At 65.6% G+C, this 57,671-nt stretch carries 49 protein-coding genes and 2 pseudogenes (2 of these 51 running past the window's edge); 16 read left to right on the plus strand and 35 right to left on the minus strand.

The window, feature by feature from the left end; translation table 11 throughout:
* The 20 genes and pseudogenes from BM244_RS13915 to BM244_RS14010 all read right to left on the minus strand — a co-directional run.
* Positions 1-61, minus strand: the beginning of a protein-coding gene (locus tag BM244_RS13915) for a deoxyguanosinetriphosphate triphosphohydrolase (RefSeq protein ID WP_093399484.1). Its footprint begins 1,106 nt before the window's first position; 61 of the gene's 1,167 nt are visible here — the first part of the coding sequence; it begins with the start codon at positions 59-61; its stop codon lies beyond the left edge, outside the window.
* Entirely contained in the window at positions 58-2,232 is a 2,175-nt protein-coding gene (locus tag BM244_RS13920) for a tetratricopeptide repeat protein (RefSeq protein ID WP_093399595.1), read from the minus strand. The genes BM244_RS13915 and BM244_RS13920 overlap by 4 nt, the downstream gene beginning before the upstream one ends.
* 236 nt (positions 2,233-2,468) lie before the next feature.
* Entirely contained in the window at positions 2,469-4,046 is a 1,578-nt protein-coding gene (gene ftsZ / locus BM244_RS13925; RefSeq protein WP_093399485.1) for a cell division protein FtsZ, read from the minus strand.
* Between the two features lie 113 nt (positions 4,047-4,159).
* Positions 4,160-5,422: a cell division protein FtsA gene (gene ftsA, locus BM244_RS13930; RefSeq protein WP_056051322.1), complete on the minus strand. Its 1,263-nt coding sequence runs from the start codon at positions 5,420-5,422 to the stop codon at positions 4,160-4,162.
* Position 5,423: 1 nt separating this feature from the next.
* Positions 5,424-6,386 carry a cell division protein FtsQ/DivIB gene (locus BM244_RS13935; protein WP_093399486.1) on the minus strand — a complete coding sequence of 321 codons (963 nt, stop codon included), beginning with the start codon at positions 6,384-6,386 and terminating at the stop codon, positions 5,424-5,426.
* A complete protein-coding gene (locus BM244_RS13940) occupies positions 6,383-7,321 on the minus strand; it encodes a D-alanine--D-alanine ligase (RefSeq protein WP_093399487.1) in 939 nt (312 codons plus the stop codon). Before BM244_RS13940 ends, BM244_RS13935 begins: the two co-directional genes overlap by 4 nt.
* A 137-nt stretch (positions 7,322-7,458) precedes the next feature.
* Positions 7,459-8,358, minus strand: a pseudogene (murB, locus tag BM244_RS13945) (UDP-N-acetylmuramate dehydrogenase); the annotation flags it as partial.
* 83 nt (positions 8,359-8,441) lie between these two features.
* Positions 8,442-9,860, minus strand: coding sequence for a UDP-N-acetylmuramate--L-alanine ligase (gene murC / locus BM244_RS13950; RefSeq protein ID WP_093399488.1), 1,419 nt, complete (start codon positions 9,858-9,860; stop codon positions 8,442-8,444).
* On the minus strand, positions 9,857-10,999 hold the full coding sequence (gene murG, locus BM244_RS13955) for an undecaprenyldiphospho-muramoylpentapeptide beta-N-acetylglucosaminyltransferase (RefSeq protein ID WP_093399489.1): 1,143 nt from the start codon (positions 10,997-10,999) through the stop codon (positions 9,857-9,859). Before murG ends, murC begins: the two co-directional genes overlap by 4 nt.
* Positions 10,996-12,177 (minus strand): FtsW/RodA/SpoVE family cell cycle protein, encoded by a 1,182-nt coding sequence (locus tag BM244_RS13960; RefSeq protein WP_093399597.1) that lies wholly within the window; start codon positions 12,175-12,177, stop codon positions 10,996-10,998. The genes murG and BM244_RS13960 overlap by 4 nt, the downstream gene beginning before the upstream one ends.
* Positions 12,178-12,236: 59 nt before the next feature.
* Entirely contained in the window at positions 12,237-13,637 is a 1,401-nt protein-coding gene (gene murD, locus BM244_RS13965) for a UDP-N-acetylmuramoyl-L-alanine--D-glutamate ligase (RefSeq protein WP_093399490.1), read from the minus strand.
* Positions 13,634-14,704 carry a phospho-N-acetylmuramoyl-pentapeptide-transferase gene (gene mraY / locus BM244_RS13970; RefSeq protein WP_056051331.1) on the minus strand — a complete coding sequence of 357 codons (1,071 nt, stop codon included), beginning with the start codon at positions 14,702-14,704 and terminating at the stop codon, positions 13,634-13,636. Before mraY ends, murD begins: the two co-directional genes overlap by 4 nt.
* Positions 14,705-16,096 (minus strand): UDP-N-acetylmuramoyl-tripeptide--D-alanyl-D-alanine ligase, encoded by a 1,392-nt coding sequence (gene murF, locus BM244_RS13975; protein WP_093399491.1) that lies wholly within the window; start codon positions 16,094-16,096, stop codon positions 14,705-14,707.
* Positions 16,097-16,223: 127 nt separating this feature from the next.
* Positions 16,224-17,639, minus strand: coding sequence for a UDP-N-acetylmuramoyl-L-alanyl-D-glutamate--2,6-diaminopimelate ligase (locus BM244_RS13980; protein ID WP_093399492.1), 1,416 nt, complete (start codon positions 17,637-17,639; stop codon positions 16,224-16,226).
* Positions 17,640-17,649: 10 nt separating this feature from the next.
* Positions 17,650-19,368: a peptidoglycan D,D-transpeptidase FtsI family protein gene (locus BM244_RS13985; RefSeq protein WP_093399493.1), complete on the minus strand. Its 1,719-nt coding sequence runs from the start codon at positions 19,366-19,368 to the stop codon at positions 17,650-17,652.
* Positions 19,365-20,054: a hypothetical protein gene (locus tag BM244_RS13990; protein WP_056060249.1), complete on the minus strand. Its 690-nt coding sequence runs from the start codon at positions 20,052-20,054 to the stop codon at positions 19,365-19,367. The genes BM244_RS13985 and BM244_RS13990 overlap by 4 nt, the downstream gene beginning before the upstream one ends.
* The gene (gene rsmH / locus BM244_RS13995) at positions 20,051-21,001 is read right to left on the minus strand and encodes a 16S rRNA (cytosine(1402)-N(4))-methyltransferase RsmH (protein WP_093399494.1); all 951 of its coding nucleotides are present in this window, start codon (positions 20,999-21,001) and stop codon (positions 20,051-20,053) included. The genes BM244_RS13990 and rsmH overlap by 4 nt, the downstream gene beginning before the upstream one ends.
* The gene (locus BM244_RS14000) at positions 20,998-21,525 is read right to left on the minus strand and encodes a division/cell wall cluster transcriptional repressor MraZ (RefSeq protein WP_254784442.1); all 528 of its coding nucleotides are present in this window, start codon (positions 21,523-21,525) and stop codon (positions 20,998-21,000) included. Before BM244_RS14000 ends, rsmH begins: the two co-directional genes overlap by 4 nt.
* A gap of 453 nt (positions 21,526-21,978) precedes the next feature.
* Positions 21,979-22,248 (minus strand): hypothetical protein, encoded by a 270-nt coding sequence (locus BM244_RS14005; RefSeq protein WP_243649706.1) that lies wholly within the window; start codon positions 22,246-22,248, stop codon positions 21,979-21,981.
* 59 nt (positions 22,249-22,307) lie between these two features.
* Positions 22,308-23,276, minus strand: coding sequence for a cysteine synthase A (locus BM244_RS14010; protein ID WP_093399495.1), 969 nt, complete (start codon positions 23,274-23,276; stop codon positions 22,308-22,310).
* 184 nt (positions 23,277-23,460) lie between these two features.
* Between BM244_RS14010 and BM244_RS23125 the strand changes: the two genes are divergently transcribed.
* The 4 genes from BM244_RS23125 to aat all read left to right on the plus strand — a co-directional run bounded on the left by BM244_RS23125 (position 23,461) and on the right by aat (position 25,711).
* Positions 23,461-23,631, plus strand: a complete 171-nt coding sequence (locus BM244_RS23125) for a hypothetical protein (RefSeq protein WP_175518205.1) — start codon at positions 23,461-23,463, stop codon at positions 23,629-23,631.
* 131 nt (positions 23,632-23,762) lie between these two features.
* Positions 23,763-24,146: a hypothetical protein gene (locus BM244_RS14015; RefSeq protein WP_093399496.1), complete on the plus strand. Its 384-nt coding sequence runs from the start codon at positions 23,763-23,765 to the stop codon at positions 24,144-24,146.
* A gap of 108 nt (positions 24,147-24,254) precedes the next feature.
* Positions 24,255-24,965, plus strand: coding sequence for a ParA family protein (locus BM244_RS14020; RefSeq protein WP_093399497.1), 711 nt, complete (start codon positions 24,255-24,257; stop codon positions 24,963-24,965).
* Positions 24,962-25,711, plus strand: a complete 750-nt coding sequence (aat, locus tag BM244_RS14025) for a leucyl/phenylalanyl-tRNA--protein transferase (protein WP_093399498.1) — start codon at positions 24,962-24,964, stop codon at positions 25,709-25,711. The genes BM244_RS14020 and aat overlap by 4 nt, the downstream gene beginning before the upstream one ends.
* Here aat and BM244_RS14030 read toward each other — a convergent pair.
* The 5 genes and pseudogenes from BM244_RS14030 to BM244_RS14050 all read right to left on the minus strand — a co-directional run.
* A pseudogene (locus tag BM244_RS14030) lies at positions 25,600-25,980 on the minus strand (DUF2155 domain-containing protein); the annotation flags it as partial. The gene aat and the pseudogene BM244_RS14030 sit on opposite strands and share 112 nt — an antisense overlap.
* Before the next feature lie 197 nt (positions 25,981-26,177).
* Entirely contained in the window at positions 26,178-26,570 is a 393-nt protein-coding gene (locus tag BM244_RS14035) for an NADH:ubiquinone oxidoreductase subunit NDUFA12 (RefSeq protein WP_093399499.1), read from the minus strand.
* A 181-nt stretch (positions 26,571-26,751) separates the two neighbouring features.
* The gene (locus tag BM244_RS14040; protein ID WP_254784457.1) at positions 26,752-27,180 is read right to left on the minus strand and encodes a DUF192 domain-containing protein; all 429 of its coding nucleotides are present in this window, start codon (positions 27,178-27,180) and stop codon (positions 26,752-26,754) included.
* 68 nt (positions 27,181-27,248) lie between these two features.
* Positions 27,249-27,803 (minus strand): cold-shock protein, encoded by a 555-nt coding sequence (locus tag BM244_RS14045; protein WP_254784458.1) that lies wholly within the window; start codon positions 27,801-27,803, stop codon positions 27,249-27,251.
* A 114-nt stretch (positions 27,804-27,917) separates the two neighbouring features.
* Positions 27,918-28,613 carry a regulatory protein RecX gene (locus tag BM244_RS14050; protein ID WP_368086074.1) on the minus strand — a complete coding sequence of 232 codons (696 nt, stop codon included), beginning with the start codon at positions 28,611-28,613 and terminating at the stop codon, positions 27,918-27,920.
* A 97-nt stretch (positions 28,614-28,710) separates the two neighbouring features.
* Here BM244_RS14050 and BM244_RS14055 point away from each other — a divergent pair, with 97 nt between their 5' ends.
* The gene (locus BM244_RS14055) at positions 28,711-30,474 is read left to right on the plus strand and encodes a fatty acyl-AMP ligase (protein WP_093399502.1); all 1,764 of its coding nucleotides are present in this window, start codon (positions 28,711-28,713) and stop codon (positions 30,472-30,474) included.
* Between the two features lie 190 nt (positions 30,475-30,664).
* Positions 30,665-32,968, plus strand: coding sequence for a putative bifunctional diguanylate cyclase/phosphodiesterase (locus BM244_RS14060; protein WP_254784443.1), 2,304 nt, complete (start codon positions 30,665-30,667; stop codon positions 32,966-32,968).
* Between the two features lie 31 nt (positions 32,969-32,999).
* On the opposite strand, the gene BM244_RS14065 is transcribed toward BM244_RS14060, so the two are convergent.
* Positions 33,000-34,337 carry a M28 family metallopeptidase gene (locus BM244_RS14065; RefSeq protein WP_093399504.1) on the minus strand — a complete coding sequence of 446 codons (1,338 nt, stop codon included), beginning with the start codon at positions 34,335-34,337 and terminating at the stop codon, positions 33,000-33,002.
* Positions 34,338-34,597: 260 nt separating this feature from the next.
* On the opposite strand from BM244_RS14065, the gene BM244_RS14070 reads away from it, so the two are divergent.
* A complete protein-coding gene (locus BM244_RS14070; RefSeq protein WP_175518206.1) occupies positions 34,598-35,209 on the plus strand; it encodes a PAS domain-containing protein in 612 nt (203 codons plus the stop codon).
* Positions 35,210-35,214: 5 nt separating this feature from the next.
* Here BM244_RS14070 and BM244_RS14075 read toward each other — a convergent pair whose 3' ends face one another.
* On the minus strand, positions 35,215-35,670 hold the full coding sequence (locus BM244_RS14075; protein ID WP_093399506.1) for a universal stress protein: 456 nt from the start codon (positions 35,668-35,670) through the stop codon (positions 35,215-35,217).
* A gap of 135 nt (positions 35,671-35,805) precedes the next feature.
* Here BM244_RS14075 and BM244_RS14080 point away from each other — a divergent pair, with 135 nt between their 5' ends.
* From BM244_RS14080 to BM244_RS14100, 5 genes are all read left to right on the plus strand, one after another.
* Entirely contained in the window at positions 35,806-37,158 is a 1,353-nt protein-coding gene (locus tag BM244_RS14080) for a pyruvate dehydrogenase complex dihydrolipoamide acetyltransferase (RefSeq protein ID WP_093399507.1), read from the plus strand.
* A 10-nt stretch (positions 37,159-37,168) separates the two neighbouring features.
* A complete protein-coding gene (locus tag BM244_RS14085) occupies positions 37,169-37,399 on the plus strand; it encodes a hypothetical protein (RefSeq protein ID WP_254784444.1) in 231 nt (76 codons plus the stop codon).
* A 44-nt stretch (positions 37,400-37,443) separates the two neighbouring features.
* Positions 37,444-37,785 carry an acyl-CoA thioesterase gene (locus BM244_RS14090; RefSeq protein WP_093399601.1) on the plus strand — a complete coding sequence of 114 codons (342 nt, stop codon included), beginning with the start codon at positions 37,444-37,446 and terminating at the stop codon, positions 37,783-37,785.
* A gap of 20 nt (positions 37,786-37,805) precedes the next feature.
* A complete protein-coding gene (gene lpdA / locus BM244_RS14095; protein ID WP_093399509.1) occupies positions 37,806-39,200 on the plus strand; it encodes a dihydrolipoyl dehydrogenase in 1,395 nt (464 codons plus the stop codon).
* Positions 39,201-39,523: 323 nt separating this feature from the next.
* Positions 39,524-40,948 (plus strand): hypothetical protein, encoded by a 1,425-nt coding sequence (locus tag BM244_RS14100; protein WP_093399510.1) that lies wholly within the window; start codon positions 39,524-39,526, stop codon positions 40,946-40,948.
* 1 nt (position 40,949) lies between these two features.
* Here the strand turns inward: BM244_RS14100 and BM244_RS23590 are convergent, their stop codons facing one another.
* The 4 genes from BM244_RS23590 to BM244_RS14120 all read right to left on the minus strand — a co-directional run bounded on the left by BM244_RS23590 (position 40,950) and on the right by BM244_RS14120 (position 43,979).
* Positions 40,950-42,041, minus strand: coding sequence for an RcnB family protein (locus BM244_RS23590; RefSeq protein WP_254784445.1), 1,092 nt, complete (start codon positions 42,039-42,041; stop codon positions 40,950-40,952).
* Between the two features lie 126 nt (positions 42,042-42,167).
* Positions 42,168-42,650, minus strand: a complete 483-nt coding sequence (locus BM244_RS14110; protein WP_093399603.1) for a GAF domain-containing protein — start codon at positions 42,648-42,650, stop codon at positions 42,168-42,170.
* A 165-nt stretch (positions 42,651-42,815) separates the two neighbouring features.
* Positions 42,816-43,241, minus strand: coding sequence for an alternative ribosome rescue aminoacyl-tRNA hydrolase ArfB (arfB, locus tag BM244_RS14115; RefSeq protein WP_093399511.1), 426 nt, complete (start codon positions 43,239-43,241; stop codon positions 42,816-42,818).
* 21 nt (positions 43,242-43,262) lie between these two features.
* The gene (locus BM244_RS14120) at positions 43,263-43,979 is read right to left on the minus strand and encodes an RluA family pseudouridine synthase (protein WP_093399512.1); all 717 of its coding nucleotides are present in this window, start codon (positions 43,977-43,979) and stop codon (positions 43,263-43,265) included.
* A gap of 48 nt (positions 43,980-44,027) precedes the next feature.
* Here BM244_RS14120 and BM244_RS14125 point away from each other — a divergent pair, with 48 nt between their 5' ends.
* Positions 44,028-44,774, plus strand: coding sequence for a M15 family metallopeptidase (locus BM244_RS14125; RefSeq protein WP_254784446.1), 747 nt, complete (start codon positions 44,028-44,030; stop codon positions 44,772-44,774).
* A 193-nt stretch (positions 44,775-44,967) separates the two neighbouring features.
* Here the strand turns inward: BM244_RS14125 and BM244_RS14130 are convergent, their stop codons facing one another.
* Complete coding sequence (locus BM244_RS14130) at positions 44,968-45,450, minus strand: hemerythrin domain-containing protein (RefSeq protein WP_093399514.1); 483 nt, start codon at positions 45,448-45,450, stop codon at positions 44,968-44,970.
* A gap of 379 nt (positions 45,451-45,829) precedes the next feature.
* Between BM244_RS14130 and rpoB the strand changes: the two genes are divergently transcribed.
* Together rpoB and rpoC are read left to right on the plus strand one after the other, a co-directional pair.
* Positions 45,830-49,984, plus strand: coding sequence for a DNA-directed RNA polymerase subunit beta (gene rpoB, locus BM244_RS14135; protein ID WP_060526672.1), 4,155 nt, complete (start codon positions 45,830-45,832; stop codon positions 49,982-49,984).
* Positions 49,985-50,114: 130 nt separating this feature from the next.
* Positions 50,115-54,401: a DNA-directed RNA polymerase subunit beta' gene (rpoC, locus tag BM244_RS14140; protein ID WP_056060318.1), complete on the plus strand. Its 4,287-nt coding sequence runs from the start codon at positions 50,115-50,117 to the stop codon at positions 54,399-54,401.
* Positions 54,402-54,818: 417 nt separating this feature from the next.
* Here rpoC and BM244_RS14145 read toward each other — a convergent pair whose 3' ends face one another.
* Entirely contained in the window at positions 54,819-55,763 is a 945-nt protein-coding gene (locus BM244_RS14145; protein ID WP_093399515.1) for a peptidase associated/transthyretin-like domain-containing protein, read from the minus strand.
* A 191-nt stretch (positions 55,764-55,954) separates the two neighbouring features.
* Between BM244_RS14145 and BM244_RS14150 the strand changes: the two genes are divergently transcribed.
* Entirely contained in the window at positions 55,955-56,740 is a 786-nt protein-coding gene (locus tag BM244_RS14150) for a hypothetical protein (protein WP_093399516.1), read from the plus strand.
* A 12-nt stretch (positions 56,741-56,752) separates the two neighbouring features.
* On the opposite strand, the gene BM244_RS14155 is transcribed toward BM244_RS14150, so the two are convergent.
* Both BM244_RS14155 and BM244_RS14160 read right to left on the minus strand, forming a co-directional pair.
* On the minus strand, positions 56,753-57,538 hold the full coding sequence (locus BM244_RS14155) for a metallophosphoesterase family protein (protein WP_093399517.1): 786 nt from the start codon (positions 57,536-57,538) through the stop codon (positions 56,753-56,755).
* Position 57,539: 1 nt separating this feature from the next.
* Positions 57,540-57,671: the final stretch of a catalase family protein gene (locus BM244_RS14160; RefSeq protein WP_175518207.1), read on the minus strand. It continues 963 nt past the right edge of the window; 132 of the gene's 1,095 nt are visible here — the last part of the coding sequence; the start codon falls outside the window, past its right edge — the gene reads right to left on this strand; its stop codon occupies positions 57,540-57,542.

Below are 57,671 nucleotides of genomic sequence, written 5' to 3' on the forward strand. Positions count from 1 at the left end.
CCTCGTGAAGCCGTCCTTTGCTGCGCGCCGGGTCCGATGCCCAGGGCGCGCGGTAGCTCACTTCGCGGGGAGCTTTGTAATGATCTCGCCGGGATCGCTGGTGAAGGTGAACGTCGGGACGCCTTCCTTCGCGAGCTGATTGACGAAGGTCCGCGCTTCCGCATCGGTCTTGAACGGGCCGGCGAGGACGCGGTTGGTCGCCTTCCATGGCGCGGTCCAGCCGCCGCGGGTGCCGAACACGGTCGGTGCCTTGGCCTTTGCCTTCTTCCACGCCTTTGGCAGGTCGCCCTCGGTCGCGCCGGTCGACACCTGGACCCAGGTCCGCGCGGGATTGGCGCGCGCGATCCGCTTTTCCTCGGCCGCGGCCTTGTCGGCGGCCAGCTTCTCGGCGGCGGCAGCCTTCTTCTCGGCGAGCGCCTTCTTGTCGGCGATGGCCTTTTTCGCCGCGGCCTTCTTGTCGAGCGCGGCCTTCTTGTCGGCGGCCAGCTTGTCCGCAGCCAGCGTCTTGGCGGCGATCGCCTTGGCCGCTGCGTCGCGCTCGGTCTTGGCCTTCGCCTCGGCCAGCACGCGTTCGGAATCGTCCGAGTCCGGACTTGCCGCGGGGGTCACGACGGGCGCCGGGTGCATCGGCGCGACGTCGAGCTCGGATGCGGGGATCGACAGGCCCGCGACGATCCGCGCGAGGATCGAGTCCTCGCTGGCCGCGACTGCATGGGTCAGGGGAGACACGGCGGCCACCGTCGTCGATGCCGCGGGGGCTGACGTCGGCGAATTGGAGAAGCCGGGCGTTGGCGTGCCGGCGGTCTGGACGGGCGAAGACGGCTGCGCGGCCGCCTGCTGGATTGGCGTTGGCAGGGTCGAAACCGATGGCGCCGCCGCTGCCGACGCTGCGAGCGCATTCGCCGCACTGGTCGGATCGGTTCGCGCTGGTCCCACCGGGATCGCTGCCATCTGCGTCGCGACGCTCTGCGGAAGGGTCCCCGTCATCGATGGTGCCGGGACGGTACGGGCGACCGACGGCCGGCTCGGCTGGATGGCGGCCGAGACTACCGAGTTCGTTTCCGTGGCCGGGTTTGTACGAGCGCCCTGAACCGCAACGTTCGGTGCCGAATAGCTTGGTTGCGAAGGTTGCGCAGTACGCACCGGAAGCGGCTGCACCGTCTGCATCGGCGCTGCTGCAAGCTGGACGGGGGCGGCGTAGGGGGTCGGAGCCGGGACCGTCGTCAGCGTACGTGCCGGGGTGGCGGCCGGCGGGATCGGTGCCGACGTCGTCGCGGGTACTGGTGTGGACGACGGTCGCGTTGCCGCTGCCACCTGGAGACGGTCGCGGCTCGATCGGCGATCGCGCTTGTCCTTCTTGCCGGTGGTCGCAGCGGCTGCGGGTTGCGGCGTTACGGCTGCCAGCATTACCGGTGCGGTGGGGTCTGCGGCTAGAATCCCCAAGGGTGGTGCCATCCGTGCATCCGCGAGGCGGGCGGGCGTCGCGTGGACCTCGCCGAAGTGCACGGCGAACGCGCGGTCGCTTGCGGGCAGGTTGGGCAGGCGCTGGAAGAAGGGTTGCAGGCCCTGCGCGGTGCCCGAGGGCATCATTGTGGTTGCGATCTTCTCGGCACCGGCGACGTCGCCGTTCATCGCGAGGATGAACGCGCGAGAGCGCCAAGCGCCGCGGTCGCTCTTGACCAGGAGCGGATTGAGCTGCTGGATCGCGAGCTCTGGCTTGCCGGAGATGCCGAGCGACAACGCGTAGCGCCTGATGGTCTCGTCGTCGGGTGCGTCGCGGAGTGCAACGCGGTAGTCGCGTTGTGCCCGATCCTGCTGGCCGATCAGGTCGTAAGCGAGACCGCGGTCGGCGGCGAAGTTGCGCGGATCGAGGCCGAGACCTTCCGCCTGCGCGTAATAGCGGAGCGCTTCGCCCGGACGCTCGGAGCGTACGAGGATCGATGCCATTCCCGCCTTGGCGCGGCCGTCCCGCGGGTTCACTTTCTCGGCGCGTGCGAACAGCGCGGCGGCACCGCTGAGGTCGCCGAGGCCCATCGACAAATCGCCAGCTTTTATCAGCGCGTCGATGTTGCGGGGGTTGCTCGCGAGCTGGCGCATCACGTCGCCGAGCTTGTCCGCATCGGTGGTGCCGGGGATCGCCTGGACGACGGCTTGCGCGGACGCGGCGGCTGGCACGGCCGCGAGCACGAGGGCCAGCGCGGCGGTTAGGAGATGATGGGAGGACCGGGTCATGAGGATCATCTGTCTAGACGCCAGCCCGACCGAACCGGCAATGTCTCGCACGCACGCGCGCGGCGAACTGGGCTGGGGCGGCGACGAATGCAGGGTTTGGGATGCAATGAGCATGGTAACCTTGCTCGGCGTGCCCTCACCCTTCGCCGCCTTTGGCGTCTCTCCCTCTCCCGGTGGGAGAGGGGAGGACCGGGCTGGATCGTGCAAGATATTGAGAAGCTTCGGCTATTCCCGGATTACTGGTTGTTCTGACGATGCAGGAAGCGCGGGATGTCGAGCGGGTCCTGGGGAGCCGCTTCACCGTCTTCCTTCGCAGCACCGCGTGCCGCATTCGACATGCGCTCGAACAGCGTACCGCCGAGCTTCACGCGCGGCGCGGCCGGAACCGCCTCGGGGGCAGCTTCGGCACCCGGAGCGAGCCAGCGACGACGTGCACCACCTTCGTCAGCAGCCGGCGTCGGCACCGGAACAGTCGGCGCGATCGGCGCGCGAGCGGGCGGCACCGACGATGCCGAAGCCGGACGCGCGATCGGACCACGACCGTAAGGCTCGTCGCCATACGTGCGCGGTGCGGGCGCAGGCTGAGGAGCAGGAGCAACCGGCGCAGGCGCGGCCTGCGGCACCATCGTCTCGGCACCGAGCACCAGCTCGTCATCCGACTTCGACGCCGATGGCTCGACTTCCGACGACGCGTTCAGGTCGAGCGGCTCTTCGTCGGCGGACGACGCAACAGGCGCGGCCGACGAAGCGGCAGGCTCGCTCGGACGGAACGAGGTGTTCTCATCCGTCTTGCGCGATCCGAAGCTGAACGAGCGGGTCGGCTCAGGCGCGACTTCCGGCGGACGGGCGTCGGCGTCTATCCCGGTCGCGACGACCGAGACGCGGATCTTGCCCTCGAGCTCCTGGTTGAATGCTGAGCCCCAGATGATGTTCGCATCGGGATCGACCAGGTCGCGGATGTGATTCGCGGCTTCGTCGACTTCGAGCAGGCGCATGTCGTCGCCGCCGGTGATCGAGATGATGACGCCCTTCGCGCCGCGCATGCTGACGCCCTCGAGCAGCGGGTTCGAGATCGCCTTCTGAGCAGCCTCGAGCGCGCGGTTGTCGCCGCTTGCCTCGCCGGTGCCCATCATCGCCTTGCCCATCTCCTGCATCACCGAGCGGACGTCGGCGAAATCGAGGTTGATGAGGCCCGGCATCACCATCAGGTCGGTGATGCTACGGACGCCCTGCTGGAGCACCTCGTCCGCCATCGTGAACGCTTCCTTGAAGGTCGTGTTCGCGTTGGCGATGAGGAACAGGTTCTGGTTCGGGATGACGATCAGCGTGTCGACATACTTCTGGAGTTCGTCGATGCCGCCCTCAGCCGACTTGGCGCGACGGTTGCCCTCGAACGCGAACGGCTTGGTCACGACGCCGACGGTCAGGATGCCCATGTCGCGCGCCGCCTTGGCGATGACCGGCGCCGCGCCCGTGCCCGTGCCACCACCCATGCCGGCGGTGATGAAGCACATGTGCGCGCCTTCGAGCATCTTGGCGAGCTGGTCGATCGTCTCTTCAGCAGCGGCACGGCCGATCTCGGGACGGCTACCGGCGCCAAGACCCTGCGTGATCTTGGTGCCGAGCTGGATCCGCTGCGGTGCGGTCGACTGCTTCAACGCCTGCGCGTCGGTGTTCGCGACGAGGAAGTCGACGCCCTGGACGTCGGCCCGCATCATGTTGGCGATCGCGTTGCCGCCCGCGCCGCCGACGCCGATCACCGCGATGCGGGGGGCCAGATCGTCCACTTCGGGACTAAGGAATTCGATGCTCATCGCCGTTCTCCGCACAACCCGGTAGATACGCTACGGCCGGGCCCCTGATTAATCTGTGTGCACCAACGTCACGGCCTGTTCCAGCCGAAATAACGCCAGCGCGCTCGAAACCCTTAATAATTCGCGCGTGCCGCCTGAATCAATTTGCGCATCATGCCCATGCCCTTCGGCCGATGCACCGTCGTCCGCTGCGGCGCGAGCCCGCGAAGGTCGATCGGATTGGTCGCCGCGTAGAAGGCCAACCCCGCTAGCGTCGCGAACGCCGGTCCGCCATGCGCTTCCGGCAGCGCGGTCAGCCCGCGCGGTCGACCGATCCGCACCGACCGCCCGAGCGCCTGTTGCGCATAGTCGGCGATGCCCTTCAGCTCGGCGCCACCACCGGTCAGCACGACCTGACGCCCGACCGGCCCCTCGAACTTCAGCTTGGTGAGGGCGTTGCGCACTTCGCCCATCTGATGCTCGAGCCGCTGGCGGATCACGCCGATCAGCTGCGCCTTGGTGATCTGCGCCCCCTCGCCCGCGCCGTCCTCAGCGGAGATCGGCATGACCGGGATCATGTCGTGATTATCGCGCGGCGATGCGTTGGCCGATCCGTGGAAGCACTTCATCCGCTCGGCATTCTGCCGCCGCGTCCCGAACGCGCTGGCGATGTCGTCCGTAATGTCCTGCGCGCCGATCGGGATCGAGGTCAGCCCGACCAGCATGCCCCCTGCGAACAGCGACACGTTGGTGATCCCCGCCCCCATCTCGACCAGCGCGACGCCAAGCTCGCGCTCCTCGTCGCTGAGGCAGGCCAAGCCCGTCGCGACCGGCGAGGCGATGATCGACTTCACTTCGAGATGCGCCGACCGCACGCAGAGATCGAGGTTGCGCACCGGCGAACCGTCCGCCGCGACGACATGGATGTGCACCCCGAGCCGATCGGCATGCAACCCAAGCGGCGTCTTCACGCCCGTCAGCCCGTCGAGCGTATAGAGCGCCGGCTGCGCGTGCAGCACCATGCGCCCCTGCGGATCGATCGAGTTGCGCCCGGCGGCGAGCAAAGCATCGATATCCTGCTGCTCGACGCGGTGACCGCCCAGTTCGAACTCGACCTCGGCGACGTCGGACACGAGCCCGCCGGCCGAGAACCCGACCCAAACATTCTCGATGTTGATCCCGGCGATCCGCTCGGCTTGCTCGACCGCCTCGCGTACTGCCGCCTCGGTCGTCGCCATGTCGGCGATATAGCCGCGCTTGACGCCCCGGCTCTCGCGCTGGCCGGTGCCGAGCACGATCAGCTCGCCCCCGTCCCCCTTCTGCGCGATCATCGCCGAAACCTTCGACGACCCGATATCGAGCGCCGTGATCAGCCCTTCCGGTGCCACCTTCGCCATGTCATCCCTCCCCGCCCGTTACGTTCGCGCCCGCCGTTTGCGACGGATTAGTATTAGTCTCGCCCGTTGCCGGCACATTCGCAGGTGCCGGCACGTCGACGCTATGCGCCAGGCTCGCACCCGGTTTGCGCGCGACCAGTTTGGTCGGATCGCGCATGTCGAACCGGATCCAGCCGCGCCCCAGCAACGGCCGCGCCCCATCCAGCTCCGCGAACTTCACCAGCGCGCGCGGCGCGCCGTCTTCGGGCAGCGCCAACGTCTCGCCGCTCTCGAAGGTAAGGTCCCAGCGCCGATTGCCGACCCAGGTCGCCGCCTTCACGCGCGGCTTGAGCGCAGGCGCGGCGGCGAGCAGCGTCTGGTACGACGCCTCCTGCCGATCCGCGCCCGGCCCGATGACCAGCGGCAGATTCGGGATCGCATCCGGCTGCACCGGCTCCAGCAGCACGCCCGACGAATCGATCAGCGTCAGCTGCCCATTGTCCTGCCACACCGCAGCCGGCGTCCGCTCGACGATATCGACGAGCATCGTGTTGGGCAGCCGCCGCGAGACGTGCGCGTCCGCGATCCAGCCATAGCGCAGCAGTTTCTGCCGCACCGCCTCCAGATCGACCGACAGCATCGACGTCTGGTTCTGCTTGTCCTCCAGCGCGACCGCATAGACCGACATCCGGTCCATCCGCTTGAGGCCGGTCACCTCGATCTGCTCGACCTTGAAGCCCGCGCGCCCCGCCCCCTCGGCCACCGCCGCGCCGATCATGCCGGGGATGCCGACCCACGTCGCCGCCGCGATCGCTACAGCCCCGCCCGCGCCGAGGATCGACCACGTCGCTATTTTCCGAAGCGTGTCCTCGCTGACCGGGAGCATCCCGACCAGCCGGTCCATCACCGACACCTTCTTGACCGCGACCTTCCGGCGCGGGGCGGGCCGCTTGGGCGGCGGACCGCGCTTGATCGTGCGGCTCATGGAGAAGGATGGTCCTGAAGCGCTTCGTCGACGATCGCCTGCACCAGCTCGGCATAGCTCATGCCGATGTGCCGCGCCTGCTCGGGGACGAGGCTCAGCGGAGTCATCCCCGGCTGCGTGTTCACCTCGAGCAGGAACAGCCCGTCGACGCCGCGCTCGTCATCCCAACGAAAATCGGACCGCGACGCGCCCTTGCAGCCGAGCAACCGGTGCGCTTCGAGCGCGAGGCTCTTGCACGCATCGGTGATCTCGTCGGGGATCTCCGCCGGGCAGACGTGCACCGTCATCCCGTCGGTGTATTTCGCGTCGTAATCGTACCAGCCGCTCTTGGGCTTCAACTCGGTCACCCCGAGTGCCTTGCCGCCAAGCACCGCCGTCGTCAGTTCGCGTCCGCGGATGTAGGGTTCGGCGAGCAGTTCCTCGAACTCGCCCCACGGCCCGACGCTGTCGCGCGCGATCGGATTGCCGTAATTGCCGCTGTCGGTAACGATCGCCACGCCGACCGAGGAGCCCTCGTTGACCGGCTTCAATACGTACGGCCGCGCCATCGGATCGCTCTCGAACAGATCCGCCGACTTGACGATCCGCCCGCCCGGCATCGGCACGCCCGCCGGGACGAGCAGCAGTTTGGTCAGCACCTTGTCGATCGCGATGACGGACGTGGCGAGGCCGGAGTGGGTATAGCGCAGGCCCATCAGGTCGAGCAGCCCCTGCACCGATCCATCCTCGCCAGGCGTGCCATGGAGCGCGTTGAACACGAGATCAGGCTTCGCCTCGGCGAGCTTGGCCGCGACGTCTCGTCCCATGTCGATCCGCGTGACCCGGTGCCCGAGCGACTCAAGCGCGTCCGCACAGCCATTACCCGACATCAGCGAGACCTCGCGCTCCGCCGACCAGCCGCCCATGAGCACCGCGATGTGAAGTGGACCCGTCATGCCTCCCCTCCCGCATGCGGGAGGGGACCGAGGGGTGGGCGCCCGCCATCACCAGCCGCATCGCTGGTGGAAAGCGCGGGTGGTGCACTGCTTGGCTGCTCATCACCCCGACCATCTCCCCGCAGGGGAGAGGGAGCAGCGATGCCAACCCGCTGGATTTCCCATTCCAACGTCACCCCCGAATGCGCCTTCACCTTGTCGCGTACCTCTTCACCCAGCGCCTCGATCTCCGCGCTCGACGCGGACCCGAGGTTCAGCAGGAAATTGCAATGCTTCTCACTGACCTGCGCATCACCGCGAGTCAGTCCCCGACACCCGGCCGCGTCGATCAACGCCCACGCTTTGTGTCCCTCGGGGTTCTTGAACGTCGACCCCCCGGTGCGCGAGCGAAGAGGCTGCGAAGCCTCGCGCTCGGCCGCAATCCGGTCCATCTCCGCACCGATCACGGCAGGCTCGCCGGGCGTGCCGGAGAATACCGCTTCGACCACGACGGCTCCCGCGGGCAGGTCCGAATGACGATAGGTAAAACCAAGCTTTTCGGCAGGCCAGACTTCGACCGAACCTTCCCGAGTAACCACGGTAGCCTCAACCAGAATATCGCTGACATCGCGACCATAAGCACCCGCGTTCATCCGAACCGCTCCGCCGACAGTACCCGGAATCCCACGCAAAAACTCAAGCCCGCCAATCCCAGCATCCCGCGCGGCACTGGCAACGGTAATCCCCATCGCCCCCGCGCCCGCTCGAACACGCCCGTCCTCAACCGAAACCTTCGCCATAGCCTTGGGAAGCCGCACGACGACTCCCGGCACGCCACCGTCCCGCACGATCAGGTTTGAGCCGACCCCGACTGGCAGTACCGGCGTCGCAGGTTCGAGATCACGCAAATAGGCGGCCAGATCGTTCGCCGTATCGGGCCGCACCAGTGTCTCCGCCGGCCCACCAGTCCGAAACCATATGAAAGCCGCCAGCGAAGCCCCTGCCTCGACCTTGATTCCCCTCCCGATTGCGGGAGGGGTCAGGGGAGGGACCGACATAGCCGCGCCCGTGCCGTCGGGGGAGGCCGCAGCCCCTCCCCCGACCCCTCCCGCAAGCGGAAGGGGAGCAGAAGCGCGGGCGCTCACGCCAACACCTTCGCGCGCTCGACCGCGATCGCATCCGCCAGCCCGGCCGCCCACTTCGTAATGTCGCCAGCGCCGAGACACACGACCATGTCGTCAGCCTCGATCGTCGCCGCCAGTTCCACCGCCAGCGCATCCGCATCCGCGACCACACCCGCGAACCGGTGCCCACGCCGCTTCAACCCCTCGACCAAAGCCGCCGCATCGACGCCCTCCACAGGCGCCTCGCCCGCCGCGTAAACCGGCGTCACCAACACCCGGTCGGCGTCGTTGAACGCCGTCTGGAAATCTTCCATCAAATTCCCAAGTCGCGAATAGCGATGCGGCTGCACCACCGCGATCACGCGGCCCTTCACGCCTTCGCGCGCTGCCGCCAAGACAGCCCGGATCTCGACCGGGTGGTGCCCGTAGTCATCGATGATCGTGACACCGGCCACTTCGCCGACCTTGGTGAACCGCCGCTTCACGCCACCGAACTTGGCAAACCCCTGCTGGATCGTCGCATCCGCAATCCCAAGTTCCAGCGCCACGCCGATCGCCGCCAGCGCATTCTGGACGTTGTGCCGCCCCGGCATCGGCATCTCGATCCCCGAAATCGTCCGCGTCGCGCCATCACGCTCGCGCACCACGCAATCGAACCGGTTGCCGCCCGGGATCGGCGTAACCTCGACCCCGCGCACATCCGCCTGCGCCGAGAAACCGTACGTGACGACCCGACGATCACGCACCCTCGGCAGGATCCCCTGCACCTCCGGATGATCGAGGCACAGCAACGCCGCGCCATAGAACGGCACGTTCTCGACGAACTCGACGAACGCATCCTTCACCGCGTCAAACGAGCCGTAATGATCGAGATGCTCGGGATCGATGTTCGTGACGACCGCGATCGTGCCGTCGAGCCGCAGGAAGCTGCCGTCGCTCTCGTCCGCTTCCACCACCATCCAGTCACTAGCGCCCAGCCGCGCGTTCGAGCCGTACGAGTTGATGATCCCGCCATTGATGACCGTCGGATCGACCCCGCCCGCATCGAGCAACGCCGCCACCATCGACGTCGTCGTCGTCTTCCCATGCGTCCCTGCGACCGCGACGGTCGACTTCAACCGCATCAGCTCGGCGAGCATTTCCGCACGCCGCACCACCGGCACGCGGGCATTCAACGCCGCCTCGACCTCCGGGTTCGAGCGCACGATCGCGGTCGACACGACCACCACCGCAGCATCTCCGATGTTCGACGCGGCATGACCGATCGCGACCGGAATGCCCTTGTCGCGCAACCCCTGCACGACATAGCCCTCGGCCACGTCCGACCCTTGCACGCGGTAGCCGAGGTTCTTCATCACCTCGGCGATGCCCGACATGCCGATCCCGCCGATCCCGACGAAGTGGATCGTGCCGATGTCCGTTGCGACGCCCTTCATGCGAACTGCGCCTTTGGCTTGGAGGGCGCGCCGACCGGAATCCGCGACAACGGTGCATCCAGGCTCTCGACCAGGTCGGCCAGATCGCTTGCCGCATTCGGCCGCCCGCAACTGCGCGCACGCCCCGCCGCATTCTGCAACGCCGCCGGATCGAGCCCGAGTTTCTGCATCTGCTTGGCCAGTTCCACTGCGGTAAAGTCTCCCTGCGCGATCGTCCGCGCGCCGCCCGCCTTCGTCATCTCACGCGCGTTCACGGTCTGGTGATCGTCTGTAGCACCCGGCAGCGGCACGAGGATCGCCGGCCGCCCCGCCGCGGTCAGTTCCGAAATCGTCGAAGCCCCCGCGCGTGCGATCACCAGATGCGCCCAGGCCAGCTGCTCGGGCATATCCGGCAGATACGTCGCCAATTCGGCCGGAATATGATGCTCGGCGTATTTCGCGCGAACCGCGTCGATATCCTCGATCCGCGCCTGGTGCGTCACCTGCAACCGCCGCCGGAACGTCACCGGCAGCATCGCCAGACCATCGGGCACGACCTGCGACAGGATGCTCGCCCCCTGGCTACCGCCGGTCACGAGCACGCGGAAGATCCCGTCCTCCTCCAGCAGCGGATACGGCCGCGAGCGCAACGCCAGCACCGCCTCGCGCACCGGATTGCCGACCAGATGCGCCTTGCCCAGCAGCTTCGGCGCGAGGCGCTCGGTCGGCTCAGACGAGGTCGCGATCGCGTCCACGCGCCCCGCGACGAAGCGGTTCACGCGTCCCAGCACCGCGTTCTGCTCATGCACCGCAGTCGGGATCTTGTCCGCGAACGCCGCCAGCAATGCCGGCAACGCAGGATAGCCGCCGAAGCCGATCACCGCCGCGGGCTTGAAGGTCCGGTACAGTTCGCGCGCCATCGCCCGTCCGCGCCACATCTCCCGCGTGGCCCGAGCCCAACCGAGCGGCCCGCCGGTAAAGCGTCCGGCTGGCAGGACATGCGTCTGGATATCCTCGAACAGCCCTGGAAACCGCACGCCGCGCGCATCGCTGACCAGCGCGACGCGGTGGCCGCGCTTCGTCAGTTCGGCCGCGAGCGCCGCTGCCGGGACCATGTGCCCCCCGGTCCCACCGGCTGCGAGGACGTAATGCTTACTCATTCACCACTCCAGCGGACGACATAGGGGCTCCGCGTGAGAAACGGATTGCGCCGGGTAAACGCCAGCAGCAACCCCATGCCGACCGACAACGCGATCATCGACGACCCGCCATAGCTGATGAACGGCAGCGTCATACCCTTCGATGGCGCGAGGCCGGTGTTCACCGCCATGCTGACCAGCGCCTGCGCACCGAACTGCGTCGCGAGCCCGGCGGAGGCCAGCAGCTTGAATTCATCCTGCTCGTCCAGCAGCTTGACGAACACGCGCACCACGATCGCGAGGAAAATCACCGCGATCACCGAACATGCGATCAGCCCGAACTCCTCGCCGATCACCGAGAAAATATAGTCGGTATGCGCCTCGGGCAGTCCAAACTTCGCCGCACCGGCGCCGGGGCCGGTGCCTGTCCAGCCGCCCGCGGTGAGCGTATCATGCGCCGCATTCGTCTGGAAATGGTCGCCCGCGCCCTCGCCCTCGACACCCGGAAACAGGAACGCATCGATCCGCGACCGCGCCACGCCATAGAACACATACGCGGCGATCAGCCCCGCCGGCGCCATCGCGACGAGGCCTAGCATCACCTTGGCCGGCGTTCCCGCGATCATCAGCAACGCCATCCACACCGAACAGAAGATGATCGTCTGGCCGAAATCGGGCTGGAGCATCAGCAGCACCGCGACGCCCGCGGTCATCGCACCGGTGATCAGCACGGTCGGCAGTTCGGCATCCTTCGCACGTAGCGACAACAGCCACGCGACGGTGACGATGAACAGCGGTTTCAGGAACTCGGAAGGCTGGAACTGTGCGAAGCCGACGCCGAGCCAGCGCCGTGCGCCGTTCGCTTCGACCCCGATGAACGGCGTCACCATCAGCATCAGCACGAACAGCGCGCAGCCGCCGATCGCCATCCGCCGCGCCATCGACACGGGCATCATCGACACGCCGAACAGCACCGGGAGCGACACGCCGACCCACATCAACTGCCGCCAGAAATAGTATAGCGGCGCGATCTTGTGATGCTCGCCCGAATAGCGGACCGCGCTCGCTGGCGACGCCGCCGCCACCGCGATCAGCCCGATTGCGATCAGGAACAGCGTCAGCAACAGCAGCATCCGGTCGATATCCCAGAACCACGTGCCGAGCGGCGACTGATCGCCGCGCCCGCCGCGCCGCTTCATCTTCGCGACGATGCTGGTCTTCGGTGTGCCCATGTCAATGGTTCCAGCGCGGATATCGGTCATGCCAGCGACTCCACCGCCGCGCGGAACGCGGCCCCGCGCGCTTCGTAATCGCGAAACTGGTCGAAGCTAGCACAGGCGGGGGATAACAAAACAGTGTCGCCGGGCCTGGCGTTTGCGGTGGCATTGCGGACCGCTGCGTCGAGCGTGCCGACGTTATCGACGGGCATGGAGTCTTTCAAAATCTCGGCAAATTTCGGGCCAGCCTCGCCGATCGTGTAGGCGTGGACGACATGGCCGAAGGCGGGCCTGCATGCGTCGAGGTCGTCGCCCTTCGCGCGGCCGCCGACGATCCAGTGGACCCGGCCGAACGCGGCGAGCGCCGGCGCAGTGCTCTCGGGATTGGTCGCCTTGCTGTCGTCGACATAGGCGACGCCGGCGTACGAGGCGATCTGTTCCATGCGGTGCGGCAGGCCCGTGAAGCTGGTGAGGCCGCGGTCGATGTCGACCTCGCTTATGCCCAGCGCCTTGACCACGGCGATCGCGGCGAGTGCGTTCTGGGCGTTGTGCGGGCCCTGGAGCGTCGGCCAACTGCTCTGATCCATGCACACACCGGGCGCGATCTTGGTGAGGTGCTCGCCCTTCGCCGACAGCCCGCGCGCGATCTGCGCGGACGGCGCGTCGCCGATGCCGATGACCGCGTCATGCTCGGCCGACTGCATCGCGAACAACCGCGCCTTGGAGGCCGCATAGCCTTCGAAGCCATCGTAGCGATCAAGGTGATCCGGCGTGATGTTGAGCAGCACCGCGACGTCGCAATCGAGCGTCTGCGTCAGGTCGATCTGGTAGCTTGACAGTTCAAGCACATAGACGCCTCCCTCGGGGAGCGGTTGCTGTTCGAGGATCGGGAGGCCGATGTTGCCGCCCATCAGCGTCGGGACGCCAGCGGTCTTGAGGATGTGGTGGACGAGTGCGGTAGTGGTGGACTTGCCGTTGGTGCCGGTGATGCCGACGACCTTATGCAGGGGAAGGTCGGCGCGGGCCTGCGCGAAGAGCTCGATGTCGCCGATGACGGGGACGCCTACCGCACGGGCCGCCGCGGCGAGCGGGTGCGTGTTGAGAGGAACGCCTGGAGACACGACCACAGCGTCGAACCCCGAGAGATCATCGAGAGGTGCGACCCTCAAATCGTCCCCGGCACGGGGAGGGGGACCGCCAGCCGCAGGCTGGTGATGGAGGGGGGCATCCGCAAGCGAAACGCCTGGAACAGCCCCCCCTCCACCAGCAAAACTGGGCCCCCTCCCCGTACCGGGGAGGATTGCGTCACGCTTCGCCTCGTCGGAATCCCACGCGACAACGCTCGCCCCACCAGCCACCAACGCCCGCACGGTCGCAGCTCCCGACCGCGCCAGCCCCAGCACCGCATAGCGTTTCCCGCGCCAGGCCTTCGCGATAATCACCGCAGCTTCAACGTCGAAAGCCCGACCAGCGCCAGCACCAGCGCGATGATCCAGAAGCGGATCACGACGGTCGCCTCGGCCCAGCCGAGCTGTTCGAAATGATGGTGGATCGGCGCCATCCGGAACACGCGCTTGCCGGTGCGCTTGTAGAAGAACACCTGGATGATCACCGACAGCGCCTCGATCACGAACAACCCGCCGATGATCCCCAGCACGATCTCGTGATGCGCGACGACCGCGATCGTCCCGAGCGCGCCACCCAGAGCCAGCGACCCGGTATCGCCCATGAACACCGCGGCCGGCGGCGCATTGAACCACAGGAACGCTAAGCCAGCGCCGACGATCGCCCCGCAGAATATCGCCAACTCACCCGCGCGAGGGACGTGCGGGATACCGAGATAATCCGCGAATTTCACGTTCCCGACCAGATACACGATCACCATGAACGCGACGCTGGCGATGATCACCGGCATCGTCGCCAGCCCGTCGAGCCCATCCGTGAGGTTTACCGCATTGCCGAACGACACGATCGTGAACGCCGCGAACACCGGGAAGAACCAGCCGAGATCGAGGTACATGCGCGACGTGAACGGCAAATACAGGTGCGGGCCGTTCTGCGACATAATGATCGTCGCGGCGACGCCGGCGATGATGAACTCGAGCAGCAGCCGCGTGCGCCCGCTGATCCCCGCGGTGCTGGCTTTGCGCACCTTGTCATAGTCGTCGAGGAACCCGATCGTCCCGAAGCCGAGCGTCACGAACAGGCACGCCCAGACATACGGATTGCTCAGGTCCATCCACAGGAAGATGGCGAGGCACATCGAGGTCAGGATCATCAGCCCGCCCATCGTCGGCGTGCCGCGCTTCGACAGATGCGACTGCGGGCCGTCGGCGCGGATCGGCTGCCCCTTGCCCTGCCGCACGCGCAACCAGCCGATGAACTTCGGCCCGATGATAAGGCCGATGATCAGCGCGGTCGCGACGGCACCGCCGGTCCGCACCGTCTGGTAACGGATGAGGTTCAGCAGGCCGGGAAACCCCAGATGCTCGGCGAGCCAGTACAACATTCAGTTAATCCCGCCTTTGAGGCCAGCCTGGAGACCCGCTACGACGCGCGCGAGGCCTACCCCGTTCGATCCCTTGACGAGCACGACATCGCCCGGCGCCAGGATCGTCCGTAACGACGCGAGCGCGGCCGCAGCGTCGCCCACATGGACGGTTTCGATCTGTCCCTCAAGCACCTGTGCTAACGGCGCCATCGCTTCACCGACGAGTAGCGCCATTTCGACGCGCGCGGCGAGGATGGGTTCGGCCAGGGCTGCGTGATAGTCGTCGGAGCCCTCGCCCAATTCGCGCATCTCGCCGAGCACCGCGACGTGGCGGCCCGGCTCGTGGCTGAGGACGCTTAACGTCGCGCGCATCGAGGCTGGGTTGGCGTTGTAGCTCTCGTCGATCACCAGCGCCTGGCCTTCGCCGACGGTCACCAGCGACCGTGCGCCGCGTCCCTGCAATCCGCCGAGTTCGGCCAACGCAAGGCCGGCAAGTCCGAGATCACTGCCGGCCGCCTGCACGCAGGCCAGCACGCCGAGCGCGTTCGACACCCAGTGCGCGCCGGGCTGCGCGATCGTGAAGCTCAGCTCGTGCTCCGCCCCCTGCCCCATCCGCGCGGTGACGAACGTCCCGCCCGTCGGCAGCCGCATCGCCTCGATCGCGCGGACATCGGCGCCCTTCTCGCTGCCAAACGTAACGATATGCGCGGCATGCGGCGCGGCGTGGCCAAGCAGCCGATCGCGGTGCGGGCTGTCGTAGGGCACGATCGCAGTCCCGTCCGGTTCGAGCCCGGCAAAGATCTCCCCCTTGGCATCGGCGATCGCGCTCTCGTCGGGAAAGAACGCGGTATGCGCAGGCGCGATCGCAGTGATCATCGCGATGTGCGGCCGCACGAGCTGGGTCAGTTCGGCAAGCTCACCGGCGTGGTTCATCCCCATCTCGAACACGCCGAACTTCGCGTCGCGCGGCATCCGGGCAAGGCTCAGCGGGACGCCGGTGTGGTTGTTGTAGCTCTTGACCGAACGGTGCACCTCGCCGGGCGCGGCGCGGTCGAGGCAGGCGAACAGCGCTTCCTTCGCGCTGGTCTTCCCCACGGAACCGGTAACGCCGATGATCGTGGCGGTGGAGCGCGCGCGGCTGGCGCGGCCGAGGGCGTTTAATGCGGCAAAGCTATCCGCAACAAGGACGTGCGGATGGTCGCAAGGCTCGGACACGATCGCCCCCGCCGCGCCCTGTGCGAAGGCCTGGTCAAGGAAGCGGTGGCCATCGCTCGCCTCGCCCTTCATCGCCACGAACAAGTTGCCGGGGCCAACCTCCCGCGAGTCGAACGCGACGCCACTGACGGAAAAATCACCCGAAGCGACGCCGCCGGTAGCGGCAGCGATCTCGGCTGAAGTCCAGATACTCACTGCTCCCCTCCCGCTTGCGGGAGGGGGCGGGGGAGGGGCTGACCAAACGGGCCGGACGCCAGTACGTACGTCGCGCCCTCCCCTAGCCCCTCCCGCAAACGGGAGGGGAATGACGATGTCGCCGCGCTCACGCCGCGCACTCCCGCGCGACGGTCACGTCGTCAAAGGGAAGGACCATGTCGCCAACGATCTGGCCTTGTTCATGCCCCTTGCCCGCGATCAGCACGATATCCTCGGACCCAGCCTCGCGCACCGCCGCGCCGATCGCCGCGCGACGATCACCGATTTCCTCAGCGCCCCGCGCGCCTTTCAGTACGTCGCAGCGGATCGCCCGCGCGTCCTCGGTCCGGGGATTGTCGTCCGTCACGATCACACGGTCGGCGTGTTGCACCGCGACCTGACCCATCGTCTCGCGCTTGCCGGTATCGCGATCACCGCCGGCGCCGAACACCACGATCAGTTTGCCGCCAGCGTGCGGTTTCAGCGCAGCGATTGCCGCTTCGAGAGCGTCGGGGGTGTGGGCATAGTCGACGTAAACCGGCGCACCCGACTTCGCAATCACGGCGCGCTCCAGCCGCCCGCGGACCGGTTGCAGGCGCGCGAGGTTGGCGATCGTCGCGCCGATATCGCCACCCGTCGCGATCACCAGCCCGGCTGATACCAGCGCGTTCGCTGCCTGATAGGCTCCGATCAGCGGCAGGGTCACCTTGTACGTCTGGCCCTCGGCCTCGATCGTCAGCCCCTGCCCGAGCAGCGTCGGATCGCGGCCGACCAGCCGCAAAGTCTCGCCCTGCGTGCCAACCGTGATCAGCCGGTTGCCACGTTCGCGCGCCAGATCGATTACGCGCGCTGATTGCGGATCATCCGCCCACACCACCGCCGCGCCATCCGTCGAGAGCACTTCGGAGAACAACCGGATCTTGGCAGTGAAATACGCCGCCATGTCGCCGTGATAATCGAGATGGTCGCGGCTAAGATTGGTGAACGCGGCTGCAGCCACCTTCAGCCCCTCGGTCCGATACTGCGTCAGCCCGTGGCTCGACGCTTCGAACGCCAGATGCGTCACGCCTTCACGCGCGAGCCCCGCCACATTCGACAGGAACGTCACCACATCCGGCGTGGTCAGCCCGGTCGTAACCCGCTCGTCGGCCGTCGTCACGCCAAGCGTGCCGATCGAAGCCGCATGAAACCCCGCCATCCGCCACAGCTGCCGAGTCATCTCGACGCACGACGTCTTCCCGTTGGTCCCGGTAATCGCCACCGACGTCTCGGGAAACGGCGCGAAGAACTTCGCGGCCAATTGCGCGAACCGCTCGCGGGGGTTGTCGTCGGCGATGTAGGTAGCGCCCTCGACCGTCAGCCCAGGCCGCGCCACGACTGCGATCGCGCCCGAGCGGATCGCATCGGCCACGAAATCCTCGCCGTTGACGCGCGCGCCTTCGAACGCGCCGAACACGGTGCCCGGCGCGACCTTGCGGTGATCGATCGCGAACCCCGTCACCTGCGCCTCTTCCGTCCCGTCGGTCAGCGCTGCGAGTTTCATGCAATAGTCCTCATTGCCCGGTCGGCTGTGTACGCGACGGGTCCTGCCACAAAGTCGGCAGGATGTCAGACTCGTCGATGTCGCGGTGCGCGTCGGGCACCACGCCCAGGATCGCACCGACGCGCGAGATCGTCCGGCCGACCACCGGCGCGGTATTCCACGCCGCCGTCTTCCACCCGGCGGTTTCCTTCGTCCCGAGTGGCGAATCGAGCATCGCCAGCACGACATAGCGCGGGGCATCCATCGGGAATGCCGCGGCAAACGTCGCCACGTTCCGCGAGTGATCGTAGCCACCCGACACAGCGGCCTCGGCCGTCCCGGTCTTGCCACCGACGCGGTAGCCCGGTGCATCGCCCTTGCGCCCCGTACCGCGCTGCACGATCAGCCGCAGCATCTGCCGCATCCGCGCGCTGGTCTGCTCGCTGATCACCCGGCGACCGGCAACCGCATGCCCCGGCGCGACCTTCAACAACGTCGCCGGCCGCCAGATCCCGCCATTGACCAGCGCCGCATACGCGCTCGCCAGATGCAGCGGAGTCACCGCAATACCGTGCCCGTAGGCGGTGGTCATCGTCGTCGTCCGCGCCCAATATTTCGGCCACAACGGACGGCCCTTCTCGCGCAGTTCGATATCGGGCTTGGTATCGAAGCCGAGCTTCTTGAACATCGCCTGCATCTTCGCGGGCCCGACCTCGTCGGCCACACGTGCGGTGGCGATGTTCGACGAATAGATCAGCGTCTCGGCCATGTTCAGCCAGCGCTTCGGATCGCCGCGCTCGTCATGGATCGTGAAGCGGCCGACCTGGAGCGGATGAGTCGCATCGAAGCGTCGCGCGAACGATGTGACGACACCCGTGTCCATCGCGGTCGCCATCGTGATCGGCTTGAACGTCGAGCCGAGCTCGAACACGCTCTGAGTCGTGATGTTGCGGAGTTGCTCGCTGCCCGACATGCCGACGCGGTTGGGGTTGAACGTCGGCAGCGAGACCATCGCGATCACCTCGCCGGTCGCCACGTCGAGGACGATGCCGCCAGCCCCGCGTGCCGAAAACGTCGTCATCGCGCGACCGAGTTCACTCTCCATCGCCGCCTGGACGCGGTTGTCGAGCGACAGCGCAACCGGCGTGCCGTTCAGCGCCGGATTGGTCAGCCGCTCGTCGAGCACGCGCTCCATCCCGCTCATGCCGTGGCCCGCGGTCGACAGGAAGCCGAGCGCATGCGCCGCCATCGTCGATTGCGGGTACAGCCGCTGCGTATCACGGTCGAACACGATCGCGGGCTCGCCGATCGCATTGACCTGCTCGACCAAAGCCGGCGACGCGCGCCGCTGAAGATAGATGAAGCTCTTGCCCGACGTCAGCAGCGCATAATAATGCGCTTGGTCGCCCGCTTCCGGCATCAACGCGGCGAGCTTGCTGGCGATCTCGGTCGGGTCGCCGATCAGCTTCTTCGGGTGCACCGCGATCGTCCACGCATCGATCGTCCGCGCGAGCGGCGCGCCGTTACGATCGACGATGTCGCCCCGCGCCGCGATCGCCGCCGAGCGCGCCTGCGGATCGGCGAGCGACGCTTGCACCGCCAGCATCCCGAGCCGCCCGACCACCACCAGCACCGCTGCTCCGAACAGGAACATCAGCGTCATCAGGCGCGTGTGCGCCGTCGCCACCAGTGCATGACGCTGGTTGGCGCTACGTTGCTGCGAGACGGGCCGGGCGACCAAGGCGGTCACCGCCGCTTACGGCTCTCGGAGCGGGCGCCGCTCATGATGTCACCCAACGTCGTGTCGGACAGGAGCTTGCGGTCGAGCATCGCGACTGCCTGCGGACGGACCTTCGCGACGGCAGCGAGGCGCTCGGTCTTGGCAGCGCGAACGAGTGCGGCCTCGGCGGAGCGCGGCGTCGACACCGACGCGCGGATCACGACCGGCTTGAGCGCGGTCTTCGAAGCAGCCTGGATCGCGACGTTCATCGCGCGCGGTGCGCTAACCTGCGCCATCTGCACCGGAGCAAGCTTCACCACGGCAGGAGCAGCGGTAACCGGCACGATCGACGTGGAGACGACGGACCCCGCCCCCGACGGCACCAGCAGCGCGGCGGTCTGGACCCCATCCGCGCGCAGGCTGTTGACGTCGAGCGCCGCGAGCGCGGCCTCGCTCACGACGAACTGGCCCGCGGTGGGTGCCGACAGCGCCAGCGTATCGCCGTTCCAGCGCTCGAGCTGCGCCAGATTGCCCCGCGTGTCGAACTCCGTTTCGAGCGCACGGATGTCGCGCTGCGCGGAGCGGATCTGACCATTGACCGCCTCCAGCTTCTTGCGCTCGGCGGCGACCTGCAGCGACACGAGGTAGAAACCGAGCACGACGGCCACGCAGCCCCCGAACCAGCCCACACCCTTCATCCGATACGCCGCCGTCATGTCGTCACCTCTTCCGTCCAGGGTTGCGCGGAGGTCCGCCGCGCCGTCCGTAATGTCGCCGAGCGCGCACGCGGGTTGCGTGCGATCTCGGCCTCGCCGGCGCGAACACCGCGGCCGACATGAGAAAAACTAGGTTCCGCAACGGCTTTCACCTGCGGAAGATGACGCGAACCTGAAGGCGACCCACCGGACCGCGTGCGCAGGAAGCGCTTCACCATCCGGTCCTCGAGACTGTGGAACGTCACGATCGCGAGACGGCCGCCCGGCTTCAGCACGCGTTCGGCCGCGAGCAATCCGTCGGCGAGTTCGCCAAGCTCACGGTTCACGTGGATCCGGATCGCCTGGAACGCCCGCGTCGCGGGGTCCTTCTTGTCATGCGCCTTGTAGCCGAGCGCGCGGCGGACGATGTGCGCCAGCTCGCCGGTCCGCGTCAGCGGGCGCGCCGCGACGATTGCGCGTGCCACACGCCGCGACTTGGGTTCGTCGCCATATTGATAGAGCACGTCGGCGATCTCGTTCTCGTCCGCCTCGTTGACGAAGTCCGCCGCCGACATGCCGGCCTGCGCCATCCGCATGTCGAGCGGGCCATCCGACTGGAACGAGAAGCCGCGCTCGGCCTGGTCGAGCTGCATCGACGACACGCCGATATCGAGCGTCACGCCGTCGACTGGCGCGAGGCCACGCGATTCGAGTTCGGACGCCATCGCCGAGAAGTCCGCGGCGATCAGCGTGAGACCTTCTTCGGCGTCTTCCATCGCGCGACCATTGGCGATCGCGTCTGGATCACGGTCGAACGCGACGATCCGCGCGCCCGACTTGAGCAACGCCAGCGTGTAGCCGCCCGCGCCGAACGTGCCGTCGACCATCGTCTCGCCGGGCTCAGGGGAAAGCGCGGCAAGGACTTCGTCGAGCAGGACAGGGATATGCGGAGCATCAGGGCCGCTCACAGCTGCACCCCCTTCTCGGCCATGTAGAAGCGCGCCATCTCCTTGACGACGGGGGGCATGCCGTCGGTGGCGATCAGCGTCGCGGGGTCCCAGATCTCGATATAATCGAGCACGCCGTAGAAGAACGCATGGCCCTTGATACCGGCATAGAAGCGCGGGAACGCGGGCATGATGAAGCGACCGGAGCCGTCGAACGGCACCGCTTCGCCGGACGCGGCGGCGCGCTTGATGTTGTAGTCGTACTCGCCGCTCTCGGACGTGTTCTCGGATTCGCGGCGATCGAGGCGCTCAGCGAGGATGTCGACGTAACCGGGATCATACGCGACCAGGCAGCGATTCTTCTGATGCGCGCCGATGATGATGGTCCCGCCGTCCTTGCCGTTCGCCTTGGGCGCATTTGCCGAGAGCATCGTGCGGAGTGCCGAGGGGATGGCTACCCGGCCCTTGTCGTCGACAAGGCCGATACCGTCTCCTTGATAGCGACCCCGTACCGACACGCCAAAACCCTTCGAACTGGCGCGCACGCTTCACCGCTTCGAAAAGCAGCCATCGCTACGTTTCGACCGCGTTTTCAGCGAACGATGAAAATGCCCCTGTATTAACCTCCATCTACCATAGCGCTTCGGGGACGCAACGGGATTTTTGGGGATTGGACGGATTTGACGCCGGTTTCGACGCTCAGTCCGGGGGGATTTGCGCGCGAATTGGGTGCGATCCGCGCGGGGCTGCCCCTTAGGGCTGGGGAAATCCGGGGATGGCCTCATATCCCATCAGGGTTTGTAGACCCCACGCGCGTTTTAAGGCCAAGCGAACAGCCTTCGCCCATCTACCACCCCGGCGAAGGCCGGGGCCCAGATGGAAAGGTGGGCGTAAGGAGACGCCGAGCTCAGTCAGCAACGTTTCCCAATCTTCCCCAGCCTCTGCAGGGGACGTGGCAAGCCAGGTTCACGGCAGCGGAAAGCGATACCGATAGCGCCCTATTGCGCGGGAGCCTGTGCATTCGCGCTTGGCGCCACGCCCATCTCGGCGAGCGGCTCACCCGCCCCGGCGGCTTCGGTGACGTTCGATACGCCCATGTTCGCCACCACATCGGCCTGTGCGGTTCCTGCGGTCGCGACCGGCCGTTCGCGGTTCGTCGAACCGATGATCGCGCTCGCGAGACCGATCAGCAGCACGACCGCGGCCAGGCCGATCATGCCGACCTTGATGCGCTGCATGGTCTGCGAGGGTTCATGAGAGGACTTCATTTTGCCTCGCGTCGATACCCGACTGGCGCGCTCGTGTCGATTCTCGGGAACCGGAGCGCTCAAGTCAGCCCCTTCGCCTGACGCCATTCGGGATCGTACAGCGTCGAGAGATAGCGAAAGCCGGTGTCGCACAGGATCGTCGCGATCCGCTTGCCCGGCCCAAGATGCTTCGCCAGCGCCACCGCGCCCGCGACGTTGATCCCGGACGACAGCCCGAGGCAAAGCCCCTCCTCGTCGAGCAACCGGCGAACCCAGGCATAGCCTTCCTGGTCGGAAATGCGGAACTGCGTATCGATCGGCGCGCCTTCGAGATTGGCGGTGATACGCCCCTGGCCTATCCCTTCGGCGACGGAAGATCCTTCTGCCTTCAACTCGCCATGCGCATAGTAATTATAGAGCGCGGCGCCGTGCGGATCGCTGAGCGCGATGCAGACTGTCTCGTCCTTCGCCTTGAGCCCAAGCCCGACTCCGGCGATCGTCCCGCCCGTTCCCGCGGCGCAGGTAAAGCCATCGATACGCCCATCCATCTGCGCCCAGATCTCCTCAGCGGTCCCGACGATATGCGCGCGGCGATTGGCGGTATTGTCGAATTGGTTCGCCCAGATCGCGCCCGGCGTCTCCTCGGCGATCCGCCGCGACGTATGGACGAAATGGCAGGGCGACGAGAATGCTGCGGCCGGCACCAGCACCAGTTCGGCGCCCAGCGCACGCAGCGTGTCCATCTTCTCGCGGCTCTGCGTCTCGGGCATGACAATGATCGTCTTGTAGCCCTTGGCGTTCGCCACCAGAGCAAGCCCGATCCCGGTATTGCCCGCCGTGCCCTCGACGATCGTACCACCCGGCTGGAGCAATCCCCGCTGCTCTGCATCCTCGACGATGAACAGCGCCGCGCGATCCTTCACCGACGCGCCTGGGTTCGCATATTCGCACTTACCGAATATATCGCAGCCGGTCGCCTCGCTGGGACCTTTCAGGCGAACGAGTGGCGTGTTGCCGATCAGGGCGAGCGTATCGGGTGTCGTATGCATGTCCGCTATGTGGCGTGACGCTCCGCCGGGAGCAAGCGAGCGAAACTTTGCGCCCTTAAATTGATCCGTTTGTAGGTACCGATCCATCGCAACCGGCGGTATTTGATGACAGCGAAGTCATTCGCTATTCACGCTGCCGATCATATGATCCAGGTTAAGTTTGCAGGTGAAAGGAGCGTCGATGATGAACGAGTATCAGCGCGCGCTGACGTTGTTGACCGAGGCCGCCGATTTGATGGACTCGATCGGAGACACGTTGATCGCAGCGCATATCTCGACGCCGATGGCATTGGTCGAAGACCGGCTTCATCCTCTGAACGGCACGACGGACCTCGATCGATCGCCAGGCGGATAATCGCTGCGTGGGCGTGCGTCGTTCACGGTCATCCCGGCCGAAAGCTGCGCCGATCCGTTCGTCGCGACGCGATGGTACCGCAAGCCATAAGCCTTGACGCTCCATGCTGCATCCGCGAAGCAGGCTCCACTATGAAAATCCTCCCCATGACCGCCGTCGCCGCGCTGCTCGTGCTGGCCGCCTGCAACTCCAAGCCCGCTACGCCCGAGGTGTTGGACAGCAATCCCGATCCGATGGCGAACACGCTCGCCAACGCCGCGCCGGTCGAATTGCCGCCCGCGATCAAGTCCGAGAAGACGCTGCGCTGCAAGGACAACAGCCTGCTCTATGTGACCTTCTTCGAAGGCGACAAGCAAGCCGTGGTCCGCAGCAAGCAGGACGGCCCCGCGACGACGCTGAAGTCGACCGTCGCAGGTGCGCCGAAGACCGCCGAAGGCGGCTGGTCAATGACCGGCAACGAGTCGAGCGTAACGCTGACCGCGCCCGGCAAGTCCGCGCAGACCTGCCACGCATAAACGATCCACGTCGATGGTTCCTGAAACGGCCGGCGGATCATTCGCCGGCCGTTTTTCTTTGTGCCGAGCACCCTTGCCCTCGTCGGCGCAGACCGGCACGCTAGGCTGATGGCAACAGTTGCGATCTACAGCCTCAAGGGCGGCGTCGGGAAGACGACGCTTTCGGTGAACCTGGCCTGGTGCGCCGCGACCTTGTCGGCGCGCCGCACCTTGCTCTGGGATCTCGACCCGCAAGCCGCTTCGACCTGGGTGCTCGGCGGGCCCGGCAACGCCGACCAAGCGCAGGCGATGTTCACGAAGGACGTCGCGGTGGCCAAGCAGGCACGACCGACAGCCTATCCGCATCTCGACCTGATCGCCGCCGACGCATCGTTGCGCGGCCTCGACCAGTTGTTCCACGAAATGGACAAGAAGAAGCGGCTCGCCAAGCTACTGTCCGAACTCGCCGCCTACGACCGCGTCATCCTCGATTGCCCGCCAGGCCTGACCGAGACCGCGGACCAGGTGATGCGCGCGGCCGATCTGATCGTCATCCCGGTGATCCCCTCCCCGCTGTCGACCCGCGCGTACGACGCGGTCGTGCAGCATCTCGGCGGTCGCACGCCATTGCTTCCGGTCCACGTCATGGTCGACAAGCGGCGCGCGCTACATGCCGAGGCGCTGGCACGGCATCCCGACTGGCCGGTGATCCCGATGGCAAGCGGGATCGAGTCGATGGCGGTCAGGCGCGCGCCGGTCGGCGTGTTCGCGCCAAGATCTTCCGCTGCACAAGCGTTCGCCGATCTCTGGCGTCGGGTCGAACACCGGCTAGCGGCGTGAGCGACGTTCTCGATTCGAAGAATGGGCTCGACCCGCAACTCGTGCTCGGCGCCTATTCGGTCGGCGTCTTCCCGATGGCCGACAGCCGCGATGCCGCTAGCGTATATTGGGTTGAGCCCCGCCGCCGCGCGGTCCTCCCGCTCGACGGATTCCAGCTCTCACGATCGCTCAGGAAGACGATCGCCGCCGACCGCTTCCAGGTTACCGTCGACACGGCGTTCGAACGGGTCGTGCAGCTCTGCGCCGAGAGCGTCGAAGGCAGGCCCGAGACATGGATCAACGAAGGCATAGAACGCGTCTTCCGGACGCTCCACGCGATGGGGTTCGCACATTCGGTCGAATGCTGGGACGGCGGCAAGCTCGTCGGCGGCCTCTACGGCCTCGCACTCGGCCGAGCCTTTTTCGGCGAGAGCATGGTCAGCCGCGCCACCGACGCCTCGAAGGTCGCGCTAGCGCATCTCGTCGCGCGCCTGAGAACCGGCGGGTTCACGTTGCTGGATTGCCAGTTCCAGACCTCGCACCTCGCCTCGCTCGGTGCGATCGAGATCGACCGTGCGGATTACGTCGCGTTGCTGGGGGCGTCGCTCGACGGGGCGCTCAAGCCAGTGTCCGCCGCCGGGGTATCGGCAGCGGCCGGCGATTTCCGCGCACTCGACCGCTTGGCAGGCAAGGCCTCCGCGTCGGGCGCGGTATCGGGGCCGGTCGCCGGGAAAGTCATCGCACAACTCTTGGTCCAGACGTCGTAGACCGGATGCTGTACCGCGTTCAGCGCGGGGCGTTCCTTGTACAGCCAACCCGAAAACGTTCGCCGCCAATGCGAGTCGACACCGCGTACCAGCACCTGCACGAAAGCACCCGTAAGGTGCTCCTGCTCCCACGGCGCGGTCTGTTCGCACGCGCGCAACCGCAGCACCACGTCGCCGATCCGGGTCGCTTGCCCAGGCCTCAGCGTCACTTCGCGCGTTTCGCCGTTACGCTTGTTGAGCAGACCGAGCACGGCGACGCGCTGCGCCATCGGGGTGCCGCCATTGGCAATCGCCGCGGCACCGGTATCGATCGTCTCGATCGAGGAATTGCCGGATTCGTCCGGGCCGGGCAGGTCCTGCTGGACCGCAGCGACAGGCGTCGCGGGCGTGGTAAGCGTACGGTATCCGAACCAGCCACCGACAGCCAACGCCACGACCAACACGGCCGCGGCGAGCCAGCGCATGATCACCCTTCGGGCGTCCAGGCTTCGTAATCGCCCGTCGCGGCAGCCCGGTGGCCACCCTTTTCAAGGGCTCCCGCGGGACGATAGGCGAGCGCGGTACCGGTCATGTTCGGCACGGCAGGCTTCTGCCACGCGCGGATCGGCGGCAGCGCACGATCGGGTACGTCGTCGACCTGATGATGCAGCCAGCTGAACCACGCCGGCGGCACCCGGCTCGCGTCGGTCGCCCCCTGGTAGATCACCCAGCGGCGCGGGTTACCCGCGGTATCCTTGCCACCTTGGTAATAAACGTTGCCAAGCGCGTCCTCACCCATCTTCGCCATGCTGCGCAAGCCGAATTTGGTGCCGAGGGTGGCGCCGTTCCACCACGTGAAAGTCGATGCGAGAAAGCCCATGGCTGGCGCTTAACCCGACTGGCGACGGGCTTCAACCATGATGATGGAAGAGATCTTCATCCTCCCCCATAAGGGGGGGGGGCTGGCGCTAGTCGACGGAACAATACAACGCCGGCGCGATTGCAAACAGGCCGGCCTGTTCGACTATCGACGAGGAGCACGCTTTCGACGCGCCGAGCGCTTATTTGGCGCCCTTGTCCCACGTTACCAGATCACCTTCGGCGATCCCCAGTTCGGCTGCTCGTCCGCCCATCAGTTCCAGCACGGCCCCGACCGGCTCGCCCGACGGGATCGGCTGTTCGGAGAACGGCACTGTGTTCTCGGCGATCCGCGCGATCGTCCCGTCGGCGCGGATATACAGGATATCCAGCGGACTTGGCGTATTCTTCATCCAGAAATTCGCCGCGACCGGTGCGCCGCCGGTCGGAGGATACGGCCAGAACAGCATTCCCCCGTCGGGCTTCAGGTCGGTGCGAAACATCAGTCCGCGCGCCTGCTCGGCCTCCGTCTTGGCGCTTTCGACCGTGAAGGCATGCGCGCCGTTCGCGCTCTTGATCATAAGCGGCATCGTGGCAACCGATGCCACGTCCGATCCAGCGTCGCTATTCATGTACGCGACACTCCCGGCGCCGACGCCCAGCGCCAGCACCCCGGCCAGCACGGCCTTCGCAACGAAGTTCATCCAAGATCCTCTTCGACCGCGACGGCAAGCGGCCCCTTGCGCCCTTCGACCACGCGTGCCCGGAGCGGTTGATCGGGTTCGACCGTCTCGATCCCGGCGCGGCGCAGCGTTTCCATGTGGACGAAGATGTCGCTGCCATCGGCTCCCCGTACCAGAAAGCCATACCCTTTCAAACGGTTGAACCACTTGACCGAGGCGGCCTCGAACGGTCCTGCGGCGTCGATCATCGCGATCGGGTCCACCCTGTCGGGTGACGAAGGAGCGCGCACCGCCTCCTCTACCGCGTTGGTCAGGTCGATTGAAACGATCTCGCGCGCCTGAAATCCACGGCCGCGCTGCACCGACACTGTCTCGACCCGCGCGCCTTCGGGGAGGCTGCGCCGGCCATGCGGTTGCAGGACGGAGAAATGCACGAGGATGTCGCCTATGGTCTCGTCGTCCGCCACCGCGAATCCGAACCCCCGCGTGACGTCGAACCATTTGATGACGCCACTGATGACACGCGTTTCCGTCGCCCCATCGTTCACGAGCGTCGTCGTTCCCGCCTCCATTGGCCCCGTTTCTACCGGCATGTCAGCACCTGCTGCGTGTCGTTACGCATCGTTACACCCCTGACCGCCTTGCTAGCACGGTTCGTCGCAGTCGCAATGAATCCGTTGCTTCCCTCAGTCGAAATCCATCGATTCCGGAGTATCGGACGGCGGTGCAGCAACAATTTTGCGTGCAAGATCGAACCGGTGACCGGCCCGCAGCATCCCGGCGAGCTGTTTTTCGTGCAGCTTCCGGTCCCCGGCGCCATCGCCGTACGGTCCGATTCGCTTGCGACGCGCATACGCAAGCGCCGATTCGACCGCACGATCGGCGATTGCGGGCGCGACCGACTCTGCATCGCCCTCGTCGATGCCAGCCTCACGAAACGCACCCGCGACGCGACGCGCGCCCAGGCCGCGTCGCTGCATCGCAGCAGCCCGCTGTTCCGCAAAGGCGCGGTCGTCGACATAACCGAGATCGGCCATCCGCTGCGCCAGTTCGCCGGGTTCCGCCAACGCCGCGCCGGTGCCCCCGTCCCAGCCCCGCTCGCGGATTTTCCGCATCAGGTAATCGGTAAGGCGGCCTCGCGTGGTCGCGAACCGCTCTACATAGCGTAGCGCCATCTGTTCGAGCGCCGCGGCATCGAGCGGTTTCGGCGCGGGACGCTCGCGCGAACGCTCCTTGACGCCGCCCTTACCGCCGCCTTTGCCCCAGCTCTTGCTGCCGCGCCGCTTCGTGCCGCCGCCATCCCCGAACGCGTCGTTTTCCTGGTCGACGGCATCCAGCGACGGGGGAAACGCGTTGCTCTCGTTGTGGCTATCATCGGTCACGCCATCATTGTGCCACACTGGCACCCGAAGTTGAACGGCTAGACTGAAGATAGACGCGTGCGTTCGAGCGCCGCGACGAAGCAAGGCAGGAACTGCGATGACAACCGACACGGCCAACAAGGACGCCATGACCGTAGCGGCAATCGTTGCTACGCCGACCGAAGACGTCCTGCCGCGCCGTTTCGCCGATTTCGGCACGCTTAGCGAAGCGCTGGATTACGCAGCCAGCGGTAACCGCGGGCTTAACTTCCACGACGCTCGCGGCACGCTGTCGCAGCCCTACCCGTATTCGCAACTCCGCACCGACGCACGCGCGATGGCCGATCGCCTGATCGCTGCGGGTGTCGCGCCTGCCGACCGGATTGCGCTGGTCGCAGAGACGGGCCCCGAGTTCGCCGCATTGTTCTTCGGCGTGGTCTATGCCGGCGCATGGCCGGTGCCGCTGCCACTGCCGACCTCGTTCGGCGGTCGCGATTCGTACATCGAACAGCTCCGTGTCCAGCTTGCGAGCTGCGATCCGAAAATGCTGATCTTCCCGCCCGAACTGGCGCAGATGGCTGGAGAGGCCGCACGCCTGTCGGGTACGCTGGGGATCGACTGGTCCGAGTTCGCGACCCGCGAGGCCCCCGTGGCAACGCTGCCCGAGGCAAAGCCGGACGACATCGCGTATCTTCAATATTCGAGCGGCTCGACGCGCTTCCCGCACGGCGTCGTCATCACCCACGCCGCGCTGCTCAACAACCTTGCCGCGCACAGCCACGGCATGGAGGTATGCGATACCGATCGCTGCGTGTCGTGGCTGCCATGGTATCACGACATGGGGCTGGTCGGCTGTTTCCTCTCGCCGATCGCCAACCAGGTCTCGACCGATTATCTGAAGACCGAGGATTTCGCGCGCCGCCCCCTCGCCTGGCTCGATCTTATCAGCCGCAACACCGGCACGACGCTCAGCTATTCGCCGACCTTCGGCTACGATATTTGCGCACGCCGCATGTCGTCGCAGACCAAGGCGAGCGACCGCTTCGACCTGTCGCGCTGGCGCGTGGCGGGCAACGGCGCCGACATGATCCGTCCCGACGTGATGCAGTCGTTCGTCGACGCGTTCGCCGATGCAGGCTTCAAGGCAAGCGCGTTCCTGCCGAGCTACGGCCTTGCCGAAGCGACGCTCGCGGTCTCGCTGATGCCGCCGGGCGAGGGCATCCGTGTCGAACTCGTCGAGGAAACCCAACTTTCGGGTGGCAGCCGTGGCGGCGACCGCCCGCAGCGTTACCGAGCGATCGTCAACTGCGGCAAGCCGGTTCGCGACATGAGAATCGAGATCCGCGAAGAGGATGGCACGCCCCTCCCCGATCGCGCGATCGGCAAGGTCTGGTGCAGCGGCAAGTCGGTGATGGTCGGCTATTTCCGTGACGATGCCGCGACCGACGCGTGCATGGCGGACGGTTGGCTCGATACAGGCGACATGGGCTATATGTCCGACGGCTACATCTACATTGTCGGCCGCGCCAAGGACATGATCATCGTCAACGGCAAGAATCATTGGCCGCAGGATATCGAGTGGGCGGTGGAACAGCTGCCCGGTTTCAAGGCCGGTGACATAGCCGCGTTCGCGATCACCACGCCCGGTGGTGAGGAAACCCCCGCCGTCCTGGTCCAGTGCCGCAGTTCGGATGAGGCCGAACGCCTCCGCCTGCGCGACGAGATCCGCGAGCGCGTCCGCTCGGTGACGGGCATGAACTGCCTGATCGAACTGATCCCGCCGCGTACCCTGCCGCGCACGTCGTCGGGTAAGCTCAGCCGCGCGAAAGCACGCAACCTGTACCTAAGCGGCGACATCAAGCCCTATGACATCGCCGCTTGAAAGCAGGTCGATTCGAAATAATTTCGTACTGAATATCGTTTTTTGATCGAGACTTAATACCCGTCGCATCGCATCCATGCCCGCTCCGGTACTATTGCAAACCTTCTGCTAACCATCGTTACTTAAAACCGTTCTTGTGAGTAATTCGCGACCTCGGACATCAAACCGGATTTTTGCCGGAATCCCCGCATTGCTCGGCCTGCGAGATGGTGCGGACCCTGCCGAGTGGAGCAGGATTCGCGCGGCGCAATTGTTCGCTGGCCGCCGACTGGCGATGTTCCTCCTGGCCACCAACGTCGCTGCAACTCTCGCTATCGTGTATCTTGTCGGGAACATCGTCCCGACATGGCAGGCTGCGGCATGGTCTGTGGCACTTGTCGCGGTTGCGGTCGGCGTCGCGTTTCGGCGTCTCGCGACGCATCACCGCGGCGACAGCTACGCAAGCGTCCGCGATTTGCGGAGGACCGCCTGGGACGGGTTCGCACTTGCGCTCGCCTGGTCGACCGTACCGGTCCTGTTCTGCACGCATGCGCCGACGGGAACGACTGCCGGGCTGGGCATCACGCTTGGTGTCTTGATGACGGCGGCGGCGTTCGCCATGGCGCCGTTGACGCTCGCAACGTTGATATTCCTGGGATATCTCGGCGCGGCAATGGTCATCCAGCTTGCAATGGCGGGCACGATCGCGGCGGCAATCGGGATCGTTGGTTTCACGCTGATGCTCATGGTCGTCTGCGTCAGTCGCGCCCGCACCCTGGTGCTCATCCGGGCCGGCGAGATCGCCCTCGCAGAGCGCGACCAGACAGTCAGCCTGTTGTTGCGCGAGTTCGAGGAAACCGGTGCGGACTGGCTGTGGGAAACCGATACCGCACGGCGCATCGTCAAGGCTTCGCCGCGCTTCGCCTATGCGTGCGGGCTCGACCTGCGCGAATTGGAAGGCATGCCGTTTCTTCAGGTCCTTGCCGGTCCGACCTGGGAAACCGGAAGTTTCTCCTCCGGCCTGCGCAAACTTGCCGAAAAACTGAAAGCACGCGAGAGTTTCCGTGACCTGCGCCTGCCCGTGCAGATCGACGGCGTGGAACGATGGTGGGAGATCGCCGCGTCACCCCGATACGGCGATCTTGGCGAATTTTGCGGATTCCGCGGCGTCGGCTCCGACGTGACCGAACAACGCGCTTCGGCCGACAAGATCAATCGCATGGCGCGTTTCGATACGCTCACGGGATTGCCCAACCGCCTGATGATCAACGAAACTCTCGTCAAGACCATCGCCAAGGCGGAGAAGACCGGCAACCGCTACGCGTTCATGATGCTCGATCTCGACCGGTTCAAGGCCGTGAACGACACGCTCGGCCATCCGATCGGTGATCGCCTGCTGAGCCGCGTGTCCGAACGACTCGACCGCCTGATGGACGATGCCTGCCTGTGTGGACGATTGGGTGGCGACGAATTTGCTGTGGTCATAAGCGATGCAGGTAACATCAAGGCCATCGAGCAGCTCGCGCAACGAATCATCGAGTCGCTGAGCCACCCGTATGAAATCGACGCGCACACGCTGTTCATTGGTGCCAGCATCGGCCTGGCGATTGGTCCGCGCGATGGCCGCACGGCAGAGATGCTCGTACGCTCGGCCGATCTCGCCCTGTACCGCGCCAAGGACGCGGGCCGCGGCGTGTTTCGCGCCTACGAACCCGAGTTGCATGTCCAGGCCGAGGAACGACGTGTGCTGGAACTGGCGTTGCGCACGGCGGTCGAGCGTGGTGAGATGCACCTCGACTACCAGCCGGTCGTCGATGCCGAAACCGGAATGTTACGCGGGTTCGAGGCGCTGCTGCGCTGGACCAGCCCGACATACGGCAGCATTCCGCCGAGCAAGTTCATTCCGCTTGCCGAGGACGTCAGGCTGATTGCGCCGATCGGTGCCTGGGTATTGCGCTCCGCATGCGCCGAGGCCGCAAAATGGCCTGCCGACATTCGGATCGCCGTGAACGTGTCGGCAAGTCAGCTGCAGAACCCCAGTTTCCTGACGACCATAGCGTCCGCGCTGTCCAACGCCGGGCTGTCGGCGGAACGTCTCGAACTCGAGGTTACGGAGGGGGTATTCCTTCACGAGGACCTCGGCACCGCGCGTGTGCTCGAGAGCCTGCTGGACCTTGGCGTGCGGCTCAGCCTCGACGATTTCGGCACTGGCTATTCGTCGCTGGGCTATCTCAGTCGGACCCGGTTCTCGTCGATCAAAATCGATCGCAGCTTCGTCCGCGATGCCGCTCAAGGTGCGCGCGAAGCCGTCGCGATCGTCCGCGCCGTGATCGCGCTCGCCATTAGCCTTGGCATGGACACGACGGCGGAGGGCGTCGAAACCGAGCGCGAGCACGACATGGTCCGCGAACTGGGCTGTACCAAGGTTCAAGGCTATTATTTCGGCCGACCCATGCCCGCAGAGGAAGCCCGCGCGCTCGCGATACGCGACTGGAAGGCGTCTGCGGCCGCCTGACGGGCCGAAAACCGAAATCACACCATCGTCCTCATCGACGACGTTCGCGCCCCCCAAAGGTCACGAGGCTTTCGGCACCTCCCGCCGATAACGCCGAGACGCCAACAAACGTGTCGTCGACCGGAACCTGAACGAGTACCGTCTCCGTCTCCGTACCCGTCACGTCGCGCGTGTCGGTCCAGGTCGCCATATCGTTACGACGCCAGCGGACGCGGTAGCCGGCCGCCCCGGGCACGGCGGTCCATTTCACGCTGGTATCGCGCGACAAGGCGCCTGCGATCGAGACGTCGTCGGGGGCGGCCGGCGCCGAGGCGATCCGCACCAGCGTCGCCACGTTGATCGCCGTCACCTTCGCCAGATACGGGAAGTCCATGCCTTCGATCGTGTCGCCAAAGACCACTCCCTTTTCGGTGCGGAGGTCTTGATGCTGCCGGTCCCAATTCTCCGCCGCGACCGAGAACCGGACTGCGGGATAGCCGAGCTTGAGGAAAGGCTCATGATCGCCACCCCGACCGAATCGGTCCGGCCGCCGATCGATCATGACGTCGAGACCACCCGGAATGCCGCGGGCAATATCGTCGATCGACTTGGCGAGCGCGCGGCTCGGACCGTCATCCTCGCCGCCTTCGGCCCGCCGCGCCTGCTGCGCGACCAGATCCTCCGACGCGCGGATCCCTTCCGAAAATACACGCACCTTGTCCGCGACACGGATGCCGCCCTGCCCGACCGTGTTGCCGACGATATCGTTGTTGAGCATGGCCGAAACCTGCCAACCGCGCGCCTTGGCGGTGTCGGCGAGCAGTTCGGCTCCCCACAAGCCCTGTTCCTCGCCGGAGAACACGGCATAGACGATCGTCGCGTCGAACTGACGCTGCGACAGCAATCGCGCGGCCTCCAGCACGAGGGCGACCCCCGAAGCATTGTCGTTCGCGCCGGGCGCATCGGACACGGCGTTCATGACGTCGGTGACGCGGCTGTCGATGTGCGCGCCGATGATGACGACCCGGTTCGGATCCCGGCCGCGCTGGATACCCAGCACGTCCTCGACGACGACCCCCGTCGGCGCGCGCACTCCCGTAAAATTGCGCGCGATACGCTCGACCGTGATGCAGCCGCCGCAGGTGGCGCCGATTTCCGTGAAACGACGTGCGGCCCATGTCCGCGCGGCTCCGATGCCACGTCGAGGATCGGTCGTCGTCGAAGCGGTATGCCGCGTACCGAAACCCACCATCGCCGTGACGTCGGCTTTCAACCGGGGGGCCGATGGCGCCGGCAGGCGCGTGACGACGGGCGCGGCGGCGGCAGGGTCAGCGGCAACAGGGGCGGCGGCGGCAGCTGCAAGGAGCAGCGGAATGGCAAAAATGGGCATGCGCCGAACCTGCCCCGATCTCTGTCACGGCTCAAGCGATGAATGCAATCGTTTCCGCTGTCATATCAGCACGATGCCGCCATTCGCCCTTCGTATTAGCTTAACATATTATAGCGATACATGTATGATCTGCATTCGAAGTTTTGTTGTACACCTGCCGAGATCGCCAAAGGGTTTAGGGCTGCAAGATGATATTAGGTCATTCTATTTCGAACGCCAAAGGTATCATACAAGCAATTGACGAACCCGTAGCGGCTATATTGCAGCGCACGCAAAAACAGCTCGTCGGATTGTCCTATACCTCGATAACGCACCCGGATGATCTTCCCGGCAATCTCACCCAGGTCGCCGCGCTGCAACCCAACGGGCCCTCGGTCCGCATTCTCAAGCGGTACATAGGCGGCGAAGGGGCGATCATCACCCTGGAGGTACAGGTCTCGCGATTCACGTGCTGCCAATCCGAATTTTTGGTCGGCACATTGTCGACCGTGCCCGATCCTGGAACTGCTATTCCACGGCTCATTGGTTCAAACGACACCCCGCATACCCTGTGGCGCCGTGCCAAGGACCTGCTCGACGTCATGCACGCGCGCGACGAGCTCCTCGGGTCCGAACTGTTTGCCGATCACGCCTGGTCTATTCTGCTGCTTGTCTATGTTGCAGAAGCCGAGAGCCGGATCGCCACCGTCGGCTCGATCGTCGGCGAGTATGGACTGCCGCAAACCATGTTGGTCCGCTGGGTTCTCGTACTGCAGGCCAAGTCGTTGATCGAAGAAACCAATGACGCCCGAGGCGCGCTCCAACTGACGCAAAAGGGCATCGACTGCATCGAACATCTGCTCGCGGTACAGGCGCCGGCTTCCGTCAACTGATCCGCTCAGCTGAGCCGGTCTATCGCCTCCCTGGTCAACGAACCGGGGATGATCATCACCGGCACCGGCAAAGCCCCGGCATCCGTCCCGGCGAAATGCGCGATGAGTTCGCCCGGCGCCCCCGTCGCCGCGGCCCCCAGCACAAGTGCCGCGATATTGGGGTTTGCCGCGATCATTTCCCGGATGATCTTCGGGCTTTCCCCTTCGCGTACCGTGATCGACGGACGCAGGCCGGACTCTTCCAGTAACGTGCCGGCAGCCCCGGCGACCAGCCCCTCGGCATGCAACCGCGCTTCTTCCTCGATCGTCGCTTGGACGCCGCCGAACGCGATGAACTCCTGCGGCGGGATCACGGTCAGGATCTCGACGCCGCCGCCGGTCTTTACCGCACGTCGCGCGGCGAAGCGCAAAGCGATGCCGGCTTCCGGACTATCGTCGATAACCACCAGATAAATGCGCATTTTCGCCCCCGTTATACGCCGTAGGTGGCCCGAAGCCGCGCACGACGCAAGACCGGCCACTTGCGCCGACGGGGTTGACCCGAGCGGACGAGGGCGCGAGTAGGCATGCCGTTACGTCACGCCCTGGGGAAATCCATGTCGATCGAGATCAAGATGCCTGCGCTGTCCCCGACCATGGAGGAGGGTACCCTCGCCAAATGGTTGATCAAGGAGGGCGACGTCGTGAAATCCGGCGACCTGATGGCCGAGATCGAGACCGACAAGGCGACGATGGAATTCGAAGCCGTCGACGAAGGCACCGTGGTGAAGATCCTCGTCGCCGAGGGTACCGACAACGTGAAGGTCGGCACGGTCATCGCGATCATCGCCGAAGAGGGCGAGGACGCGTCGTCGGTATCGTCGACGCCGACCAAGAGCGAGACTCCTGAGCCGGCCGCGAAGGAATCGGAAGCGCAGCCCAACCCGGAAGATCCGAACAAGACCGGGACCGAGGCCAAGCCGGTCGAGCGGACCGAAGCGTCGGCCGAGGATCACGGCCGTCCCGACGACGCCGGTGCGGCCAAGCCCGCCGCCAGCGGTGACCGCGTGAAGGCGAGCCCGCTCGCGCGCCGTCTTGCTGCCGACAAGGGCATCGAGCTCGGCGCCGTGTCGGGTTCGGGGCCGAAGGGTCGCATCGTCAAGGCGGACGTGGACAGCGCGAAGCCGGGTGCGGCTCCCGCTGCTGCGAAGACCGAAGCTGCTGCGCCGACCGCTGCTGCGGCCCCTGCGCCCGCCGCGAAGCCTGCCACCGTGCCGGACATCCCGCACGAGGCGACCAAGCTCAGCAACGTGCGCAAGACGATCGCACGCCGCCTCACTGAGTCGAAGCAGACCGTTCCGCACATCTACCTGACCGTGAACATCCGCCTCGACGCGCTGCTCAAGCTGCGCGGCGATCTGAACAAGAGCCTCGAATCGCGCGGCGTGAAGCTGTCGGTCAACGACCTGCTGATCAAGGCGCAGGCCGTCGCGCTCATGCAGGTCCCGACCTGCAACGTGATGTTCACGCCGGACCAGCTCATCACTTTCCAGCGTGCCGACATCTCGGTCGCGGTGAGCACGCCGTCGGGCCTGATCACGCCGATCATCGTCGGCGCCGACACTGCCTCGCTGTCGTCGATCTCGACGCAGATGAAGGATCTTGCGGCACGGGCTCGCGACGGCAAGCTGAAGCCCGAGGAATATCAGGGCGGCACTGCCTCGATCAGCAACATGGGCATGTTCGGCATCACGCAGTTCGATGCGGTCATCAATCCACCGCAGGCGATGATCCTCGCGGTCGGCGCGGGCGAGAAGCGTCCGTACGTCGTCGGCGACGAGCTGACCGTAGCGACCGTGATGTCGGCGACCGGCAGCTTCGATCACCGCGCGATCGACGGCGCGGACGGCGCGCAGTTCATGAAGGCGTTCAAGCATCTCGTCGAGAACCCACTGGGCATGCTCGCCTGAGATGGGCCTGGTGTCGTCGTTCCGGTCGCTTTCGGGCACCACCATCGAGGTCCTTCACATCTTTGGAGGTCTCGTTGCGGCGGTGGCGATGACCTGGGCGGCGGCATGGTCCTACCCGCTTGGGCAGGACGTGATCTGGTCGTGCGGGGCAGCGGCGATGGTCGCGACCGTGCTGATGGGCGTGGGGCCGTTGCGCCGCGCCCGGCGTCTCGACCGAACGACCCGCAGGAGTGAAGCGTGACCGACCTGCCCCCCAACAAGGCTCCGACGATCCGCGTCACCGCAATGCCCGCCGACGCCAATCCGTATGGCGACATCTTCGGCGGCTGGCTGATGGGCCAGATGGATTTGGCCGCAGGCTCTGTCGCCTCGCGGCGTAGCGGCGGCCGTGCGGTCACGATCGCGGCGGACGCGATGAAGTTCCACATGCCCGTCGTCGTCGGCGACGAGGTCTCGGTGTACGCCGACCTGATCGCGGTCGGCCGCACCTCGATGACGATCGAAGTCGAGGCATGGCGCCGCGCGCGGCACAGCAACGATAGCTGCAAGGTGACCCAGGCGCGCTTCATCTTCGTCGCGGTCGGCGACGATCGCAAACCGCGGCCCGTGCCGCCTGAAACCAACTGATCTTTCTGAAGGACTTCCACGTGGCTGATAATTTCGACCTCGTCATCCTCGGCTCGGGCCCCGGCGGTTACGTCGCCGCGATCCGCGCGTCGCAACTCGGCCTGAAGGTCGCGATCGTCGAGCGCGAGCGGCTGGGCGGCATCTGCCTCAACTGGGGCTGCATCCCGACCAAGGCGCTGCTCCGCACGTCGGAAATCTATCACTACATGCAGAACGCCGAGAGCTATGGCCTCAAGGCGGACAATGTCGGGTTCGACCTCGCCAAGATCGTCGACCGCTCGCGCAAGGTCGCGGGCCAGCTGAACGCGGGCGTCAAGGGCCTGATGAAGAAGAACAAGGTGACCGTCGTCGAAGGCGTCGGCACCGTCACGGCCAAGGGCAAGCTGTCGGTCAAGCAGGGCGACAAGACCGTCGACCTCGAAGCCAAGAACATCATCGTCGCGACCGGCGCGCGCGCGCGCGACCTGCCGTTCGCCAAGGCCGATGGCGAGCGAATCTGGACCTATCGCCACGCGATGGTGCCGACCGAGATGCCGACGAAGCTGCTGGTCATCGGCTCAGGCGCGATCGGCGTCGAGTTCGCCAGCTTCTACAACGACATGGGCGCCGACGTGACGATCGTCGAGATGCTCCCGCGCATCCTCCCCGTCGAGGACGAGGAAGTCTCCGCGTTCATGGACAAGGCGCTGACCAAGCAGGGCATCAAGCTGCTGACCCAGACCGGTCTGGAGGGTCTCGTTCCCTCGGCGAATGGCGTCACGGCCAAGATCAAGGCGAAGGACGGCAAGGTTTCGGAAGAGACCTTCAGCCACGCGATCATCGCGATCGGCATCGTCCCCAACACCGAGAATATCGGGCTTGAGGCATTAGGCGTCGAAACCGACCGCGGGCACATCAAGACCGACGGATACGGCCGCACCAATGTCGACGGCATCTGGGCGATCGGCGACGTCACCGGCGCGCCGTGGCTCGCGCACAAGGCCAGCCATGAGGGCATCATCGCGGTCGAGAAGATCGCCGGCGGTTCGCCGCACCAGATGGACAAGGCCAACATCCCCGGCTGCACCTATTCGCGCCCGCAGGTGGCGAGCGTCGGCATGACCGAGGCGAAGGCGAAGGAAGCCGGCTACGAGCTGAAGGTCGGCAAGTTCCCCTTCATCGGCAACGGCAAGGCGATCGCGCTGGGCGAGGCCGAGGGCTTCGTGAAGACGGTGTTCGACGCGAAGACCGGCGAGCTGCTCGGCGCGCACATGGTCGGCGCGGAAGTGACCGAGCTGATCCAGGGCTATGTCGTCGCGCGCCAGCTCGAGACGACCGAAGCCGAGCTGATGGAAACGGTGTTCGCGCACCCGACGCTGTCCGAGATGATGCACGAGAGCGTCCTCGCCGCCTATGGCCGCGCAATCCACTACTGAGGACGATCAATCCTCCCCTGCGAGGGGGAGGTCGCACCGCACGTGACGGAGGGGGAGATCACGGAACGAACGTGGTCGCCCCCCCTCCGTCGGGCAGACGCCAGCCCCCTCCCCCTGACGGGGCGGATTTAAGTTTGGTACTCTTTCCCGTTACCCCGACGAAAGTCAGGACCCGACCGACCGACCGACCGATCCAGGCAAACTATCCCGTTTCGGCCCTATCTCTCTTGACCCTTGCGCATACTGCATTGAAGGTCGTGCCAGTTGCGAAGCCCGCCCGCAGGATCTCGCGGCCTTAAAAGCCAATGGTGCAGGACCCGAGAATGTCGATCGAACCTGCCGCCCGCCTCACGCAGCGCCACATCGCCATCTCGGCGACGGCGCTGTGCATCGCCTCGCTCGCGCTGTTTTGGCCGGGCACCGCGATGTACGACACCGTCGCGCAATATCGCCAGGTCCTGTCGGGCGTGTACGACGACTGGCACCCGCCCGCGATGGCGCGCGTCTGGGCGTTGCTTGCACCGCTCGGGCCGGGTGCGAAGCCCATGCTGGTCCTCCAGCTCGGCACCTATTGGCTCGGCCTCGGGCTGATCGCCGCGGCGCTGGCCCGCGCTGGCCGTTCCCGCGGCGCCGCCGCGATCCTCGCGATCGGCTTGCTCCCGCCGTTCCTCGGCTGGCAGGGCGTCGTCCTCAAGGATGCGCAACTCGCGGGTGCACTACTGGCGGCAGTCGGGATCATCGGCTCGTGGCGTCTCGCGCGTCGCCCGCTGCCTGCCGCGATGTGGGTGCCGGTCGCGCTGCTGCTCACCTACGCCGTGCTGGTCCGCGCCAACGCCGTCTTCATCGTGGTCCCCATGGTCGTGACACTCGCCCCGCGCCCCACGCATCCGTTCGCAAAACTGGGCACCGGCCTCATCGCAGTGATCGTCGTTCTCGGGATCGCGCCTATCGTGAATCACACGTTGCTCCACGCGCAACCGAGCGGGGTCGAGGCGACGCAAGCGCTCTACGACATCGCCGGCATCGCCACCCGCGCCCCGATCGGCGACACCACCGGCCTTACCCGATCGGAGGTGGCGACCGTGACCGAGCGGGGTTGCGCGAAGCCGTTCTTCTGGGATCCGCTCGGCGACGACGCGCATTGCGGGACGACAATGGCGCGGCTGCGCGCGCTGCCGACCGCGACGCTCTACGTTACGCTGGCGTCCGCGGCGCTGCATCACCCGATCGCCTATGCGGAGCACCGCATCGCGCATCTGAACTCGACCGATCGCTGGCTGGTCCCGTATGACTGGCCGAGCGCAGCGCCACCGGCCGCGTCCGAGCCGAACGCGATCGGCCTCGCCAACCCAGGTACGGGAGCGCGTACATGGGAGGCGTTGGCCGCCGTCGTCGTCGAGACGCCGCTCGGCTGGCCGATCGCCTGGATCGTCGTCGCGGTCACCGCGCTTGCCGCGAGCCTGGCACGCCCGCGCAATCCGACCTGCGAACTCGCCACCGCGTTGCTGGTATCAGCCCTCGCGCTCGAGGTCAGCTTCGCTGTGTTGAGCATCGCGTCCGACCTGCGCTACCACCTATGGCCGATGATCGCGACCGCTTTGGCGAGCGTGCTGCTTGCCGATCGTCCACTACCCAGAAAGCTGTTCCTGGTCGGCGCAGGCGCGCTGATCCTAGTCGTCGGCAGCGGCATTGCAGCACGCGTCATGCTGCCCCGGCCGCCGCAGACTTACGCCGGCATGCTCGGCTGAATCACCGGCGCCGTCGCACGTTCCTCCGCGGATAGGACACCGTGTCGTAATATTCGGTCGTAGTGGTGGTGGTGGTCGTCACCGGCACTGACTGCACGACCACCGTCGTCGATCCGGCCGGATACGCGCTGCCGCTGGTCGTCGTCACGGTAGTGCCGCCGTCCGACGACCTCCAGGTTCCGCCCGGCGCAACGGTATACGCGCCCGGCTGTTGATACCCGGCGCCGTAGGATGGCGCTGACGACGAATAGTCTCCGGCGTAGGCGGGGGGCGCATCGTCGGCTGCGTAGACGGGCGGCGGAGCATAGCCCGCGCCATATCCCGAAGCCGTAGGCGGCGCGCGGCGGCCGCGGTCTTCGCTCTTGTCGATCGCATAGCCGGCTGCGGCGCCGACACCGGCACCGATCAGCGTTCCGCCGAGGCGATTGCCACGACCGCCGATGACGTTGCCCGCGACGCCGCCGGCCACTGCGCCGATCGCGGCACCGCCCAGACCGTTCTCACGACGCGGCGCAGGGCGATCCTCATAAGGCGGGATGTACCCGCGCTCGCCTGGACCCGCATAGACCGACTCGTCGGCCGCATAATCACGCGACCTGATCGCCGCGTAGCCGTCACTATCGGCGCGATCCCAATCAATATCGCTGGCGGTATCGTACACCGAACCGCGCGGGTCGATCAGTACCGCGTCGTCGTAATAGCGCGCCCAATTATACCCTTGGGGTGGCTGCGCGAGGCCATAGTTCGACCAGTCGCCGACGTAGAAACGCGGCGCGTTCCAATAGCTTGGCACGGCCCAGCCACGGTGCGGGCGGCGATACCCGGCCCAGCCGCCCGGGGCGTTCGCGCCGCCCCACCAGCGGCCGCCGATCTTGCTGCCCCACCGCGATGTACGCCGGGCGGGAACCGGTCGCGTCGGCGCCTGTACGACGGGCATCTGCGCAGCGATCGGACCAGGGCGGTCAGCGCGTGCCATCGGCGCCTGCATCGCGGTGCCGGGAGCAGGATAGCTCGCACCGGGAGCGGGACGTTGCGCGTCCGCCGCGCTGCCCGCCAACGCCAGCCCCGCACTCGCGATCAAAAGCCTCCGCATGTCCGTCTCCCTGGTTTGCCACCCGAACCAACGCAAACGCTGGATCTATTAAGGCGTTGCTTACCAAGTGCGGGGCGGAGCCGCCATAAGACGCACTGTCCCGAAACGGGGCGCGTCGGACTGGAGCTAAGCTATTCGCTGGGCGAGCAATGCCGCCAGTGCCTCGCACCCGGCCGCGTCCTCAGCATCGAACCGCGCGGGCTCGGGGCTGTCGAGATCGAGCACTGCGATCAGCGTGCCGTCCCTGGTCACCGGTACTACCAGTTCGGACCGGCTTGCCGCATCGCAGGCGATGTGCCCCGGGAACGCGTGCACGTCCTCGACGAGTTGCGTCGTCAGCGTTGCCGCCGCCGCGCCGCAGACACCTTTGCCGACCGGGATGCGGATGCACGCGACCTTGCCCTGGAACGGGCCGAGTACGAGTTCGCCTTGTACCAAACGGTAGAACCCCGCCCAGTTCAGGTCCGGCAGATATTCCCACACGAGCGCCGCCGCGTTCGCCATGTTGGCGATCGGATCGGTTTCGTCCGCCGTCAGCGCATCGAGCGCGGCAAGCAGGTCGCGGTAGAGATCGGCCTTGGTGCCGGCGGAGATATCGAACTGGTACATGACTTCATCCTTGGTCGGCGTCTTGATGGAACGAGCACGCTCCAAAATCCGTCATCCCAGCGAAAGCTGGGATATCCATGTTGGCGCCGGCGGCCCGTTCCTCAAGGATACCCCAGCTTTCGCTAAGGTGACGGGGCGGAGGGATGGCACCTGACCATGCAACGCTCAGTCGTCGCGGACCTTGCCCCGCCCCGCCTTGACCCCGCTGCGCACCTTCTTCGTATCGACCCGCCGTGCCTTGGCGGCCTTGGACGGCTTGGTCGCGCGGCGTGCCTTGGGGACGATCGTCGCCTCCTTGATCAGCGCGACGAGGCGCTCGCGAACCTCCTGGCGGTTGAGCAGTTGCGAGCGTGAGCCTTCGCTGCGTAGCACCAACACGCCGTCGCGCGTCAGCCGCGATCCGGCCAGCACGGCGATGCGGTTCTTCACCGCCAGCGGCAGGCCAGGCGAGAGGCCGACGTCGAAGCGCAGGATCACCGCGCTGTCGGTGGTGTTGACGTGCTGACCGCCGGGACCGCCCGAGCGCGTCGTGCTCTCGATCAGTTCGCTATCGTCGATCGAGATCGATCGGGTGATCGGGATCGCGACCATCAGCCCCCACCCTTAGCCCGCTCAGTCGTCTGTGGAGTCGGGCGTCGTAACCTCGGCAACCGGTGCGACGTTGACAACCGGAGAGGCCTCGTCAGCGAAACCGGCCTTGGCGAACCGCTCGGGCAGCGGTGCTTCGGCGAGCACGTCGGGCTTGCCCGGGCGCGGGACGATCAGCCGCTGCGCGTGGAGCATCATGCCGAGCCCGTCCGCCTTGCCGTACACGCCATCACCGACCACCGGCGCGCCGAGGCCGCTCGCCGCATGCACGCGGATCTGATGCGTGCGGCCCGTCTCGGGCAGGAACTCGACCAGCGAGCGGCCGTCCTTGATCTCCAGCACGCGCCACTTGGTGCGCGACTTCTTGCCCTCCGGATCCTCGACCATCCGCCAGCCGGTCTCGGCCGTGCTGACCTTGCCGAGCGCCATCTCGATCAGCCCGGAAGTGCCCTCGACCACGCCGTCGAGCAGCGCGACGTAGCGCTTCGACACGAGGCCCTGCTCGAACGCCTGCTGCAACCGGGCGTGCGCCTTGGGGTTGCGCGACAGGAGCAGGCAGCCGCTCGTGTCGCGGTCGAGCCGGTGCACCGGCTTCGGCCAGCGCTGGAAGCCGAACTTCAGGCTTTCGAGATGATTTTCGAGGCTCAGCGAGCCATCGCGGGGCGGATCGACCGGCAGCCCTGCGGGCTTGTCGATCACCAGGGCCTCGCCGTCGAGGAAGAGTACGCGTTCACCATGCATGGCGCCGCCCTTGCCATCATTAGCGCCTGCGTGCCAGAGCCCGCGTCGATGTTGCACCGCACACTGGCTCTCGCGCTCCTCTTCGCCCCGACCGTCGCGGAGGCCCAATTGTGCGAGGGCCAGAGCGCGGCGATCGCCCCCGACGGTCGCGCATTCGGGCATTTGCCGTATGGCGATGCGCCGGAGAGTGAGCTGGTCAGGCTGCCATCGGAGTATTCGCTGGGCAATCCATGCGTGGTGCGCGCGGACATATTGCCCGATCTGTTGCGGTTGTTCGCGGCGGCGCAGGGCGATCCCTCGGTGATGGGTCAGCTCCGAGCGTTGTCGTGCCAGCGGTCTATCGCGCGCCAGCGCAGCGTCTTCTGTCGCGGCGAGACGAGCAGCCCGGCGGACCGCGCGATCTCGGTGGCGCCGCCGGGGTATAGCGAGCATTCGACCGGTTACGCCTTGGACTTTGCGGTCCGTCCGGCGAACGGGTGTCCCGATGCGGAGGCGTGCATGGCCGCTACGCCTGCCGCGCGCTGGCTGCGGCTGAACGCGCCGCGGTTCGGGTTCGAGCAGAGCTTTCCCGGTGGGAACAAGCAGCATGTGAAGTGGGAGCCGTGGCACTGGCGCTGGGTCGGGGCAAGCGAGAGTGCGCCTGGGGCGGCCAAGGCGCGGTTCGTGTTTGCGCGGGCTCGGCGGTTGTATCCGGCTGATCCGGGGGTTTTGCCGCTGGTGGTGAAAGTTACCGTGCAGCCCCCGGTGCCGGTGACGCCAGTGGCGGTCGAGCCTTCGAAGAAGAAGCGGCGGTAGCTAGCGTACATTCCCCGCTAACTATATCTCCAACAGCTACGCCACCCCGGCGGAGGCCGGGGCCCAATTCGGAAGCGTCAATGATATAGCGTGGCGCTCCATTGCTACCACCTTACCAATTGGGCCCCGGCTTCCGCCGGGGTGGTGCTATCTGGTCGGTCTGCGTGATCGGTTACGATTGGTCCCGCCCCCCTCAGTGCAACACCAACCCACCCGGACGCACCACGCCATCGCGCAGCGCATGGTCATACAGAAGCTCCGTCTCCAGCTTCACCTGGTGCGACAGACGATCGAGCATCGACTCCGCCTGCACCCCGAACGCAGCCCAGTCCTTCGGCGAGATGGTCGGCAACCAGCGGCCGATGAACGCCTTCCAGTCCGAGCGAAGAATGTCGAGGTCCTCTTCCATCATGGCGATCATGTCGGCCGAGCAATGCGCCTCCATCGCCACGACGGTGCGATCGATGACCTCGTCCTCGACGCCGAGATGATCAGCGACTGTAACGGCAAGCTCGATCAGTTTGCGCGATGCGATCGTGCTCTGCGCATTCGATTGTCGCGCCAGACCCACGAGTTCGGCGCACTGCCCGGCGATCTTCTCATGATCTTCGATCAGCCTTGCCCAGTTCGCGCGGTCTTGGTCGGATACTGTCCGCACTGCGATCCTATCGTTCATGACGCCGCCTACTCCCTGCGAATGTCACCCATTGATACCAGAAATACGCGATACTTGCCGTCATGGATGCAGTTAGCGCTGGCTGCGGTCCAGCCGCTATAGTATTTCGGGCAGCCGGACCGCTGTCGAAACGACCGTGTCACGTCCACCCTTTGACATGACGCCGTGGTGCGCCTATATCCGCATCTCACCACAGCATCCGGGAAATGACATGCCGTCGCGCAGCGTGTCGATCGTATTGGATACCGAGGTTTCATACGCTGAGAGCCGCCGCACCTGATGCGCGCGGCCTTTTTGCGTGAACGTGCGTCCCGCTTGGGGGTTCCCAAGCACGAAATTACGACTGATCCGTCAGTTTTTATAGGGCGAAACAAAACCTATGGCTTCCAAGGCGATCGAACACGGCACTGCAAAGCGCCGTATCCGCAAGGTTTTCGGCAACATCCACGAAGTCGTGCAGATGCCGAACCTGATCGAAGTCCAGCGCGAGAGCTACGAGCAGTTCCTGCGCTCCGACAAGTCGATCGGCCACGTCTCGGGTCTCGAGAAGACGCTGCGCAGCGTGTTCCCGATCCAGGATTTCGCCGGCACCGCCTATCTCGATTTCGATGATTACGTCCTTGAGCCGCCGAAGTTCGACGTCGAGGAATGCCGCCAGCGCGGGATCACCTACGCCGCGCCGATGCGCGTCACCCTCCGTTTGACCGCATTCGAGGTCGATCCCGATACCGAGGCCAAGTCGGTCATCGATATCAAGGAGCAGGACGTGTACATGGGCGACATGCCGCTCATGACCGAGAACGGCACGTTCTTCATCAACGGCACCGAGCGCGTCATCGTTTCGCAGATGCACCGTTCGCCGGGCGTGCTGTTCGATCACGATCGCGGCAAGACGCACGCATCGGGCAAGTACCTGTTCGCAGCGCGCGTGATCCCGTATCGCGGTTCGTGGCTCGATTTCGAGTTCGACGCGAAGGACATCGTCAACGTCCGCATCGATCGCAAGCGCAAGCTGCCCGTCACGGCGCTGCTCTACGCGCTCGGCATGACGTCGGAAGAGATCCTCAACTATTTCTACAACCGCGTGACGTTCGTCCGCGGCCAGGGTGGCTGGATCGTTCCGTTCCAGGTCGAGAACTGGCGTGGCCAGAAGCCAATGTTCGACATCGTCGATGCGAAGACCGGCGAAGTCGTGTTCCCGAACGGCCAGAAGATCAGCCCCCGCGCTGCCAACAAGGCGTTCAAGGATGGTCTCACCGACCTGCTGATCCCGACCGAGGAAATCTTCGGCCGCTATTCGGCTTATGACCTGATCGACGAGTCGACCGGCCGTATCTACATCGAAGCCGGTGACGAAGTGACCTCCGAGAACCTCGAACTGCTCGACCAGGCAGGTATCGAGCGTCTCGACCTGCTCGACATCGATCACGTCGCAACCGGTCCTTGGATCCGCAACACGCTCAAGGTCGACAAGGCCGAAGAGCGCGAGCAGGCCCTCAGCGACATCTACCGCGTGATGCGCCCCGGCGAGCCGCCGACGCTGGAGACGGCCGAGGCATTGTTCTCGGGTCTGTTCTTCGATCCGGATCGCTACGACCTGTCGGCCGTCGGCCGCGTGAAGCTCAACATGCGTCTCGACCTCGACGTCGAGGACACCGTGACGACGCTGCGCACCGAGGACATTCTCGAGGTCATCAAGACGCTCGTGAACCTCAAGGACGGCAAGGGCGAAATCGACGATATCGACAACCTCGGTAACCGTCGTGTCCGTTCGGTCGGCGAGCTGCTCGAGAACCAGTACCGCGTCGGCCTGCTCCGCATGGAGCGTGCCGTGAAGGAGCGCATGTCGTCGGTCGACGTCTCGACGGTCATGCCGAACGACCTGATCAACGCGAAGCCTGCGGTTGCCGCGGTCCGCGAATTCTTCGGCTCGTCGCAGCTGTCGCAGTTCATGGATCAGACCAACCCGCTGTCGGAAGTCACCCACAAGCGTCGCGTGTCGGCACTTGGACCAGGTGGTCTGACGCGTGAGCGCGCCGGCTTCGAAGTCCGCGACGTTCATCCGACGCACTATGGCCGCATCTGCCCGATCGAGACGCCGGAAGGCCCGAACATCGGTCTGATCAACTCGCTCGCCAGCTTCTCGCGGGTGAACAAGTACGGCTTCATCGAGACTCCTTACCGCAAGGTCGTCGACCACAAGGTCACGGACGACGTCGTGTACCTGTCGGCAATGGAAGAGGCCAAGCACACGATCGCGCAGGCCAACGCCGAGCTCGATTCGTCTAACGGCTTCGTCGAGGAACTGGTGTCGTCGCGTCAGGCTGGCGAATTCCTGATGGCGCTGCCCGACAACATCACGTTGATGGACGTCAGCCCCAAGCAGCTCGTCTCGGTCGCCGCATCGCTCATTCCGTTCCTGGAAAACGATGACGCCAACCGCGCGCTGATGGGTTCGAACATGCAGCGTCAGGCCGTGCCGCTCGTCCAGGCCGAGGCGCCGTTCGTCGGCACCGGCATGGAAGAGACGGTTGCGCGTGACTCTGGTGCCGCGATCTCGGCAAAGCGTGCTGGCATCGTCGACCAGGTCGACGCGGCGCGTATCGTGATCCGGGCGACCGGCGAGATCGATGCCGGCAAGTCGGGCGTCGACATCTACACGCTGATGAAGTTCCAGCGCTCGAACCAGTCGACCTGCATCAACCAGCGTCCGCTGGTGAAGGTTGGCGATGCGGTTCGTGCAGGCGACGTGCTCGCCGACGGTCCGTCGACCGAGTTCGGCGAGCTGGCGCTGGGTCGCAACAGCCTCGTCGCGTTCATGCCGTGGAACGGCTACAACTACGAGGATTCGATCCTGATCTCCGAGCGGATCGTGAAGGACGACGTGTTCACGTCGATCCATATCGACGAGTTCGAGGTGATGGCTCGCGACACGAAGCTTGGGCCTGAGGACATCACGCGCGACATCCCGAACGTCGGCGAGGAAGCCCTTCGCAACCTCGACGAGGCGGGCATCGTCTACATCGGTGCAGAGGTCGAGCCGGGCGATATTCTCGCCGGCAAGATCACGCCGAAGGGTGAATCGCCGATGACGCCGGAGGAGAAGCTTCTCCGTGCGATCTTCGGCGAGAAGGCCAGCGACGTGCGCGATACGTCGCTTCGCCTGCCGCCGGGCGTCTCGGGTACGGTCGTCGACGTTCGCGTCTTCAACCGTCACGGCATCGACAAGGACGAGCGCGCGATGGCGATCGAGCGCGAGGAGATCGAGCGCCTGAAGAAGGATTCGGACGACGAGCGTTCGATCTTGAACCGTGCGACCTGGTCGCGTCTCCGCGAGATGCTGCTCGACCAGACCGCCACCTCGGCGCCGAAGGGCGTCAAGAAGGGCGTCGTGATCGACATGGATCTGCTCGACAGCGTCGACCGCCACGAGTGGTGGAAGTTCGCGGTCGCCGACGACAAGGTCCAGAGCGATCTGGAAGCGGTCAAGATCCAGTATGACGATGCCGCCAAGCTGATTACGGACAAGTTCCACGATCGTCGCGAGAAGCTTGAGCGTGGCGACGAGCTGTCGCCGGGCGTGCTGAAGATGGTCAAGGTGTTCGTCGCGGTGAAGCGCAAGCTGCAGCCGGGCGACAAGATGGCCGGCCGTCACGGCAACAAGGGCGTCATCAGCCGCATCCTGCCGGCGGAGGACATGCCGTTCCTCGCCGACGGTACGCCGGTCGATATCGTGCTCAACCCGCTGGGCGTGCCATCGCGCATGAACGTCGGTCAGATCTTCGAGACGCATCTGGGCTGGGCCGCACGTGGCCTGGGCCAGTCGATCACCGCGGCTCTGGAGACGTGGCGCGAAGAGAATCCGGACGCGAAGCCAGGTGCGATGCCGGAGGCGGTCCGCGATCGCCTGAAGACGGTGTACGGCGAGCAGTATCACGCCGAGATCGACGCCCGCACGGGTGACGAGATCGTCGAGCTGGCCAAGAACCTGAAGGGTGGCGTGCCGATGGCGACGCCGGTGTTCGATGGTGCCCGCGAAGCCGATGTGTCGGCGATGCTGGCGCTGGCGGGCCTCGACACGTCGGGTCAGTCGGACCTGTTCGACGGCCGCACCGGCGATCAGTTCGATCGCAAGGTGACGGTGGGCTACATCTACATGCTGAAGCTCCACCATCTGGTCGACGACAAGATCCACGCACGGTCGATCGGGCCGTACTCGTTGGTCACGCAGCAGCCGCTGGGTGGTAAGGCGCAGTTCGGTGGGCAGCGCTTCGGCGAGATGGAGGTCTGGGCACTCCAGGCCTACGGCGCGGCGTACACCTTGCAGGAAATGCTGACGGTGAAGTCCGATGACGTGGTCGGACGCACCAAGGTCTACGAGGCGATCGTCAAGGGCGACGACACGTTCGAGGCCGGCATCCCGGAGAGCTTCAACGTGCTCGTCAAGGAAATGCGCTCGCTCGGCCTGAATGTGGACCTGAAGCAGTCGGAGCCCGGCTTCGACAGCGACGGCATCCAGATCGCGGCGGAGTAAGCCTCGCTCCTCCCCTCCCGCTTGCGGGAGGGGTCGGGGGAGGGCCTGTCCCCGCAGGCACCACCCCGAGAGGCTACGACATCCCCTCCCCTAGCCCCTCCCGCCATGCGGGAGGGGAATGGAGAATAAAATGAACGAGATGACCCCCTTCGCCAATCCGGTCGCCAAGACCGAGACGTTCGACCAGATCCAGATCGGCATCGCGTCCCCGGACAAGATCCGTTCGTGGTCGTTCGGCGAGATCAAGAAGCCCGAGACCATCAACTACCGCACGTTCAAGCCCGAGCGTGACGGCCTGTTCTGCGCGCGCATCTTCGGTCCGATCAAGGACTACGAGTGCCTGTGCGGCAAGTACAAGCGCATGAAGTACAAGGGCATCGTCTGCGAGAAGTGCGGCGTCGAGGTTACCGTCTCGAAGGTCCGCCGCGAGCGGATGGGCCATATCGAGCTCGCCGCTCCGGTCGCGCACATCTGGTTCCTGAAGTCGCTGCCGTCGCGCATCGGCCTGCTGCTCGACATGCAGCTGAAGCAGCTCGAGCGCGTGCTGTACTTCGAGGCGTACATCGTCATCGAGCCGGGCCTGACCCCGCTCGAAAAGTACCAGCTGATGACCGAGGACGAGCTCCTCGACGCGCAGGACCAGTATGGCGAGGACGCGTTCTCGGCCGGTATCGGCGCCGAAGCGGTCCGCATCATGCTCGAATCGCTCGATCTCGTCGGTGAGCGTACCGCGCTGCTCGAAGAGCTCGCGGTCACCAAGTCCGAGCTGAAGCCCAAGAAGATCATCAAGCGCCTGAAGGTCGTCGAGAGCTTCATCGATTCGGGCAATCGCCCCGAGTGGATGATCCTTGAGGTCGTTCCGGTCATCCCGCCCGAGCTGCGCCCGCTGGTGCCGCTGGACGGCGGTCGTTTCGCGACGTCGGATCTGAACGACCTGTATCGCCGCGTGATCAACCGCAACAACCGCCTGAAGCGCCTGATGGAGCTTCGTGCGCCGGACATCATCGTCCGCAACGAGAAGCGCATGCTCCAGGAGGCCGTCGACGCATTGTTCGACAACGGCCGCCGCGGTCGCACGATCACGGGCGCGAACAAGCGTCCGCTGAAGTCGCTGTCCGACATGCTCAAGGGCAAGCAGGGCCGCTTCCGCCAGAATCTGCTCGGCAAGCGCGTCGACTATTCGGGTCGTTCGGTCATCGTGACCGGTCCTGAGCTGAAGCTGCACCAGTGCGGCCTCCCGAAGAAGATGGCGCTCGAGCTGTTCAAGCCGTTCATCTACGCACGTCTCGATGCCAAGGGTCTGTCGATGACCCTCAAGCAGGCGAAGAAGTGGGTCGAGAAGGAGCGCAAGGAAGTCTGGGATATCCTGGACGAGGTGATCCGCGAGCATCCGGTCATGCTGAACCGTGCGCCGACGCTTCACCGTCTCGGCATCCAGGCGTTCGAGCCGGTTCTGATCGAGGGCAAGGCGATCCAGCTTCACCCGCTGGTCTGCTCCGCGTTCAACGCCGATTTCGACGGCGATCAGATGGCCGTCCACGTCCCGCTGTCGCTCGAAGCGCAGTTGGAAGCGCGCGTGTTGATGATGTCGACGAACAACATCCTGTCGCCTGCCAACGGCAAGCCGATCATCGTTCCGTCGCAGGACATGGTCCTCGGTCTCTATTATCTGTCGATGATGAAGGAGAACGAGCCGGGCCAAGGGATGCTGCTCGGTGACATGGCCGAAGTGCACCAGGCGCTGAACGCTCAGGCGGTCACGCTGCACACCAAGGTCATCAGCCGCGTTCCGCAGACCGACGAGAAGGGCAAGCAGTACCTCAAGCGGTACGAGACGACCCCGGGCCGCATGCTGCTGGGCGAGTGCCTGCCGCACAGCCACAAGGTGCCGTTCGACACCGTCAACCGCCTCCTCACCAAGAAGGACGTGGGTGACGTGATCGACGAGGTCTATCGTCACACCGGCCAGAAGGAGACCGTGCTGTTCGCCGACGCGATCATGTCGCTCGGCTTCCGCCACGCATTCCGCGCCGGCATCTCGTTCGGCAAGGACGACATGATCATTCCGGACGCCAAGGTTGGTCTCGTCGACGACACCAAGGCGCTCGTGAAGGACTTCGAGCAGCAGTATCAGGACGGCCTGATCACGCAGCAGGAGAAGTACAACAAGGTGATCGACGCCTGGAGCCGTTGCGGCGACCAGGTCGCGAACGCCATGATGGACGAGATCCGTGCGGTGAAGGTCGACGAGGAGACCGGTCGTGAAAAGCCGATCAACTCGATCTACATGATGGCCCATTCGGGTGCTCGTGGTTCGCAGGCGCAGATCAAGCAGCTTGCCGGCATGCGCGGCCTGATGGCCAAGCCGTCGGGCGAGATCATCGAGACGCCGATCATCTCGAACTTCAAGGAAGGCTTGACCGTCCTTGAGTACTTCAACTCGACCCACGGCGCTCGCAAGGGCCTCGCGGATACGGCGTTGAAGACGGCGAACTCGGGCTACCTGACGCGTCGTCTGGTCGACGTGTCGCAGGATTGCGTCATCATCGAACCGGATTGCGGCACGACCCGCGCGCTGGAGATGAAGGCCATTCTCCAGGGTGGTTCGACGATCGCAAGCCTCGGCGAGCGCATCCTCGGTCGTACGACCGCGGAGGACATCGTCGATCCGAAGACCGGCAAGGTCGTCATCCCGTCGGGCACGCTGCTCGACGAGCCGATGATCACGACGATCGAGGGCCTCGGCACGCAGTCGTGCAAGATCCGCAGCCCGCTGGTCTGCGAATCGAAGATCGGCGTCTGCGGCAAGTGCTACGGGCGCGATCTCGCCCGCGGTACGCCGGTCAACATCGGTGAAGCTGTCGGCGTCATCGCCGCGCAGTCGATCGGTGAGCCGGGCACGCAGCTGACGATGCGTACGTTCCACATCGGTGGTGCGGCGCAGCTCAACGAAACGTCGAACCTCGAGGCTCACGCTGACGGTACGGTGCAGTTCCGCGATCTGCGTATCATCGTCGACCAGCGTGGCCGTCGCGTGGTGCTCAGCCGCTCCGGTGAAATCGCGATCGTCGACATGGACGGCCGCGAGCTCTCGGTCGATCGCATCCCTTACGGCGCGTACGTGCTGTTCGACGATGGTCACATCGTGTCGCGCGGCGATCGGATGGCCGAGTGGGATCCGTTCACCATGCCGGTGATCACGGAGAACCCGGGCACGATCAAGTATGTCGACCTGATCGAGGGCAAGACGCTCACCGAGCAGACCGACGAAGCCACGGGCATCGCCCAGCGCGTCGTGATCGAATATCGTGCGGCGACCAAGTCGAAGGAGGATCTGCGTCCGCGCATGACCCTGCTCGACGAGACGTCGGGCGAGACCGGTCGTTACATGCTGGCGATCGGCGCTACGCTGTCGGTCGAGGATGGCGCACAGGTGTTCGGCGGCGACGTCGTGGCCCGCGTCAGCCGCGAGTCTGCCAAGACGCGCGACATCACCGGTGGTCTGCCGCGCGTTGCCGAGCTGTTCGAGGCACGTATCCCCAAGGACTCGGCGATCATCGCCAAGATCTCGGGCCGCGTGGTGTTCGGCAAGGACTACAAGGCGAAGCGCAAGATCGGCATCCAGCCTGAGGATGGCGGCGACGTCGTCGAGTATCTGGTGCCGAAGTCGAAGGTGATCGACGTCCAGGAAGGCGATTACGTCAAGCGCGGCGACAACCTGATCGGCGGCTCGCCCGATCCGCACGACATCCTCGAGACGATGGGCATCGAACCCCTCGCCGAGTATCTCGTGTCGGAAATCCAGGAGGTCTATCGTCTCCAGGGCGTGAAGATCAACGACAAGCACATCGAGACGATCGTTCGTCAGATGCTGCAGAAGGTCGAGATCACCGACGGCGGCGACACCACGCTGCTGAAGGGCGAGCAGGTCGATCGCGAGGAAATGGACGCGACCAACGAGAAGCTCGAGAAGAAGCAGACCCGCGCACAGGGCAAGCCCATCCTGCTCGGCATCACCAAGGCGTCGCTGCAGACCCGCAGCTTCATCTCGGCGGCATCGTTCCAGGAGACCACCCGCGTCCTCACCGAGGCAGCGGTGCAGGGCAAGCAGGACATGCTGATGGGCCTGAAGGAGAACGTGATCGTCGGCCGGCTCATCCCGGCAGGCACCGGTGCAGGTCTCAACCGCCTGCGTGTCGTGGCCAACAGCCGCGACGCCGCGATGCGCGTCCAGCAGCGCAAGATGGCGGAGGTGTCGATCGTGGCACCGATGTCGGCTGCCGACGAGCATGCTGCCGAACTGGCACGTTCGCCGCGCGATGCTGGCGGCACCGGTGAAGATCCGCTCGCAGCGGTCGTCACCTCGGGCACCGGCACCGACGCGGATGCTGGCGAGTATCTGAACGAGACCGAGTAATCGGTTTCGTCAGACGCCTTCTGCGCTGACTAAGAAAAAGGCCGCCGTCCGGGATACCGGGCGGCGGCCTTTTTCGTGTTTAGGAACATTTGCAGATCACGCCCCCCTGCCACGCCGCACGAAACGGACGGGCTTGAAGGCGACTGGAATTGTAGCGGTCGGATCGGCGCCGCTCTGGCCGCCAGAAAATGCGAGATTAGCCAAAAGAGGATTGGGCTTCTTTGTCGTCGTCTTGATCGCCGACCTGAACATTGGTGTGGCTCGCAACAACGCCGGGAGACCGGTTGGTCCCCCGCCGCCGCGCAGCAAAAAGGCCGCCGCCCGGATTACGGACCGCGACCGTTTCATTTTTGCTGGATTGGGTCGGGCACTAGTTCTGGCTGCGGGGAACTAACCCGATATGACCGCCCGTCCGAATTACCGTGCCAGCCCGATGGTCGCGGTGCCGACATATCCCTCACTGACGCTTCCGGTCATCGTCGGCGTCTGCTGAGTCAGCTGGGCCGCGCTGTTGTCGCCGAAGACATTGTCGCTCGCCAGCGTGATCTGCGCGAAGTTCCGGGCGCTCGATGGGTAGGTCGTGGTGTCGGCATAGACCGTCGTGCAGATTGCGGTGGGCAAGGCCAGCTGTCCGACGAGCGACGCGTAGCGGCCGCTGGTCGCCGTTGTCAGGCTTGAGAACACCTCGAAATGTATGTGCGGCCAGCGTCCCGAATAGCAGCCGGGAACGATCAGCGTGAACGTGACCTGCCCGTTCGTGTCGGTCACCTGCATGCCACGCAGATAGCTTTCCGTCGGCACTGTGTAGAGGGAATAATTACCAGACCGATCACAACACCAGATGTAGACGGCATAGCCTGACAGCGCCCCGCAGGTCGCGTTGACGTCGACGACCGTGAGCGTCAACTTGAGCTGGACGCCAGTCGCGATCGTGGTCGATGCATTCAGGAAACTCGATCGAATATCGGTGCGGACAATGCCGCTGACCGTCAGCGCATTGGATGTCGTTCCGCTCGACGTATTCGTGCCATCCGCGGGATAGGGTCCGTTGGTTTCGGTCGGATCGGCAATACATGCCGTTGTGGCCGTGACTGTGGCCGTAGGAGTCGGCGTTACGGTCGTTGTTGTCGTAGTCGCCGCGATGTTTCCCGTCACGACCGCGACGCTGTCGGATGCAGCGGAATCGCTACCGCCGCAACCTGAAACGAGTGCCGCGGTTCCCGCCCCCGCGAACCACTTCAATGCGTGCCGACGTCCCATCAGCCGTTCGATGTGGACGCGGTCCTCCGCCAGGCTGTGTCCGTGCGGGGGGTCCTGCCCGTCCCGATACTGCGCGTCGATAGTCTGATCGTTAGAGCTCATGATGCGGTCCCCTTTTCGCGAACCGTCAATCTAGGCAACACGCATTGCGGCGATGTGTCCGCGTTAATTCAGGGGGGTGCTCGGCCGCGGTATCGAGTCGTTGCTCCTGGCGGCGGGGCACTGCATGAACTCTTCGTCATTACGCGGCTTGCGGTTGCGGGCGAGGCATAGCGCGGGTAGGCGAGCAACCGATGCGGTCGGCATACCATCCTTCGTCGATCGAGACTCGCGGTTCGGCAAGACGGCGCAGCGCCGCGTTCGTGCTCACCGTCATTGCGCATATCTTCATCATACTGCTGCTGCTGAGGCTAGCGCCATCGCATGTCGCAAAGCCGGAAGAGCCGAAGAATCCCGTCACGTTCCAGCTCGCGCCGGACCAGACTGCTCCCACGCCGGAAAAGCGCACGCCATCGCCAACCCGGCAGAAGCGCGCCAGTGGTGGTTCGCCGGAGCGAGCCGCACCCCGCGCGGCGTCCGCTCAGGCGCCCCCTGCCCCGCCGAAATCGCCACCGCCTCTGCCGATCAAGATGCTGGGCGGCATGGAGATGTTCGACGCCGCGGACATATCGAAGATGCCGTCGCATCCCGATAACCAGCTTGCCGGCGGTGATGGCGGTAGCGGTTCGGGCAAGGGCAAGGATAGCGGCTCGGCCTACGGTCCCGGCGAGGGGCCAGGCGGCGAGCGACTGTACAAGGTCGAATGGTATCGCCGGCCGACCGATGCCGAACTCAACGGCTATCTGAAAAGCGCGCCCCCGCCGAACAGCTGGGCGAAGATCGCGTGCCGGATGATCGAGAATTACCAGGTCGAGAATTGCCGCGCTCTCAGCGAGTCGCCGGTAGGCTCGGGGTTGGCCCGCGCGATGCGACAGGCCGCGTGGCAGTTCCGTGTCCGCCCCCCGCGCGTGGGCGGGAAGCAGATCCTGGGAGGCTGGGTGGAGATCGATATCGAGTTCAACGGGGGCACGGCGCCCTAGCTCCGTCTGCCGCTAGACCATGCTCGTGATCGAGTGCTTGGCCTCGGTAGACAGCGTCCTCGAAAGGGTTTCGAACCGCCCGCTTTCGACGCGCATTTCGTTGAATGCAGGGGGACTGCCTCGCGTCCTCTTGGACAGCGTGCCAGCACCGATCATGCGAATGATCCGCCCTGCGCGCTCGACCGGTACGTCGAACGGATCGTGGACATGGCCCGACAACACGGCATGCGCGCCAGCCTCGGCGAGCGCCGTCAGTGCCTCCTCGCCATTCCGCGTCTTTGCCGTCCCGGTCGTACCGCCCTCGATCAGTGGGTGGTGCGCACCGATAAGGATCAGGTTGCCCTTCGGCACATCCGCGATCATGGCCAGCGCGCGCTTCAGCGATCCGGCGCTGACGCGCCCCTTCGACCAGTTCCACCGCCACTGCGCCCGCGCCGTCGTCTTCAACGGAACGACGGTTACGCCGGGAAGCTCCAGCGGCCGCTCGATCATCTGCTCGACCGCTGCATAACGCTGATACGGTGCGAACAGTCGCCGGAACGGGTCCCAGTAATAGGGGATGTCGTGATTGCCGACTTCAAGCGTCACGGGCACGCCAAGCGAACGCAGCCAGTCGCCGCCCTGCTGGAACTCGTCCTTCGTCGCGCGCATCGTCAGGTCGCCAGTCATGATCACCGCGTCCGGCTTCTCCTGCGCGACGCGTTCGGAGAACCAGGCGATCGCCGCCGGGTCCTCCGCGCCGAAATGCACGTCGCTGACGTGGAACAACGTCAATCCGGCGCCCCCCGTGACCGTCATGTCAGGCAAGTTCGGACAGCGTAGCTGGCTCGTGCATCGGGCATCCGTTGAATTGGCCACGGAAGTCCGCTGACTGCTTGTACGTATCGTTGCGCGCACGATTGACGCCGCCGAGAGGCTGATGCGCGGTGAT

The sequence above is a fragment of the Sphingomonas sp. OK281 genome, assembly GCF_900115295.1.
Taxonomy (GTDB): Bacteria; Pseudomonadota; Alphaproteobacteria; order Sphingomonadales; family Sphingomonadaceae; genus Sphingomonas.

Coding starts and splice junctions, on each gene's coding strand:
- rpoB (WP_060526672.1), top strand. CDS start 45,830: ATGGCTTCCAAGGCGATCGAACACGGCACTGCAAAGCGCCGTATCCGC.
- BM244_RS14005 (WP_243649706.1), bottom strand. CDS start 22,248: ATGAAGTCCTCTCATGAACCCTCGCAGACCATGCAGCGCATCAAGGTC.
- BM244_RS23125 (WP_175518205.1), top strand. CDS start 23,461: ATGAACGAGTATCAGCGCGCGCTGACGTTGTTGACCGAGGCCGCCGAT.
- BM244_RS14130 (WP_093399514.1), bottom strand. CDS start 45,450: ATGAACGATAGGATCGCAGTGCGGACAGTATCCGACCAAGACCGCGCG.
- BM244_RS14090 (WP_093399601.1), top strand. CDS start 37,444: ATGCCCGCCGACGCCAATCCGTATGGCGACATCTTCGGCGGCTGGCTG.
- BM244_RS13960 (WP_093399597.1), bottom strand. CDS start 12,177: ATGAAGCGGCGCGGCGGGCGCGGCGATCAGTCGCCGCTCGGCACGTGG.
- BM244_RS14035 (WP_093399499.1), bottom strand. CDS start 26,570: ATGGGCTTTCTCGCATCGACTTTCACGTGGTGGAACGGCGCCACCCTC.
- mraY (WP_056051331.1), bottom strand. CDS start 14,704: ATGTTGTACTGGCTCGCCGAGCATCTGGGGTTTCCCGGCCTGCTGAAC.
- BM244_RS13990 (WP_056060249.1), bottom strand. CDS start 20,054: ATGACGGCGGCGTATCGGATGAAGGGTGTGGGCTGGTTCGGGGGCTGC.
- BM244_RS14045 (WP_254784458.1), bottom strand. CDS start 27,803: ATGGAGGCGGGAACGACGACGCTCGTGAACGATGGGGCGACGGAAACG.
- BM244_RS14080 (WP_093399507.1), top strand. CDS start 35,806: ATGTCGATCGAGATCAAGATGCCTGCGCTGTCCCCGACCATGGAGGAG.
- BM244_RS14155 (WP_093399517.1), bottom strand. CDS start 57,538: ATGACGGTCACGGGGGGCGCCGGATTGACGTTGTTCCACGTCAGCGAC.
- ftsZ (WP_093399485.1), bottom strand. CDS start 4,046: ATGAGCATCGAATTCCTTAGTCCCGAAGTGGACGATCTGGCCCCCCGC.
- BM244_RS14010 (WP_093399495.1), bottom strand. CDS start 23,276: ATGCATACGACACCCGATACGCTCGCCCTGATCGGCAACACGCCACTC.
- arfB (WP_093399511.1), bottom strand. CDS start 43,241: ATGGTCGCGATCCCGATCACCCGATCGATCTCGATCGACGATAGCGAA.
- BM244_RS14015 (WP_093399496.1), top strand. CDS start 23,763: ATGAAAATCCTCCCCATGACCGCCGTCGCCGCGCTGCTCGTGCTGGCC.
- murC (WP_093399488.1), bottom strand. CDS start 9,860: ATGAAGGGCGTCGCAACGGACATCGGCACGATCCACTTCGTCGGGATC.
- BM244_RS14120 (WP_093399512.1), bottom strand. CDS start 43,979: ATGCATGGTGAACGCGTACTCTTCCTCGACGGCGAGGCCCTGGTGATC.
- BM244_RS13935 (WP_093399486.1), bottom strand. CDS start 6,386: ATGAGCCGCACGATCAAGCGCGGTCCGCCGCCCAAGCGGCCCGCCCCG.
- BM244_RS14055 (WP_093399502.1), top strand. CDS start 28,711: ATGACAACCGACACGGCCAACAAGGACGCCATGACCGTAGCGGCAATC.
- BM244_RS14100 (WP_093399510.1), top strand. CDS start 39,524: ATGTCGATCGAACCTGCCGCCCGCCTCACGCAGCGCCACATCGCCATC.
- BM244_RS13980 (WP_093399492.1), bottom strand. CDS start 17,639: ATGAAACTCGCAGCGCTGACCGACGGGACGGAAGAGGCGCAGGTGACG.
- ftsA (WP_056051322.1), bottom strand. CDS start 5,422: ATGGCGAAGGTGGCACCGGAAGGGCTGATCACGGCGCTCGATATCGGG.
- BM244_RS13920 (WP_093399595.1), bottom strand. CDS start 2,232: ATGACCCGGTCCTCCCATCATCTCCTAACCGCCGCGCTGGCCCTCGTG.
- BM244_RS14125 (WP_254784446.1), top strand. CDS start 44,028: ATGTTGCACCGCACACTGGCTCTCGCGCTCCTCTTCGCCCCGACCGTC.
- BM244_RS14150 (WP_093399516.1), top strand. CDS start 55,955: ATGCGGTCGGCATACCATCCTTCGTCGATCGAGACTCGCGGTTCGGCA.
- BM244_RS14110 (WP_093399603.1), bottom strand. CDS start 42,650: ATGTACCAGTTCGATATCTCCGCCGGCACCAAGGCCGATCTCTACCGC.
- rpoC (WP_056060318.1), top strand. CDS start 50,115: ATGAACGAGATGACCCCCTTCGCCAATCCGGTCGCCAAGACCGAGACG.
- BM244_RS23590 (WP_254784445.1), bottom strand. CDS start 42,041: ATGCGGAGGCTTTTGATCGCGAGTGCGGGGCTGGCGTTGGCGGGCAGC.
- BM244_RS13940 (WP_093399487.1), bottom strand. CDS start 7,321: ATGACGGGTCCACTTCACATCGCGGTGCTCATGGGCGGCTGGTCGGCG.
- BM244_RS14040 (WP_254784457.1), bottom strand. CDS start 27,180: ATGAATAGCGACGCTGGATCGGACGTGGCATCGGTTGCCACGATGCCG.
- murG (WP_093399489.1), bottom strand. CDS start 10,999: ATGAGTAAGCATTACGTCCTCGCAGCCGGTGGGACCGGGGGGCACATG.
- BM244_RS14020 (WP_093399497.1), top strand. CDS start 24,255: ATGGCAACAGTTGCGATCTACAGCCTCAAGGGCGGCGTCGGGAAGACG.
- BM244_RS14065 (WP_093399504.1), bottom strand. CDS start 34,337: ATGCCCATTTTTGCCATTCCGCTGCTCCTTGCAGCTGCCGCCGCCGCC.
- BM244_RS14075 (WP_093399506.1), bottom strand. CDS start 35,670: ATGCGCATTTATCTGGTGGTTATCGACGATAGTCCGGAAGCCGGCATC.
- BM244_RS14145 (WP_093399515.1), bottom strand. CDS start 55,763: ATGAGCTCTAACGATCAGACTATCGACGCGCAGTATCGGGACGGGCAG.